Genomic DNA, 57671 nt, shown 5'->3' with positions numbered 1-57671 from the left:
AATAACGGAATCAAAATCCGTTGTCTTACCACTTGACGATACCCCAATGATGCGACAAAGATAGTAAAAAAGTCCCTTTTGTCAAAGACAAACGTGCATAAATTTCAAAAAAACAAGCAATTTCCAGGACTTAAACCGTAAAATTGAGTTACTAGTTAATAGTTAGTAGTTACTAGAGATTGCTATATAAACAATTTTAGTAACCAAGAACTACAAGATGCGGTAAAGCCTGCCTAGTAACTAGTAACTCCGAACTAATAACTGCGGCGAAGTCGCTCTACCTATGCCAGAATTTGGTGACGGTCTGGTAGCGGGAAATCGGCTTTAGAACGGCGGCAGCCTTTTCAGCGAGTTCCTTGGTCTTGAAAATCCCGAAAACGGAAGCGCCCGAACCAGACATCAAGGCGACATCAGCCCCAAGTTCAATGAATTTCTGCTTCATCTCGGCAACAAGCGGGTGCGTCGGGAAAACCGAGATTTCGAAAGCATTGAAACACATTTCGGGATTGACAATCTGCTTAAACGTTTCCGAAAGCGGTTCAGCAATAGGATCTCCACACAACGGAGGATTCATTTTTGATTTCCACGCCGCTTTGTACTGCTCCCAGCGGTCGGGCCCAGACTTCGGGACCCCCGCATAGGCATCCTTCGTCGGAACAGAATCGAGCGGAGTCGCAATGAGGAGAGCGGCCCCCTCCGGGAGTTCGAGCGGTTCCACGAACGTCAAACGCTCGCCAATACCTTCAGCAAAAGCGGTTCCGCCACGAACGAGGAACGGCACGTCGGCGCCAAGCCGAGCGCCGATAGATTCCAAAACCTCAAACGGATAGTCCAAATTCCACAGGCGGTTGAGCAAACGGAGCGTCGCCGCGGCATCGGCACTGCCACCACCAAGACCTGCCCCAAGCGGCATGACCTTCGTGAGGTGGATGTCCGCACCAAGAGCGCAATTGGCATATTCCTTGAGGGCCTTCGCGGCCTTGAACACGAGGTCGGATTCCAGCGGGTAATTCTGCGGTTCGTTGTACGTCAGGTGGAGTTCGCCATCTTCACGGAGCGTCGCTTCGACTGTATCACCGGCATCGACAGTCTGGAACACGGTTCCCAAATCGTGGTAACCGTCTTCGCGCTTGCGGATGACATCTAAAAACAAATTGATTTTTGCAGGAGCGTATTCTTTCATGACCACAAACCTAGCAAAAAAATTTTTAGTCCACCTTGAGGACCATCATTGTAAGGTCATCAAAGGGATCTGTTCCTTCAGAGAATACATTCACGTCATCCGAGATTTCCCTCAAGAATTTTTCACCGCCACGAATTTTGATGGAATTTAATTTTTTCAAAAGTCGTTCTTCACCATAAAGTTCTGCGGAAGCATTGTGAGCTTCAGTAAGACCATCGGTATAAAGGAAAAGGCAATCTCCGCTTTCAAACTGAATTTCAGATTCTTTATACTGCGTAGTGTCAAACCCGGCGAGGAACACCCCATGGCGTTGCCGCAGGAACTCGAACGAGCCGTCTTTTTTGGCAAAGCATACGGCATTATGCCCCGCATTGGTACATTTCATGACCTTTGTTTTAGTATCCAAAATTCCTATCCAAGCCGTAGCAAACATTTCTTCAGCATTGTTCTCACATAAAAGTCGATTCACATCATTGAATATCTCTGCCGTAGAAAGTTTCATGGATGCATGGTCACGAATCATCGTTTTCACAACCATCATGAAGAGTGCCGCCGGCACACCTTTTCCCGACACATCGGCAATGACAAAGCAAATATGCGTACCGTCTATTTCAAAGAAATCGTAGAAATCACCACCCACTTCTTTTGCCGTGGTCATTGATGCAAAAACATCGAGTTCGGGGTGTTTCGAAAACGCATGCACCACCGTAGGGAGCGCCCCCGACTGGATATTTGCGGCCAGCTGTAAATCCGACTCCACCGCAGCAATTCTTTCGCGACTTTTAACAAACCTTTCCGTATTCACGTATGTCGTAAAAAAGACAAAGCCTACCGCCCAAGCAAAGCTTATCACCACGTAGTTTTCATCAATTTCAAGGACATAAGTCTGCACAGCTATTACGCTGACTGTCAACACAGCAAATATCAACAAATTTCTGGCATAAGAGATATTTTCACTTCTCTTTTTACGGTGCAAAACCAAATAATAAATCGCTAGAAAAATCGAGACACCCATATAAAGAAAGGAAATGGGCGCTACAAAATAATCAAACAATGGCATATACTCGATGCCATGTTCATCATAGGAATACACCAAATTCGTCCATGGTGTAGAAAGACATAAAAGGGTCGTCAAAACAATAGGGGCAACAAATAAAAGACCATACAACTTCTTCGATTTTAAAACAATTTCAAAACGATCTAGAGTGAACCAAGCGAACACCGATGTTCCAAATACGAGACCGATTGCATAAACGTAGGCGCAAGTATATTCTAAAACCGGACGTCCAGCGCCCTCTACAAAATGCCATATTCCATCGAATACAGAAACTATAATAGCCGAAATAAGGGTAAGTGACAGCTTATCCTTCATGCTTATCTTATACAGTACAACGTTATTGTACAGCATAAAAACAAGCAACAGTACTGAAAAGAGCGATATTTCGACAAAAAGTGTCTCGGTTATATTGTCAGCAATCATATTTACCCCTCGTAGTTAATCCTGAACGTATTCCGGTTATAACTCATGGTTGTCAAGTATTTTTTGTTATCCTTTAATTTTTCCATGTAGCCAGAAACCATAAATTCAACAATCGATCCAGCTACGACATCTTCATTGGACAAATCAAACAGAACACCATCATCCTTAGTAATAATCTGCACGTCCGTTTCTCGAATAATGACAGTACATTCCGCATAAACGGCTTTATCCACGCCATTTTTTTCATAAATGAGCATATAAAGGTCTTCTATAAGCAACTTCGCTTTCGAAATGGTTTTCTGTTCAATATTATTTTCTACAAGGAATTTTTCTACTTGATGCTGAGTCCCAACAATCGACTCCGGATTTAGTTTAAACTCATAAAATTTATGTTTAAAACCCTTTAACTTTTCCGAAAGCAATAAAGGGTAATTATCTTTTCCATACCGGAAGCGGATGTACAGAACCGAAATCGCATAGGCAATGGCAGGGCCTACGGCAACACCGGCAAACATTCCATATATGCCAAAGAAATATCCAAGAGCTATACACGCCGGAGTCACGACGAGAACATCCCGGAGCGCACTCATGACAAATCCAAGCTTAATTTTGTCTATGAGCAAATAGTAGGAACTCAACAGATACAATAAACTCAAGAAAACTAACCCCAAGGCTTCAATTCGAAGTCCCCCGACTGCATAAGAATAGGCAACAGAGTCGGAAATGTCATAAAGTTTGACAATAAAAGGCGCAACCAATATCATCAGCAGGGTCAAAACCACTCCTTCGACAACAGCTGTTTTTCTAGAAAGGCCATAGATTTTTTTTACACCGTCATAAGATTCTTCGCCTAGGTAAATGTTCATCAGCGGAGTAAACGCCTCCCCTATGCCATCAAACACAATTTGTACCTCTTTAACAAAAAGGATGATGGCTCCAAGCACAAGCATTTCGGGACCATAAGCGAAGGTGATAAAACGGTTCATTACGGCGGTGAAACAAGCCAAGAAAAGATATGTTCCCGCATCTATTGCGCTATACTTCACGACATCGACAAGCCATTTTAACGAAAAATAAAAACCCAATTTCAAAGAATTGCCTTTACGAAGAAGATGCGCAAAAGCAACAAGTAACGCAACCAAAGTTCCAATAAACGATCCAAACCCAATCCCCTCAATACCTACAAATTTTGCAAAAACAATCGAGCAGACGATATTTCCAACAATCTGTACAATCCCTGAAACCATCGATAAAGTTTCATCGCCGTCGGTAAGGACCATTTCGTCCATTAACGTCATAATAGGCAACAACAAGATTGTGTACTTATACCAAAAGAAATAATCCTTTGCCGCATTGAAAACGCTTGTAGAAGGCTCATAGAAACGAAGATAGGCATCCCCAAACAGCATAAAAACGGTATACAGGATTAATCCCATCACCACAGCCATAAAGAGTCCAAACGCAAAACAACGATCCGCCCTTTCCTTATTGAATTCGCCCATAGCCCGACTGTAAATAATAGGAACACCCAATGAAATCAGGCACCCAGCAAAGCCAGCCAAGGAATAAGCCGGGACAACTAGACAAATGGCCGAAACGGCTTCTTCGCCCAACATGACACCCGCAATCAATGTATCCGATAGCGCCAATACCGTAATGACGAGTAGGCTAATTGAGCTCGACAGCAATAGTGAAAAGAACTTTCTTGAAAGAAATGTCTTGAACATTTTACCTACTACAATATACCGAACGCTACATCCAGCCCCGTCGCTTCGAGAACTTCCTTAAAGTTGGGACCCACATTTTCAAGTCGCATGTCGCCCTGGTTCTTTTTCAGCGTCTTAAACGAAGAGAGCAGCACGCGGATCCCTGCCGACGAAACAAAATCACATTCCTTAAAGTCAAAAACAAGGGATTTTATCTTTTCAAGATGCGGAGCGAGGAATGTCGAAAGCAGTGGAGCCGTCATTGCATTCAGCTCCCCCGAAAGTTCCACCGTCAATTCTTCACCATTCAAATTAGACTTAATTTCCATATAGACTCCTTGCATTCTTAAAAGTTATCTTTTTTGCCATTGTTTTTTTACTTCCCCAATCGTAAGCCCGGCATTTTCTTCTATTTGTAAAATCATTTGGCAGCAAAAGACAAATACTTTCGAAAAAGTCGCGATACTTTCTCTCTTGTATTTTCCGCCGTCGTATTCAAAAGAAACTTCGGTTTTTTCATCATCTACCTTAACCTCGATGTCCATGATGCTTTCTGCAGCCCTATCCGAATTTTCAATCCATTTGGCAGAAGTGACAAAGCCGTGGGTGTTCGGAACGTACATTTCACCCTGAAAAATAAAGCAGATTTTATTTTCATCTGGCTGAACCCTCTTTTGGGACATGTCATTTGCACTGGAAAGGGATTGTAAAATTTTATTTTTGCAAGTTATAAGAGCGTCAAGAACGGGGGTACTTTGAGGAAGTTCCAGCGCAATAAAAATTTCCTTCAAGAAATAACCAATGGTATCTGCATATTTTGCAGAATCTCTACCATTCCAAATCCAGTCAAAAGCAACTTGTTCACAGTCATTGTAAAGGGCCAGGGAAAGAGCCGCGGCAAAGAGATAAAAATCGTTCTGGCTGACGGAATGCGAGAAACAAAAATCTCTTATTTTTTTGAACAAGGGATTGCTATTACTTGACAAGCGACCTTATCTTCTTTTTCAAAATCATGCTTTGGCGCACAATAACAGATTTTGCCATTTGATAAAGTGAGTGTGGAATTTTGGTTTGCAGTCAATGAAAGCAGGGATGTATCTTTTTCGGCTGCGAAGATTTCTTTTATAAACTCATTGTAGCAGTCTTTTGTAAGAACTTCGCCTCGATAAGCCTTTTCTATATCGGAAGCGAAAATATGCAGGGAAAGTCCGTCTGCAATAGCGTGATGAACTTCTAAAAGAAGAACAAGCCGTTTTTCTGTTCTGATGATGCGGCATCTGAAAAGTGGGCTTCCATCAAGAGCGAAGATTTCTCCAAAGTTTTCGACGATAGCGTCAAGTTCTTTTTCTGACATAGCCTCTACGCTTATTGCTTCGTCAATATTCTGTTTTTGATACTGCACATAGCCTTGTTCCCTGTCCTTTTCAATCACGGTGCGTAAGGCCGGGTGCGCCTCAATCACTTTTTTCAGAGCTTGATAGAGTTTTTTTTCGTCAAGATCCGAACGTAAAGTCAAATACAAGGGAACATTGTCTACGATGGTGTCTGGGAGACAAGCTTCATAATCAAGCACCTCCTTTTGAGAAAGGATAAGGGGGAGTTTTTCTTCTGGAGTCTCTTTTGCTGTGGCTGGGGAACTTAAAGACATCTTCTTATCTAGCACTTCGGCAAGAGCACGGACAGTACGTTTTTCATAAATAAGCGGCACGGTCAACTTAAACTCCTCACAAGCAAGCATAAGCTCCATGGCACTTACGCTGTCGCCTCCCATTAAAAAGAAGTCATCGTCAATGCCGATTTTTTCAATTTCCTCATAGTCTTCAAGGGCTTCCTTGAATGCATCGCAGAGTATTTTTTCACATTCTGTCCGAGGTGCAACATATGTATTTTGAGAAACAAAATTCGGGATGAGTAGATTTTTCCTGTCGATTTTTCCGTTTATATTCAGGGGAATCTTTTTCATCTGCACAAAAAATGAGGGGATCATATAGGCGGGGAGCAAGGGCTTTAGCGAGGCGCGGATGGTTTCCACAGGAATAGAGTATTCTTTCTGATAATAGGCGCAGAGATAATATTTTCCTTTTTTTTCAAAGGCTTTTACAGCAACCATTTTTGTTTCCAGAACTTTTTTCAGTACTGTCTCTACTTCGGCTGGTTCCACCCGGTTTCCGTTAATCTTTACCATATCGTCTGCCCGACCCAGCACATACAGAAGTCCGTCTTCTCCGCGGCGGGCAACGTCCCTCGTGCAGAAGAACTTTTTCCCGCCAATCGAGACAAAAGCCTTCTCTGTCTCTTCCTGCTGGTTCAGGTAGCCCCTGAAATAAGGCAGACAGAGGCAGATTTCACCTTCTTTTTCCGAAACTTTACCGTCATCGAGCAGAATCATGTCCGTATAGGAACAGTTCCTGCCGATGGGAGTGTTTGAGTAAGGCTTGTCAATCACAAAGTTGCAGGCTGTAGACATCAGTTCCGTATTGCAGTAGAGGTTCAAAACAGCGAACTTCGTGCTGTACACATCGCTTACCCGTTCGGATGAAAGCATAATCGCCTTGGGGGAAAGGCTTCTGTTTTCAGAAAGAGGCTTTATCATCGAGGCCGTCAGAAACATTGCGTCAATCCTGTGGTCTTTTAAAAACTGCATGTAAAGCATAGGATTCTTGACGACAGCATCGGAGACTATATAAATAGTACCGGCATTATAGAGCATGCTCACATTGATAATGGTAAAGGCTGAAAAAGTTACCGGAGCTACATTTGCAAAGCGGATGGCATCGTCCTTCATGGTATAGGGTTCTACAACTTCCTCGGCTGTACCCTTTGTCGTAAAACGGTAGGCACCATATTCTTCTACAACCCCTTTTGGTTTTCCTGTGCTTCCGGATGTATAGATGACGAAGGCAAGGTCATGTTCGTCAGAGTCCGCCCATTTCTCAGGATTCAGAGGCTCATATTCCATAGCTTGATCCCAGGCGGCCGCATCAAAAACAAGTTTTGCCCCTGAATCTTTCAGCACATGACTAAATCTTTCCTGCCCCATGCTTTCAGAAAGCGGCACAAAGGCGATTCCAGCCTTTATTACTCCTAACTGCACCGCTGTATATTCCATGGATTTTTCAAGATTTATGGCAATCAGGTCTTCTTTCTGAAAGCCTTTATTTTTCAGAAATGCAGCTACACGGCCAGAAAGTTCGTCCAGTTTTTTATAAGAAGTGCTGCGTTCGCCGTCTTTATCTACAAAAGCTGCACGTTCAGGATATGTGGCAACTGTATCTAAAAATTTCTGCAAAAAATCAATCATACTTGTAAACGCCTCTTTATTTCCCGGTGTCTTTAATGTAATCAAGGACTACCCTTAGCCCATTTTCAATATCATTAGTGTTTAAAAGCATATTTATCCGAAAACAAAAACCTTTTGGGGGAGCAAAGCCCTGCAAAATGCCGGGATAGACAAAATAGCCTTTTTCCTTCATCAGGCGTTTCATCGCCTCTACAAAGGATGCGTCATCTACAGCGCAACGGATAAAAATCATGGCATAGTGGCCAAAGGTTTCCGGCGAGATTCGGGCAAAATCATAGTTTTTTACAATGTTTTTCACCTTCAGAAAGTTATCCTGCCAAAAGGCTGTGTAAACATCCCGGCAGTCGTCGAAATTCTTTGAAACAAAATGTCTTGCTCCTTCCTGGCAGGAATAGCACAAAGAGCCTCCGTAGATATCTTCAAGGTTGTTGATGTCATCATAGTATTTTGTATGACACACAACGTAAGAGAATTTTATTCCTTGGAGTCCCAAAGCCTTATGAGGGCTATAAATGTAAAGGAGATTTTCCTGAACTCCAAAAACTCTTGAAAGTTCATATCCGTTTACGCATAGGGATTCATCTAAGATGACTATTTTACCTGCATCCAGGAGTTTTTGAATTCCTTTTGTAACGCGCTCCTTAAAATAAATGCTGCAAGAGTTGACCGGAGACGTAAACCAAAATGCAGTACAGTCAGACTGTAGGAGTTCTTCTACATCAAAAGTACTGTTTATGTTTTCCATGTAATCGCTAAAAAGGCGATAAGGTATGCCAATGTCATCAACGCAACTTTGTACAGAAAAATAAACCGGCTCTACAATCCCCACCTTTTGATTATGCTTTTTTAAGAATATAGCGAGCGTTACGATAGAAAGGGTGCTTTGAGATACAGGCGCAAAAAAAGAATTTTCGTAAGCTTCATCAGAAAATCCCAATTTATGGGCAAGGTCTTTTTTTATGCAGTCAGGAAAGAAATACTGATAATCAAACAAGTCAGACTTTTTACCAAGCTTTACAACTGATGCAAGCTTTTCCTTATAGTCAGAACCAGAATTCCAGTCGGAAAGATTTACCGGCGGATTTTCTTTTGGTAATGCTTCTAAAGCAGCTTCCAATTCCATTTCAATTTCATAATCAGTCATAGAGAGCCTCGTAGTTCATGTAGTCGAAGGATTTTATCTGCTGGAATCCGTTTTTTTCGCTGTAAAAACAGATATCAGGATAATTGATGCCGTTGAAATAATTCATCTGTGCAAAGGAATAAGAACCCATGTCACCAAAGACGATTTTGTCACCCGGCTTTAAGGGGGCAGAAAAAGAGTACTCGCCAAATACATCGCCAGAAAGACAGCTGTTTCCTGCAAGCAGATAGGAATAGCCCTTTTCCCCGGCCTGTGGATAAATTACGGGCAGCTGATAGTAATTTTTAAGGACATCCAAGGCATGGCACGAAATAGAAGTGTCTAAAATGGCGATGTCCTTTCCATTATGCACCACGTCCAAAACAGTGGTCAGAAGAAAGCCCGCATCCATCACCAAATACTCGCAGGGTTCAATGTAGGTTTTTAAGTGATACTTTAAATGCAGAATGTCCAGATTTTCGGCGAAGTCAGCAAAATCAAAATCGTCTTCGAGAAGAGCCTGTCCTCCTCCAAGATTTATCCAGGATACAGAAGGAAGGTAGTCAGAAAAGTTTTCCAGAACGGCGGAAATCAAGTTGTTACAATCTTTTGAAGATGAACCGCACAAAGCATGAACGTGGAAGCCGGAAATCTTTTCAAAAAAACGGCTATCTACAGCCGAAAGCATTCCCTTTGTAAGGCCAAAACGTGAATACGGGGCGCATGGATTGTAAACCGATTCGTTTACTACAGAAACCTCAGGATTCAAGCGGAGGGCGAACTCATTTTTGCTAGTAGCGACGTGACTAAAGACCTCTAGCTGATGGGGGGCGTTTAAGACAATGTGAGAGCAATAGGCCGCAATTTCTTCCGCATCTTCTTTTTTGTATGCCGGCGTATGGACATGCACTTCTTTTCCGAGCTTTGAACCCAACTTTGCTTCAAAAAGCCCAGACGCAGAAATTCCATCAACATACGACTTGATAAAAGGGAAAGCCTTTGCAAGAGGGAAGCCTTTCATGGCTAGCAAAAGAGAAAGACCGACGCGGTCAGCTTTTGCACGTATGTTCTGAAAATTTTCGCAAAGCACATCCGTGCTAACGATGTAGCATGGAGTTGAAAGCTGATCAATAAAACTGCTCCGATAAAAACACATACACTTCAGCACACACCTTTACAATATTACTACGAAAATATAAATAATATCATTATAAAGATGTGACAAAAATCTGCCAAAATAAAATAAAAACGCCCCCCATACCCACAGTTCTACGTATCAAAAAAGCTTACCCGAACCGTCCGGAGCGTTCGAGTTGCATGAGTTCGTCCATTCCGACGAGCATGGCTCGCGGTTTTGAGTTGCCCTTGCTCGGGCCACACACACCAAGGCCATACAGTTGGTCCACAATCTTCCCCGCACGGCTGTAACCCACGCTAAAGTGACGCTGCACTGCCGAAGTCGAAAGACCGTTCACGCTAATGGCCCATTGCGCGACTTCAAAAAGCAACTTGTCGAGTTTTTCGTTTTTGAGAGATCCACCGCCTTCTTCATCGCCTTCTTCGCCGCCCGAGACATCGAACGATTCCACCTGCGGGTAGAACACATTCTGATCAGAGCAGGCGTCGGCCAAGCGTTCGGCTTCTTCATCGCTGAGGAATGCACCGTGTACGCGCACCGGATCCGGGTCATTCACAGCCTTGTAAAGCATGTCGCCACGGCCAAGGAGCTTTTCGGCACCGGCATGGTCCATCACCGTGCGGGCGTCAATCTGGGATGCCACCTTGAAGCTAATACGAGTCGGCAAGTTCGCTTTGATGATACCCGTAATGACCTTCACAGACGGACGCTGCGTGGCAAGCACCAAGTGGATGCCCACGGCACGAGCCTTAGCCGCCAAACGCGCCACGGACTTTTCGATTTCCTTGCCCGCAACCATCATGAGGTCCGCCATTTCGTCGATAATCACGACGATAAACGCCATGCGGTGGCCACGATCTTCTTCAGGAACTTCATCCGGCAATTCGCCCGCTTCAAACTTTGCGTTGAAACCGCCAATGTTACGCACCTTTGCAGATGCCAAGACTTCCGTACGGCGGTCCATCTCGTAGCAGAGCCACTGGAGCGCCTGGATAGCAATTTCGGGCTTCGTGATGACAGGCGCCAAAAGGTGCGGGATGTTTTCGTACATCTTGAGTTCCACCGCCTTCGGGTCCACGAGAATCATGCGGAGTTCATCCGGAGTCTTGCTAAAGAGCATCGACGCCATGAGCGCGTTAATGCAAACAGACTTACCAGAACCCGTCTGACCGGCAATCAGCAAATGCGGAGCCTTTGCCAAGTCCATCGTGAACGCTTCACCCGTGATGTCCTTGCCAAGTGCCACGAGAATTTTGTCGTGCGCGGGCTTGAACTTTTCGCTCATGAACACATCACGGCAGAACACGGTCTGGAACTTGCGATTCGGGATTTCAACGCCAACCGCGGCCTTGCCAGGAATCGGCGCCAAAATGCGAATAGACGAGACCTTCAGCGGGAGCGCCAAGTCTTCTTGCAATGCCGAGAAGCGGCTCACTTTCACGCCCGGGCCCGGTTCCACTTCAAAACGGGTAATCATCGGGCCCGTTTCACAACCGATTACGCGGCCCTTCACCTTGAAGTTTTCAAGCTTTTCTTCGAGCATCTTGCCGATGGCGTTCAGCTCTTCTTCGGTGTAATCCGCGGTCTGCGCTTCGTGCGTGTCGAGAATCTTTGCGATTTCAGGAATCTTGTATTCGTCGTAAGATGCCGTCGGAGCAGCAGGGATCGTAGCAGAATGAACAGCCGGGCGCGCACTCCCACCAGCACTCCCGCCAACATGTCCAGCACCACCCATCGTCGCACCGAAATCGGCACCGAAAGTCGGGTCCTCGCCCACTTCATCGGCAGTCACAACAACCGGAGCATATGTTTCATCATCTTCGACCGCAGGGCTTCCCGGGAAGTCCTCTACGTAGGCGCCATCGCCGCCCAAAAGCTCTTCGGCATGGATAGCGGCTCGCGTTGCCACAGAATCCGAAAGCGTTGCGTCACGGACAATCGTATTGGCGCTTGTCGAAGATTTCGCATCACCACCCGCAGGCTTTGCCACCCTCGGAGTTGCTACGGTCATCGGCTTAGTCTGCTTTGGCGGAATATTTCCACCAACATTCCCAATAGCAGCATCTACAGTTTCAGAGCCCGCCGTACGGCGCACATCGCCCTTCACCTGCATACGACCCTTATGGCCCTTTTCCCAGTCAATCAAATCGCGAGCACGGCGGAGCGCACCGATGCGTTCCTTGATTTCCAGAATCTGGAGTGCATTCATGTGGCGTTCATTCAAACGCAATTCTTCTTCCAAACGACGGATTTCCGGATCTTCATAGACACCATCATCGTCAGCACCGCCCAACGTTGCACCCGCAGGTGTGTTCGCTACATTCGCAACCGGCGCATTCGCCGCCACATTTTCAGGCATAGCGTTACCCGGAACATTCCCCGCCGCATACTGAGGCAATCCAAACGAATCCCCGATCTGCGTCTGCATTTCCGAGCGGTTCACGTCCAAATCGTCTGTGAGCCAGTTATGGCGACCGTTAAACGGTTCCACCTTCCCGCGCCTACGCATCTTCACGGAATCCGGGACAAAAATCATCGTCTCGTCTTCCATCACCACGCCACGGCGGAGTTGCTTTTTCTCCGTACGTTCATCGCGGATATTCGGCACGTATTCCGTCTTCGGTTCAACATCTTCGTCTTTACGGCGACGTCCAAAAAGTCCTGCCAAATAGCGCATCGTCTGTGCGACAAACTTAAAATGCCTCGGACGCACGCCAAAAGAGAGCACCAAAATCAAGGCAAGAGTGACAAGCAGTATAATCAGCGGAGCCACGATAGACACACGCCCAAACACGGGAATCGCGAGGTTCTGCAAAAAGAACTCGCCCAATACGCCACCGCTCATCGAAAGCGCATCGTTCGATACATTCTTAAGGCCAAAATTCTTAAGCGACATCAAAAACGAAACATTCACCACAAGCAAACTCGCCCCAACCGCAAAGCGCAACAGCTTTGCACGCAGCGATGCAATGGCAATGAAAAGTCCCCAAAGGACGAGAGCCGCCGTAAACACGACAACCGCCACACGCCCAAACAGGAACGTCATAAAACTCGGGAACATGACGCCAAAGTAATCCCCAAGCCAGTTTTCGTGCTCGCCCACAATGGATATCGTTATGCACCCAAGCAACAGGATAATGCCCGCAAGCAATACCAGGTAGCCCACCATCATCGTTACAAAATACGAATCCGGCTCCTGAATATCCTTTTTCGGTTCAACTTTGGGTTTCTTTGTTTTCTTAACAGTTTTTTTCTTTTGTGCAGCCAAAAAAGTGCTCCTCTAATTACATCTCAAATATAATCTTTTATAGCCCTTATTTTTTGTCCTAAAAATGACACTATTTGCTCAATTATTATTTTTTTCACGTCATGGCACAGAAAAATTCGAAAAATCAAAGAAAACTGTTTTTTGGGGTAACTTTTTCGGCAATCGCCGTCTTACTCATTTTACTCTTTGGCAATAAGCAAAAGAACTTTACGGCTGAATCTGCCGAAAACATATTCTACGACCAATTTTTCAAATGGACAACCGAGGTCAAGGATTCCACCGGCTTTAAAGACGGTGTATTCATGGAGAGCAAGCCCTACAACGACCCCAACATCATCATCGCCGATATCGACGAAAAGTCGCTGCAAAAACTCGGGCACTACTACGAATGGGACCGCTCCATCCACGCGAAGGTCATCAAGAATTTGAGCGAAGGCGGTGCTGCCGCAGTCGCATTCGATATTCTGTTCAAGGACGCCGACTTTGGAAAGAGAAGAGGCGAGCAATGCCAAGAAATACTCACGCAGCTAGAGCCCGACACAAGCCATGTCCCGCTTTTCTCGCAAATCCATTCCTATTACAACTACGATTCCATGCTCGTCGAAGCGACGCGCAATTCCAACATTTGCATCGTCAGCTTCTTGATGGTCAACACCTCGTACTACAAGAACAAAAGCGAATGGAAACCGCTCAGTTCCTGGGAGCGCGCCAAGGAAGTCGGATTTTCGTCGACACTGCAGTTAAACCAGGTCGATAAGCCACAGAACATCGCCAAGGCAAGCCAACTGCTCGACAACGTATTCCCGGAACTAGCAACCGCCGGATCGCGACTGGGCGCCGTAAACGCCTACCCCGATAACGACGGTACCATCCGCCGCATCAACATGTTCTACAAGTTCCCGTATGTCGAAGATGACAAGCTCGCCCCACAGCGCATTTATTCGACGCTCTCGCTGATGACCATTTCGCACTTGTTTCATAAGGACCCCAAGGACATCAAAGTCAAGATGGGGAAATACATCGATATCGGTAAACCTTTTGGCATTTACCGAGACTCGACAGGCGAATACCACACGACATATCCAAACTTCACCTACCCGATGTTCATTGGACTCCGCGACAAGATGAAGCAAATCAAGGAGAGCAAGGCTAGCGCAAGCCTCGTCGAGACATCGCCCAAGATTACCGCCAAACGGAATAGCGAAGGACAAATCGTTTTCGACATTTTCATCGACGATGACCAGCACTTAGACGCAAGCCTTTCAAGCGTTCTGCGCAAGCTCCCCGAAAACATTTTTGACAAACTCGAAGACAGCGAATCCGCCCAGCTCGATAGCGGATTTACGATGTCCAAAAGCGAGGATGACGAAGGCGTCTACACCATCAAAAACGAAGATGAAGACGAAATCAACATCACTCCAAACGTCCTCAAGACTATCCATTTTTACGAGACCTCTTACAGAGACATAAAAAATGGCGAACACAAGATTTTGTCCCGCCACCTGGACATCAGCTATGACAAGGCTAAAAATGAATGGTCTGCCTCCATCGCCTTCTTTACAAACCAGATTTTGCAAGACATCTCTAAAGCGACCGACCAACAAATCAGCAGTCTAAAGCCCGGCGAAGAATTGCGATTCGGCCCGTACAAGCGAATTCCCATTAGCGAAAAAGGCGAATACCTCGTTAAGTACAAAGGGCGCTTTAACCGCATTGCCCCCGAAATCAGGACGTTTAAGCACGTTTCGTATTACGACATCTACAGGGATTCAACAAATCTCGACCAGTACACCGGAAAAACGATTATTCTCGGGTCTTCCGTTTCGGCACTTTTCGATATTGTGAACGGCCCTCACGAAGAAAACATCCCCGCCATTCTCGTCCACGCAAGCATCATCAAGAACATTCTCGAAGACGACTACTTAAGGACTCTCGATGAAAAATACCAGCGAGTCGTAGTCATCCTATTGGCATTAATTTGCATGCTCATCGGGCTTTACTCTAGAAGTTTCCTGTCGTTCTTCTTCATGATTTCTATCGCTGTTGTCTATACCGTACTTGCCTACATCTGTTTCAAGCACAATATTTACATAGGCGTTTCCAAGCAGCTCCTTGCGATTATTGGCCCGAACATGATCGCCATGGTCGTACAGGCCTACTTTGAAAACAAAGAAAAGAAGTTCATCGAAAGTTCCTTCAAGCAATACATTTCACCGGAACTGATTGACGAAATGGTGGCAGAAGGTAACATGCCGGAGCTCGGCGGCGAAGAATCCAACATCACCGCTTACTTCACCGACATCCAGGGTTTTTCGACATTCTCCGAAAAGATTGGAAGCGCAAGCAAGCTCGTCGAACTCTTGAACGAATACCTGACCGCAATGACAGACGTCTTGACAACCAAGAACAAAGGAACGCTCGACAAGTACGAAGGCGATGCCATCATTGCATTCTTTGGCGCCCCGATGAAATACGACGACCACGCCAAGCGAGCCTGCAATACGGCCATCGACATGCAAAGCGAACTTTTAAGGCTTCGCAAAAAATGGAAAGGCGAAGGCAACAAATGGCCCGAAGTCGTCATCAACATGCACATGCGAATCGGCATCAATACAGGCCACATCGTGACAGGGAACATGGGTTCCACCATGCGCAAGAACTACACCATGATGGGTGACGAAGTGAACCTTGCCTCACGCCTCGAAAGCGCAGCCAAGCAGTACGGAGCCTACATTCACGTCTGCAAGAATACTATCGATCAGCTTGTCGAACAAAAAATCGAAAGCCAGTACATCTACCGTTCGCTCGACATTATCCGCGTGGTCGGTAAAGACGAACCGGTCGAAACGTTTGAACTGCTCGCTTACGCAAGCGACGCCAACGCACTCGTTTTAAACAAGCTCTGCGAACTCTGGAAAGAGGCCCGAGCCGCTTACCTCGATATGCAATGGGACAAGGCTATTGCGCTATTCACGCAATGTCTGGATTTCGAGCCGCACTTGCCGGAACGCGATCCGGGCAGCAAGACTTGCCCAAGCCAGGTCTACATCAAGCGCTGCCTGGCCTATAAACAAAATCCGCCTGCAAACGCAGGCGAAAAATGGGACGGAATCTTTACCGCTACAGAGAAATAGCGGGGATTTCCTAGTTCAACTCCATATTGTCGATGAGGCGAGTCTTTCCGAAGAAGGCTGCTGCGAGGATCACGGCCTTGTCTTCGGCGGCAAGGGCTCCATTGCACTTCTGCAAGTTCTTCTGGTTAGCCACTTCCACATACTGCACAACGCCACGAGCAGCTACAATCGACTTCACGACGATATCGCGAATCTTCGAGACGCTGCGTTCGCCCGCTTCGTAAGCAGCCTTTGCAGCCTTGAGTCCGCTGTAAATGCCGAGAGCCTGTTCGCGTTCTTCCTGAGTCAAGTATTCGTTACGGCTAGAGCGTGCAAGGCCACTTTCTTCACGCACAATCTTCACGCGGTGAATCTTGATGTTGAAGTTCAAGTCCTTCACCATTCTTTCGATCAGGAACACCTGCTGGTAATCCTTCTCGCCAAAGTAAGCGTCATTTGCACCAGAAATGAGGAACAGCTTGGAAACGACCGTCAAGACGCCACGGAAGTGTCCCGGACGGTAAGCGCCGCAGTACATGCCTTCGAGAGCTTCATCGCGGACAAGTGTCATCGGGTCGCCATCGGGGTACATTTCAGCAACGGACGGAGCAAAAACGTAATCGGCACCAATGGATTCAGCGAGCTTCGCATCGGCTTCCAGGCGCTTCGGATACTTGTCCAGGTCTTCGTTCTTGCCGAACTGGATGGGGTTCAAAAACACACTTACAACAGTCACATCGCACTCGCTCACGGAAGCCTTGATAAGAGCGCCATGACCTTCATGGAGTGCACCCATCGTTGGAACGAGACCGATTCTTTTCCCTTCCTTCGCAAGAGGAGCAAGCGTTTGACGTAGGGAATCGATAGACTTAATAATCTGCATGATTAGTTACCTTCTGGAACAAAATAAGTCGTTTGACTGGGGCAGGACGCAATCGCGTTCAATACCATCTGCAAATGGCTTTCGTTATGGACAAAATCGATATTATCAGTATTGATGATGAGCACAGGAGCGTCCGTGTAGTGCCAAAAATGATGGTCGTAACGGTCCTGCAAGTCGCTCAGGTAATTGCCGTCAATAGTCTTTTCCATCACACGGCCACGGCCCCTGATGCGCTTTAAAAGCGTCGAGACGCTCGCCTGTAAATAGACAACGTAATCCGGCTTGCGGATATCGTGGTTCAACGCGTTCGACACCTGGTCGTACATCGTCATTTCATTTTCAGTGAGGTTCTGCGAGGCAAAGATGCGGTCCTTGTCAAACGTGTAGTCGCTCACCAACAAATCGTGGAACAAGTCGCTCTGCAAGGCGGAATTCTGGAGCTGCTTAAAGCGGTCGAGCAAAAAGAAGAGCTGCGTCTGGAATGCATACGCCGAGCGGTTCTCGTAGAACTTCGGGAGGAACGGGTTATCCGCAAAGTTTTCTTCAATGAACATTGCGTTCCAGCGTTCACAAATGGCTCGTGCAAGCGAGGTTTTTCCAACGCCAATCACACCTTCAATCGCCATAAAATGAATGTTCTTATCCAGAAGCATTAGGGTTCCTCCCCCTCTATAACGCGGAACGGAATTTTTTCCTCTTTTTCGAGCAATTCCGCAAGCAAGTCCTTTACAGACTTGTTCGTCTTCGGATCCACCCAGTCCGGAGCAATGTCGTTTAGCGGCACAAGCACAAACTGGCGGTTATAGATTTGACAATGCGGAATCGTCGGACGGCCTTCACAGACTTCGCGGCCAAAGAACAGTAAATCCAGGTCCACTTCCCTAGAATTCCAATGTCCGCGGTCCTTGCGTCCAAGAATAAGCTCGGATCCTTTCAAGTAATACAGGAGCTTTATCGGGTCTCCATCGTACCAGAAGCTCACGACCTGGTTAAAATAAGGTCCCTGGCCAGCCGGTCCAACAGGAGGTGTTTCGTAAATCGGGCTTTCGACCCAGCCCCCCGCACTCACGCGACGAAGCATATCCCTCCCGGCATTCAAGTGGGCCGAGCGGTCAGGAAGATTACTTCCGAGTGCGATATATACTCTATTTAAGGAATCCACACCCCAAATATAATAAATTTAAGCCTCGTCATCCTGACGCTGAAGGCGGAAGGATCCAGTCAAATTTGAGAAACACAAAACTATGAACACATAATATTTTTCACAAAAAAAAATTTTTTTATGACATTTCACAAAATTTAATGTATCTTTTAACCCGTTCCGCAATTTCGGGACATAATATTTAAATCATCAATAAAATTTATGGGGCCATTAGCCCTTATTATCCTTTCACTATATAGTCTATTTCATTTTTTGAAATATCAATTATAGGACGCAATCGTGCCCAGAACACCTAAGAATCAAAATTCAGAACAAAATACACAAGCTCAGTCTTTGACGGACCTCGTTTATCCCGAAAGCACAGGCATCCCGGTTCCCGAATACCTGGGAACGCCCGACAAGCTTCCGGAAAACGCCAACAACGTACCTCAGCCCAAGCGTCGCGGCAGAAAGCCAGGCCCCAAAGCTAAAGTGCGCAAGGATACGGAAGTCGAAGAAAGCTTCCAGGCCGATATTGAACAGGATTATCAAGAAAAGAAGGAACCGGTTGATGGCATTGCCGCCGCCGAAAAGCGCCTTGCCGAACAGTATGGAGTCTCTAACATAGACGCTATTTCCGAACCGATTTTCACCGGCGAACAGAGCTACAAGCCTGCAGAACCCTCCGAAGAAAACGCATTTGCAAACGAAAGCAACGGAGAAGCAGTCATCCCGCAGAATGGCGACATGGCTCAGGTCCAGGCCGAAAATCAAGGTGAAGCTTCTGCCGACCCGAATGCCGAACAGAACGCACAACAGGGTGAAAACGCACAGGCTCAGAACGGCGAAGGTCAGGACGACCGCCGATTCAACAACCAGAACGGCAAATTCAACAAGTTCAATAAGAACAACAAGTTCAACAAGAACAATCGCAATAATCGCAATTTCCAGCAAGAAGAATTTGTCGATGATTCTGCAACGCTCCCGGCACCGGGTTCCGAAGCCATTTTGAAGGCCAAGGAAAACTGGCTCAAGTTCCGCAAGCTCTCCATGAGCGAACTCCAGGAACTCGCCGTGCAAAAGGAAGTGGACTTCCGCAGAATGCGCAAGCAGTCCCTCAACTACATTTTGCAGAGCCTCGAAAACGAAGGAAATATCATTTATACGGAAGGCGTTCTCGAAGTCACGCCGCAGGGCCACGGATTCCTCCGCATGCCGGATCAGAACTACCAGACCAGCGCCGATGACGTTTACGTGAGCCAAAACCTTATCCGTAAATTCAACCTCAAGATTGGCGATACAATTGAAGGCCTTGTCCGCACACCTCGCGAACAAGATAAATACTTCTCCATGCGCCGCATCGATCGCGTGAACTTTGAAGAACCGGACAAGATGCGTCGCCGCGTGGCATTCGAATATTTAACGCCGATCCACCCAGAAGAAAAGATCCACCTCGAATGGAACGAAACGGAATACAGCACCCGTATCATGGACTTGTTCTCCCCGATAGGTAAGGGCCAGCGCAGTATCATTCTCGCTCCTCCGCGTACCGGTAAGACCGTTCTCTTGCAGAACGTGACACGCGCTATTGCAAAGAACCATCCTGAAATCATCCTCATCACGCTCCTCATTGACGAACGTCCGGAAGAAGTCACCGAAATGCGCGACATCATCACGGACATCAAGGAAAAGGCAGCGGAAAAGGGAATTGAAATCAAGGCTGAAGTTGTCGCATCTACTTTCGATGAACCGCCTGAGCACCACACCCGCGTTGCCAACATGGTTTTGGAAAAGGCAAAGCGCCTCGTCGAAAGCCAGAAGGACGTCGTGATTTTGCTCGACTCCATCACGCGTTTCGCTCGTGCAAACAACGTTGTGATTCCGCACTCCGGCAAGATTTTGTCTGGTGGTGTGGACGCTAACGCTATGCAGTTCCCGAAGAAGTTCTTCGGTGCAGCCCGTAAGATTCAGGACAAGATTCGCACCGTCAAGAACGAAGACGGTTCCATCACGGAAGAAGTCCAGAAGAACGGCTCTCTCACCATCATCGGTACCGCTCTTATCGAAACCGGTAGCCGCATGGACGAAGTGATCTTCGAAGAATTTAAGGGCACCGGTAACATGGAACTCGTGCTTGACCGACGCATCGCAGAAAAGCGCATCTGGCCTGCCATTGACGTGTTCAAGTCCGGCACCCGTAAGGAAGAACGCTTGCTTACGCTCCTCGAACAGAATGCCGCCTGGAACTTCAGACGCGGTAGCCAGAACGAGACGGAAACGGGCATCATGGAGAACCTGCTTAAGCTCATGAGTAAGCTCAAAACCAACGCAGAACTCTTAAGCGTCCTCTCCAAACCGAAAGTCTAAAAAAGCCAAACAGCCCGCCAAATGCGCGGGCTGTTCTTTTTTATGCTTGTCATGCCCGTCTCCGAACGGGCATCTCCTTTTTACAAGCGAAAAATTTTTACGTTTACTATCGTAACGTCATTGCGAGTTGCAAAGCAACGAAGCAATCCATAAAGTTTTAAAAAAGGACACAAAAAATGAACACAACGATTTTCTTTGCCGGTACTGGAAACATGGGCGGAGCCATCCTCCGCGGTCTTTTGAACGCAGGCACAGATGCCAAGAACATTTTCTTCTTTGACCCGAGCGACAAGGCCGCCGAAGCCGTGAGCGCCCTCGGTTGCGTCCGCGTCAAAAGCTTTGCCGAAGGCATCGAAAAGGCAAACGTCACATTCCTTTGCGTCAAGCCGCAGATTTTCAAGCTCGTCGCCGCCGAATGGAAGGCAGCCGCATCCGCTCTCAAGAGCGAAAAGACGTTCATCAGCATCATGGCCGGTGTCGCCCGCAAGAGCCTCATCGAAGTGCTCGGTGAAAAGAACCAGGTGCTCCGCGTGATGCCGAACTTGCCGCTCACTGTTGGCAAGGGCTCCGTTGGCCTTGCCACCGACGGCGTCTCCGACGAAACGCTCAAGCTCGCCGAAGAAATCTTTGGCAACATCGGCGTGACCTGCCGCGTTGCAGAATCCCTCATCGACGCCGTGACCGGACTTTCCGGCAGCGCTCCGGCATACGTCTTTGAATTCATCGAAGGCCTTACCCGCGGTGGCGTAAAGGCTGGCCTCACCCGCGATGTCGCTTTGAAGCTCGCTCTCGGCACCATCGAAGGCAGCGTCGAACTCGTCAAGCAGTCCGGCAAGAGCCCGAGCGACCTCTGCGCTATGGTTTGCTCTCCGGCAGGTACAACCATCGCTGGCATCGACGCCCTCGAAGAAGGCGCATTCCGCAGCACGCTTATCAAGGCTGTTGTCGCCGGCACGAACCGCAGCAAGGAACTGGGCAAGTAAAGCGTGCGCCCGTCCATCGACTTTTTCACAAAAGAAACTTCGACGTCCTCGTTCATCTTGGACGTCCTTTCTTCTGTGGATAACACCGTCGATGTTCACACTCCCACAAGCGACGAAGCGCCTGAAATCGCAGAAGCTCTGCGCACTCCGCTCGCCGCAATTGTCATTTGGGACCTCGATTCTTTCACTGCAAAAAATGCAGAACTGCTTTCGAGACTTCGCGACTTTAGCCCGGACTCCATGATTCTCGCCTACGCGGAATCTCCCGAAAGCTATACCGATGTTTCAAGCAAACTCTACGACACGATTCTCTCCGTCGAAGCGCTTCGCCTCCACTTGATGAGCAAAATTGCTAGGCTCAAGGAAATCTACAACGCGAAGCGCATTTTCCGCGAAAGAATGTCGCACCTCGTCGGCAAAAGCGATGCCATGCAGCGCCTCCGCAAAAACGTGGAACGCGCCATTTTGCACACAGGCCCCGTCCTTATTCAAGGAGAATCGGGCGTTGGCAAGGACCTAGTCGCACGAGCTATCGCTTGCGTTTACGACAAATTTGTCACCGTCAACTGCAGCGCCATTCCGGAATCGCTTTTCGAAAGTGAACTTTTTGGCCATACGCGCGGAGCATTCACAGGCGCCCAAAACGAACGCATCGGTCTTTTCGAAGATGCAAACGGCGGCGCCATCTTCCTAGACGAAATCGGCGACATGCCGCTCCACGCTCAAGTCAAGCTCTTGCGCGTCATCCAGAATCACGAAATCCGCCCCATCGGTGCAAACAAGACGCGACACATCGACGTGCGCATCATCGCCGCTACCAACCGCGACCTCCGCGAAGAAATCCGCGAAAAGCGCTTCCGCGAAGACCTTTATTACCGCCTGAACGTGATTCCGATGCAACTTTCGCCGCTCCGCGACCGCAAAGAAGACATCGAAGACTTGGCGAATTACTTTATCCGCCAGTACTCGCCCGCCGGCGAGCCTTACACGCTCTCGCCCGAAGCTTTGCAAAAGCTCCAAGACCACAACTGGCCGGGCAACATCCGTGAACTCGAAAACGTCATCCAGCGAGCGCTCTGCTTCACCGACCCAGGCGTTTTACGCGCTGAAGATTTGCAAATTGACGAAAGTTCCGACAACAATTCCACAAGCTTTTCTAGTGTCGACCGAGCCGCGATAAAAGCATTCAACGCAAGCAATTACGAAGAATTTCGCGAATTGCAGCTCGACGAAGAACGAGAATTTTTGAAATCGACCATCCGCAATTGCGATGGTTCCGTAAGCCTTGCCGCCGAACGGCTCCGTATGAACCGCACGGCCCTTTACAACCGACTCACACGACTCGGCTTAAACGTTAAAAACGTTCAATCTTAAAACCGCGCTTGCGAAGCGCATCAATCACGTTGTCTTTTTCAAGCGCCAAGTGCGCTACACCGACCACGACAAAAACGTTTCTATCTTCGCGCAAGAAAGTCGCAATGGATTCCGCCATTTTGGCATTGCGATTCACATAAACACGTTGTTCAAAGCCTTCCTTGAACTTCTGATCGCTAGACAACGATTCTTCACTTTCGTCTTCTTCATCATCTTTGTTCAACAAGCTACGCAATAAATCGTCATCACCCGTTTTCCAGGCATGAATCAAATTACTCACAAGCGTTTCAAATTCAGCAATTTCGCGCAAAGTCGTCTTTAAGTAATACACGCCCGCTGAATCAGATTCCGTCGTATCTGCAAGCGCGCCAATCTGTTCTTCAGCAGTCTCCAAGCCAACAATCGCCTTGCCATCAGCGGCCGCTCTATCCAAAAGCACATAGTCAATCCCGTATTCAGGATTCAAGCCAGCCTGTTCAAACGCATACGCACTAAGCGTTGTCGCTACAAGCCAGGGACGCATTTTTTCAAATACCACCATAGGAATATCCCAGGCCGCACAAAGGCTATCTAAAGACTTCCACATTTCTGGCGGCAGAATATCACGTAGCAACCTATCTTCAAGCATTCCCTGAGAAACCGATTCCTTACCGATTTCCTTCACGACTTCTTCATCGTTCATGTTGAGTTCGACGGCAAGCTCGTCCGAACGAGCAAACGCCGAATCAATCACAGGAGCAAGCGGGTACAAAGTCGAATCCGCCAAATGAATGCTCCCGAGCACCCACACCGAAGAATTTTCATCGGACACTTTCCAAAAGAAATGTTTCTGTTCCGAAGAACCCGCCGCACTCCGGTTACCCGCACACGATGACAAGCATAGCGCAACACAAAACACACCAATAGCGTAAAATAAAATCAAAGAGCGTCGCATATTTCCGTCCAGTCTAAAAGTCCATTTTTTCGAGCATCCGCAGCCGAAGCCACCTTTACCGTTCCGCCATTTACAACCATAATCTTATCGCAATAGCGTTCCGCGTATTCCACGGAATGCGTCGAAACAACAATGCCCATTTGGCGTTCCACGGCGATTTTCTTGAGCAACCTAAAAAGCGCATGGCTACGCGGAATATCCAAAAACGCATTCGGTTCATCGAGCAACAAGATTTTCACCTGCTGCGCCACAGCCTCTGCCAAAAACACGCGGCTGCGTTCACCATCGCTCAATTCTGCAATCGGGCGATTTGCAAAATTTGCCACATCCAAAAGATCCATCGATTCTTTGACAATGCGGTTATCTTCATCCGTACGGCTGTCAAAAATTCCAGAATACGGCGAACGTCCCAAGCGCACAAATTCACTCACGCTCATTCGCGGGGGCACTGCACTCGACATTCGCACGAGCGAGATTTCCTGAGCGCGTTCACGAGGAGCCCATTCCGTAAGAGATTTCCCTTCAAGCGAAACCTCGCCCGCCACCGGCGCAAGCAACCCAGCAAACGTTTTCAAAAGAGAACTCTTGCCGCAACCATTCTCGCCCATCAAAGCTACAACATTTCCCGATGCAAGCGAAAAATCAAACGGGAATTTCATGGACGGAAGCGCTTTACCATAGCCGACAAGCAAATCCTTACATTCCAGCAAAATGTTCTGCGATTCAACATTCGTCATAAAAGCCCCCTAAAAACGCGCACCGGAACCGCGCACAAGTACCCACAAAATCACAGGAACGCCCACCAGCGAAAGCACAGCATTCAGTGGCACCGAAGCCGGGAAGAGCCCACCCAAAAGTGCAAGCGCCACACCGCACAACGCAGCACCCGGCAAAAGCACACGATGGTTCGTCGTCTTGAAAAGCAGATAAGCTAAATGCGGCACGGCAATTCCGATGAACGCGACAGGCCCGCAAAACGCAGTCGTTGCACCCGCCAAAAGGCTCGCCCCGAGCAACACGCAAATCTTGGAACGCTTCACGTTGAGCCCAAGCCCGTGTGCAAAATCATCGCCCAAAAGCGCCGCATTCAAATACCGCAACGAAACGCCAATCATCACCAAACCCACAAGTACAGCGGCCGCAAAAATCCAGACATCACCGAGCGTCACGCGCCCAAAGCTTCCCATGCCCCACGCCACATACACGCGCAGCGATTCCGAAGAGTTCCCTGCAATCAAGACGCTCACAATCGAATCGATAAAGTAACCCGTCAAAAGCCCGACAATCAAAAGCACGCCCGTCTGCGCAAAACGCGTCGCCGCAAACATCACGACAAGCGTCACAAGCAAAGCCCCAAGCGCCGCCGAACCCAGCACGCCGACACTTCCAAAGCCAATACCCGCCAAAAGCGCAAGCGCCACACCAAGACTCGCGCCACTGCTAATGCCAAGTACAAACGGTCCCGCAAGCGGATTTCGGAACACCGTCTGCAGCGACAAGCCCGACACCGCAAGCGACGTGCCCGCCAGTACAGCCGCAATCATTCGCGGGATTCTCAAGTTCCATAAGATGTTCGACGAAACATCCGCTCCCGGGTTAAACAACGCCTGCACCACATCCGCAAACGGAATGTTCACCGCGCCAAAGCAAAGCGTCGCCACGCACAGCAACACAATCAAAACAGCTAACGCTACAAATCCAATCAACAATCGCCGCAAAACAAGCCTCCGATTATTCAAAAACAACCATAGAAATTTTTATGTGGTTCAACTTTATTCCTTTAAAACTTTTCTAATGATATAGATTGAATTTTGTACAAGAGAATAGATAAATGCAATAACACATCCAAACTCTAACGCAACATAAAAATCATAAGAACCAACCCATTGCGGAAAGTATCTTTTCCCTATATAAATCAATATAAAAAACAAGATAGCCAAAGGCATAATAATCCAACTTTTTTCATTTAATCGATTCAGCCTTTTACAAAAAGCAATCAGAATTAAAATCAATGACATGATCACCAAGGGCAACGCAACATAAACAGATGCAGCCTTAATATCAACACTCGCTACAATAGCAGAAACAAACAATGAAGAAGCCAAAAGTAGAACTAGATGGTTTAATTTTTTAACAAAAAATGGTCGCAATGAAAAGATGACAATCGTAGCAAACAATAGGTAACCACTTATGATATTATGATCTACTTTAAACGGTATAAAATCATAGGGCAAGCTCACTAAACTACATGTCAAATAGACATTATAAAGCAGCAAATAAAACCACAAAGCGATATTCATTCAACGCCCTCAAAAGTAAAACTCATTATAACCAATCATACAAAAAAATAACTTCATCATTTAACATAGTTCAAATAATAAAACTCAAATCAGAATATCAATGAAATTTCTATCTTTCTTGCCATGCTCGACTATTCTCAAGTTCCAAGTCCCTGTTTCGTACTTGACGAAACGCGTCTCCGCCACAATATGGAAATCCTCGATGATATCCAGAAAAAGACCGGCGTTAAAATCATCTGCGCCCTCAAGGGTTACAGCTTCTGGCGTTCGTTCCCGCTCATCGGCGAATACCTCGCCGGCGCCACCGCCTCTAGCCTCAACGAAGCCCGCCTCGCGCGCGAAGAGATGAACAAGGAAGTCCACGTCTTTGCGCCCGTCTACGAAGACGACGAAATCGACGCCATCCTCGATGCAGCTGACCACATCACGTTCAACAGCTTTTCGCAGTGGCTGCGTTACAAGGACAAGACGCTTGCCCACGGCGTCAGTGCCGGCATCCGCGTGAACCCGGAATTTTCGACAGTCGAAACCGACCTTTACAACCCTTGCGGCAAGTTCTCCCGCCTCGGCGTGACCGAAAAGGAATTCAAGCCCGAACTCCTCGATGGCATTGATGGCCTCCACTTCCATGCTCTTTGCGAACAGGATGCCGACGCTCTCGAAGGCGTTCTCGCCGCATTTGAAAAGCACTTTGGCAAGTACCTCCCGCAAATGAAATGGGTGAACTTCGGCGGTGGCCACCACATCACCCGCAAGGACTACCACCGCGACGAACTCGTGCGCATCCTCAAGGATTTCTCCGCACGCTACCCGCACTTGCAGGTCATCATGGAACCGGGCGAAGCCATCGGCTGGCAGACCGGTGAACTCGTCACAAGCGTTGGCGACATCGTCCACAACGAAATGGACATCGCAATACTTAACGTTTCCATCAGCGCCCACATGCCGGACTGCCTCGAAATGCCTTACCGTCCAAGCGTCATCGGCGCCGCATTCCCGGGCGAAAAGGCACACACGTATAAGCTCACGGGCAATTCCTGCCTCGCCGGCGACCAGCTCGGTGATTTCTCGTTCGACGAACCGCTCAAGGTCGGCGACCGCATCATCTTCGAAGACATGATCCACTACACCATGGTCAAGACAACATTCTTCAACGGTGTGCGCCACCCGAGCATCGGCAAGTTCGACGAAAACGGCAAGTTCCACCTGCTGCACAAATTCACGTACGAGCAGTTTAAAGAAAAATTGTAAGCGGTTTCGCGGCAGTTACTATCATGCGTTTCACTTCAGAACAAGACACATACAACTGGGCGCTTGGTTTTGCGAAGGAACTCAAGGTCGGCGACAAAGTCGCCCTCTATGGGAATCTAGGTGCAGGCAAGACCGTCATCAGTCGCGGCATCTGCAAAGGGCTCGGCTTCGAAGGCACGGTCTGCTCCCCGACCTACACCATCCTCCACGAATACCCGAACAACCCGCCCATATTCCACTTCGACCTGTACCGTCTCGAAGGCGGCGCAGACCTTTATGAAGTCGGTATGGATCCGGACTATCTCGAGAGCGGCATCAGCCTCATCGAATGGCCCGAGCGATTAGAAGAAAACGACGCAGGCATCACCCACGTCGTTAAAATCCAAATCGTTTCCGAGACCGAACGAGAAATTACTGTTACAAAAGTTTCAAAGTAATTCTCGTCTATAAAATGGCGATGCCCGCTCGGAGGCGGGCATGACATCGCAACATTGTCACCCCGGTCTCTGTGCCGGGGTCAACTTTTTTAGACTTTCTTGCGCTTACCCTTGCGAGCAAGTTTCTTATTCGCTTTTTCAATAGAATCGGCAACAGCCTTTGCGCGGAGCTCTGCAGCGACCTGAGCCAAGGAATCAGCAATTGCCTTTTCCTTTGCAATAGAATCTGCACGAGCAGCAGCCGCAGCAACGCTAGCCTTGACGGCATCGCTATTGGCAATGTTGTTCCAATCCTTGCGGTCACCCAGACTCAAGAGCATTGGGCCCTTGTATTCACTCACAACTTTGTATGCAGCAACCGTATCACGGGCAGCCATGGCGCCCATAGCATCGGCATACAAGTCCTTCTGCTGGTTGCGCAGATCTTCGATGGCTCCCAAGCGGTTCTGGCGGAGGATTTCCATAGAATCGCTCACAAAGCCCAAGTCCCACGTTTCGTTATAGCAGGCTTCGGCTTCGACATACTTAGAAGCATCCGTCTCAGCAGCAACAAACAAGGCGTCGCACTTAGCAAATGTATCGGCGCTTTTTTGCTTGGCATACTGGTAGTAGTAATAACCACCCACAATTAAGCCGATGAGCACAAGCAAGAACACACCGTCCTGCCAACCCATAATCGGCGCCTGCGGAAGTTTCGGTCTCCCGTTAACGGTTTCACCGGCTTCCAGTTTTTCTTCAGCCTCGTCAAACGGGCTTTTTCCATTCAAGAAACTAAACATAGAGTCGTCCTATTTTTTAGAAATTGCGTCAAAGACGCGTGCGTATAAATAAATCTGTTTCAAAAGGCTTGCAAAACCGTTCGAGCGCGTCGGCGAAAGCCCGACATTGAGTCCAATCTGCTGGAAAAACGTCGGATCCACCGAAAGGATGTCAGCAGGAGCCATGTCGTTAAAAATCTGCAAGGCGAGCGCACCGAGGCCACGGCTAATCAGCGGGTTCGTCGTACCGCCTTCCACATCCATTTCAAAATGGATTTTTGCGCCATCAAACTTCGGCACCAGATACATTGTCGAGGCGCAGCCCTGAATAATGAACTTTTCGGCCTTGAGGGATGCATCCATTCCCTTGTGTTCACGAGCCAAATCCAGGAGGAATTTCCACTTGTCATCCGGGTCCGTGAACGATGCAAATTTTGCTCTAATCTTTTCTTGACGATCAACAATACTTTCTGACATAATCACACTAATGCAAAAAAGAACGCATTTTCCAAATTACAGACGGGCAAGACCAAAGTACCGCCCAGAAAATTCTAAACAAGGTTTGCTTTTCGCGCGGAAGCTTCGAGAGGCTCAACGCCGCCTTGTCAAATTGCTCATCCTTAATCTTTGCAAAACCAGATTTTGCCTTTGCAATCTGCAAGTGGGTTTTACCTAAAGAGGCCATCCAACGATCAAGGACTGAAGCTTCGATACGGGCACGAGCGCCATCATCCACCGCATTCAGCCATTCATGGACCGCTTCTGCAGTAATCTTTCCGCTCAAAAGCGCTTCGACAATGCCCGAACGGCTCATCGGGTTCACGCAACTTGCCGCATCGCCCGCCTTAAAAAGACCGCACTTGGCAAGCGGCTTACAGGACTGCCCGCAAGCAATCATGCCACCGTAAATGGCCTTCACCTTGGCATTCGGGTAATGCGTCGCAATAAAATGCTTGAGCTTTTCACGCAACGGCATATCGGGCTTTGCATCCTTCGAGAGCACAAAACCAATATTTACTTCCTTGCCATCGCGCGGGAAAATCCAGCCGTAACCGCCTGGGAATTCACTCCCGTAAAGCAAGTCGATATGGTCACGGTCGTGTTGAATCCCTTCGGCCACTGCAAAAATGCCCGGTTCCAAATCGGTATCTCCCGATTCAATCCCTTCAAGGCACGGAATTCCGCGCGTGAGGCGGCACCCGGGGCCACTGGCATCGACAAAAGCCTCAGACGAGAGCGAAACCAGTTCGCCACCCACCTGGACAGTCAAATTCCAGCCATTTTCGGCCTTTTCAATGCTTTTCACGAGCGCATCAAAACGGCATTCCACGCCCGCTTCGACGCAAGCATCGGCAATCGCATGGTGGAACTTCGAACGGTCGAGCAGACGACCGCAGTCCTTGCTGTAAAATTCAGCCTTGTAACCCTTAGGCGACGTAAAGTAGATGCCCGAAAGGCTCCCACGCACCCAGGATTCATCAATAGGCCACAAATCGTTCAAACGATGGGTCGATACCGCTTCGGCACAAAAAATGGGCTCTTTCCAAGGCTCTTTCTTATCCAAAAGCAGGATTTGTCCAGCACCGCCCGTCAATTTTCCAAGCTGGTAAGCAGCCATAAGACCGGCCGGACCTGCCCCGCAGATCACCACTTTGTAAGAATTTGAACGAAAACAAGTCATTTCAACGTAAAATTAGTATTTATTTGGTCACTTTTTATTTTTAGTTGTTAGTTTTGCAAATTTTTTAGTTATTTTAGGGCTATCCGTTATTTGATTTACTTTTTCATAAAGGGAATTTGACTATGAATATGAAGAACGTCTATAAATTTGGTCTCTGCCTCCTTAGTGCTCTCGCGCTCAACGTGTCAGCACAGGACTTCAGAGGTAAGGACCTGAACACATCCTTCCGCGATAAGAAAATCTCCGACTACCAGTTCCAGAAGTCTCGCGCCGTCAAGGGCGTTACGGACTTCCAGCGCTGCAACGGTGAATCCCCGAATTTCGAAGAAGCAAACCTTCCCGAAGTTTCCTTCCGCAACGCAGTGATCAACAAGGCGAACTTCGAAAAGGCAAACCTCAAGGGTGCAACGATTAGCGGTGCCGACATCCGTTCGACATCCTTCGAAGGCGCTAACCTCGAAGGCGCTAACCTCTATCGTGCAACTCTTCTCGATAGTAAGTTCCCGAAGGCCAACCTCAAGAACGCTCGTATGGACGCCATGAAGGTCTCTGACGAATGCGACTTCAGCAAGGCTGACCTCACTCAGGCTTCTGCTACCGACATGGACCTTACCCGTGCCGACTTCAGCAAGGCTAACCTCACCAACACGAACTTCTCCCGTTCCTTGATGGCTAACAGCGACCTCCGCAAGACCACCATGGAAAAGACTGACTTCACGGCTTGCAACCTCATCGCTGCAAACTTCAAGGGCGTCAAGCTCAACAACGTGAACTTCGCCAAGGCCGGTCTTTCTCAGGCTGAATTCGGTGGTGCAACGTTCAACAACGTGAACCTCCAGGAAGCAGACCTTTCCTTGACCACCTTCAATGACGTGGACCTCTCCAGAACGCAGCTCCAGAAGGCCAAGTTCGCTCAGTCCAAGGTCAAGAACATGACGTTCACCAACCAGGACTTGAACGGCGTTATCTTCGACAAGGGCGACGTTTCCAAGAGCACGTTCGACAAGGCTAAGCTCAACAAGGCTTCCTTCTTCGACGCCAACGTGAGCAAGAACGTGTTCAACTACACCGAACTCATGAAGGCCGTGTTCGACGGAGCCTACGTCTTCAAGGACATCTTCGACAACGCCGACCTCACCAAGGCAAACTTTGCCAACTCCACCATCGAACGCTCCGCATTCAACAATGCTCAGCTCTCCGGTGCAAACTTCTCTGGTGCTAAGCTCATCAAGGTGACCTTCCTCAACGCCAAGATGGAAGGTGTCAAGATCGACGCCGACACCAAGATGGAAGACGTGGACTTCTCCGGTGCAGACTTGACCGGTGCAAAGATTGAAAAGTTCACCGCCAAGAAGGTGACCTACAACGAAAGAACCAAGTTCCCCAGCGGTTTCGATCCGCGCGCATACGGTTTCAGAAGACCGGGCGAAAAATAAATCCTTTTGAATAACGGAAACGAGGGACGCTCACTCGAGCGTCCCTTTTCTTTTTCCCCTAAGCCGTCTAAGAATTAAAGACTAAATTCACTTTTTGTCCATAAGCCAGCTAATGGCTTCGGAGAGCGAGTGCACCCGCACGACCTTCATCCGGCCAACGTTTTCCGAGAGCTTGCAGCTAGCAGGCACAATGGCTTCTGTCATTCCAAGGCGACTTGCTTCCTTGAGCCTCTGGTCTAGGAGGCTTACGCCACGCACCTCGCCCGACAGTCCAAGCTCTCCAATGGCGATTGTCTGCCGCGAAAGCGGGATTCCCAGGTGGTTACTCGCCACGGCAAGCGCAAGCGCCAAGTCCGAAGAGGCGTCGTTCACCTTCATGCCGCCAGCAATGCTTGCAAATACATCCGAGGCGCCAATCGTTACACCGCCAAACTTTTCCAAAAGCGCAAGGATGATCGTCAAGCGCTTGGGGTCAATGCCCGCCGCCACCCGTTGCGGAACCGCAAAGTTCGTCTGGTTCACTAGGGCCTGCGTTTCGAACAGGAGCGCCCTTGAACCTTCCATGGTACAACACACGGCGCTCCCGGGTGTCGGCGGGACGCCTTCTTGCAAAAAGACCTTGCTAGGGTTCAGTACAGGGTTCAATCCGTGGCTCGTCATCTCGAAAACGCCGATTTCGTCGGTAGCGCCAAAGCGATTCTTGATGGTTCGCAAGAGTCTGTACTGATGATTCCGGTCGCCTTCGAAGTACACGACCGTATCGACCATGTGCTCCAAGATTCGCGGACCAGCAATCTGCCCGTCCTTCGTCACATGTCCAATCAGAATCGTGATGCAGCCGGTATTTTTGGCAAACACCATCAAGTCCAGCGTGCATTCGCGCAACTGCGTTGCACAGCCGGGAGTCCCCGCAAGGTCGCTCTTGTAAACCGTCTGGATAGAGTCAATCACAAGCACCTGAGGCTTTACCTCTTTTGCCTGCTCCAAAATTTTCTCGAGATTTGTCTCGCAGAGGAGCATCATGTCGCTCCCCGAGACATTCAATCGTTCGCTGCGGAGCTTCACCTGGCAGGCACTCTCTTCGCCACTCACGTATAACGCCTTTACGCCCGCTGCATTCATAGTTGCAAGTGTCGTCAGCACGAGAGTCGATTTACCAATCCCCGGATCGCCGCCAATCAGCACCAGGCTTCCCGGCGCAAAACCGCCCCCAAGCACACGGTCAAATTCCGAATTCGCCGTGCTCAAACGCCGCGTATCTTCCGTTGCGACATCCTTCAGCATCACGATCTTGTGAACCGGACCGCCAAGACCACGCCCCACGCGCCCAGCACCTTCCGTGATCCGTTCAATAACATGTTCCTTAAGAGAGCTCCACGCCCCGCAAAACGGGCACTTGCCCGCCCACTTCGGAGTCGTATTGCCACATTCCGTACAGAGATACTCAATTTCTTTCTTGGATTTATTTACTGCTACCATGAGCACTAATATAATAAAACCACCATGTCAAAAGGTGTCATTTTCACAAAATGGCTATGTAGAACTTTAATGTTGAAGCACCGTCTGATGTTTAAAATTTTAAACAAAAAGGACTTTAAAAGGGCTTTTGGTGATTCGACAGGATTCAATGGCTCTTAAAAGCACGGTTCTTGTCAACATTCCATTAACAACAAAAAAGTTCTACTTATCCGGCCCCCAGCTCATTTTAGATTCATTTGTTTAAAATTCAATACCGTTTTTATCGCTATTTCATTGGGTTTGACGCCACTTTCTTTAAACTTGGTTCAATGTCTTAAATAAATGAAAAAAGGGGCTGAAAAGCCCCTTTTGGTCGTTTACGACCATCATCAAGAATGAAGATGAAGAAACACCACCAAATAAGGGTTTCTTCTTTAAGATTTACGATGTGAAGTTATAATTTCGTGTTTGGGTCAAAATGAAATTTTGACATTATAATACAAGTAATTAATCAAATTAAATAGATTCTTTTATATTCTTATTTAATATTCATGTATTCTTATGTCAAAATCCTGTGGATTTTTAGACCCCATACGGATCATTTGCGATTGTATAGGGTGTTTGCATACATCAAAAAAGAAACGCCCCTCAGAGCGTTTCTTCCATTCAAAACAGTTCGTATTTTAGCACCCCACACCCCCCAATTTCTCTTTTTCAAACCAGATTTCAGGGGGGTGTGTCATTGGGCAAACTTGGATTTTTAGCGTTTTACAGCCCCTAGAAACAAGTGTATGGGGCATTACAAAGCGACTTGTTAAATGTAATTTCTGTGGGCTTGGAATGGGATTGCAGGGCGTTTTTGAATATCCTTGATGTTTTCGCAGAACACCGTATTAGAAAGATGTTCAAAGTATTTCACATTTGTATTAAGTTTCTTGTTCCACATAACGAAATTGAACCAAAGAAGATAATTTCTAAGATATTTCGTGGCAACACCACGGAAGAACTTAAACCAAAATTTCATGTTTGAATGATAATTATTGATTTTTTGAATTGACAAGTCACCCGATTTGGTCGTATAATCGTCGGACTTGAATTGAACAAGTGCTATGTTCATTTGATTACACATTCTGACATAGGCTTTGTTTTTATCCGAACACATAATGGAGCGTTGTTCAATATGCTTGTCGAATGTTTGGACGAGGTGTTTCATTCGACATTTTCCCAAGTTCGTAGGTGTGGCGATAACTTCGCGGTTGTGGTCAATGCCACAGCACACATTCACCATTTCGTTCATTGCCCTTGGGGTCTTTTCTGGGTGTTTAAGAAGGTATGTTCTAAGCTCGATTGCCGACATTCCATAGAATGCAAAGTGATTCCACGGATTTCCCTTAAATGACAAGTCAAAGCCCGTTTCGTCCGCTTCAAGAATACCCCCCAAGACCACTTTTTCGTTTGGAATGGTCAAAGAATCAAGTAGCTTATGCCTCCACCTGAAAGAAGTCTTTGTGGAACATTGGCAAATTTCTGCGGTGTCCCTTATGGTCTTTCTAATCGTTATTGCGTTGATGACTTCTGAAATTTGGTCTGGGGTCAAATGGCTACGATAGAAAGCCGATTTGGCGGTAGAAACGAATGTTGAGCCACAATCACGGCATTTATAGCGTTGGTGTTCCCCTACGAATTGACGCCCGATCGTAATGCCCTCTTTATCCTTTATTGAATGGTATCTTTTGACCTTGCCAAATTTAACGATATTCAAACACCCACATTTAACACAGGCGTGTTCTTTTTCCATTCTATTCGATTTCATCAAATCGTTAATGGAAGTAACGCCCATATTAAGTTTTCTAACGAGGGAGTTTCTTTCTTCTTTGTTTAAATGACCTATTAACTGGTCTATAAGTTCAAGGGGTTTTTCGTGTGTTAATTCCATAGAAAGAATGTCCTTTTTTATGGTTAAAACTGATGCCCGTTTGTGCATTGCAAATATACATTTTGCAACCATAAAAATGCAGGTTTTTTTACTGACAAAGTAATATTTTTACAGAACGGTTTATTTTATAAATACCATATGAAAAAGCAAGCAATACAAGACTTAAACGATTACATAAGGGAACAAACCACACAAGAAATTTTAAAGGAAATTCTCTTTATAATGTCGCAAATGAACGAAACAATAAAGCGAATTGAAAAGGCACTTAACGAACACACCGATTTTGTTAAGGGAGGCTTCTAATGTCTTTGAATGGTAGAACAAAAGCGTATATAGACGAGCACGGTGTTTATCACCCATTTAAAACAAATCCAAGTATTCCCGAAAAGAATACAAGAAAAAAGATTGACTTTATAAATTATCTTCTCGACAATATAACCGAGCCTGTTTTCACATATAGCGACAAGCAATTAAACGAAACTTTCGATTTGTCCGATGAAGATGAGGGGCTTGACATTGTTAAAATCACATTCGCCATTATGAACCATAGCCATATAGGTACAGGGGTAAACAACAACTTTGAAACTTTTGGTCATCTAATTATGGATTATGTGCCCGAACGATTTAGGGATATAAAATTTAATAGGCAAACTGACACAAAGCATTATAGCAAGCCATACCAAGATTCTATTGAAAGATTCCAAGAATGGATTTGCATGATGAAGGCTAAAATAGAAAACCACCTTGCAGAAGAATATTATTTGCAGGGCAGATTGAAAAATCTTGAAATTCTTAAAAGAAGATACAAGCAAAATTGGAGCGAATGTAAGACAGTAGATTTGACGGCTGAACAAAATCTTCGTATGGATGGCGATTCAAAAATAGAATTGAAAATTACAGACGCATAACCGTTATAAATAAGGCATAAATATTTTGTTCTCTCCTAATTAAAAGTTCCCCACATTGATTTAATTCGATGTGGGGTTTTTCATACATAAGAAAAAGGAGTGTCATGGAATACGAAATAAAACTTTTGCCACATCAGAAATCTTTATACAAGTCCACAAAAAATATTGCTGGATTGGTGTGTGGTCGTGGTTCTCGGAAAGACCGTAATTCTTTCTTGGATTATCGTTTTTCACTTGCTACAAAACAAACGAATACTTGCTTTTTCACAGACATACAAGTCACTTTCTCAAAATCTATTTGACGAAATTCTAAAGCGATTTGAAGAGCTTAAATTAAAACCAACATATAACAAGGGAGCAATGACGATTGGCTATAACAAGGGCATTTGCTTCGGTTATAGCTATGAAAACTGTGAATCATCAAGACGGTTTAACAGAAATAAATCTTTTGGTTCTTGATGAGCTTTGTTTAGCTCCAGCAGATATTTTGGCGATTACCGCCCCCTGCTTGCGTGGCAACTTTACGCCCATTATAAGGTTTGGAACATCACCCCGTCAAGGCTCCGTTTGGAACAAGTGGCTAATTGACAATATGGCTTCATCTAATATCGAAGTTTTCACGGCAAAGATGAGCGACAACACTTTTCTTTCTAAAGAATCTCTTGAACTTTCGATGAACGCAATTACTGACGAAAAAATGCGATTACAAGAAATCGAGGGCGAAATTCTTTCGGATTATGACGAAAGCTGTATTCTATATGCCAATGATTTCCCGAAGTCTTTCGTGAATAATTCTGCAAATTATCCAATTAAAATCGGCATTGACGGCTCTGGTCAAGGTAGGGACAAATCCGTAATTTGCATTCGTAAAGGAAATAAAATTATTAGCATAACGAAATATGACAAGCTAGATCCGTTTGATTGTTCAACCGCCATTAAACTTATTCTCTTAAAAAACAAGATTTCGACCGATGATGTTTATGAAATAAACATTGATATGGGCTACGGTGAACGGATATTATGCGGTGCTAAACAAAGAATATCCTAATGTGAATTTAATTCCATTTGCCTCGAAAGCGTCTAATGAATCATACGCAAACAAAAGGGCTGAAATGTATTTCAACTTAGCAAAAGCCGTGCGTAATGGCTTGTATATAGAAGACCCTGCACTTATTGAAGAGCTTACAAATACAAGATTTATGCTTGATAAAAACGACAAATATATTTTGAAGCCCAAAGCCGAATTAAAACTTATTCTAAACCGTTCCCCCGATACGGCAGACGCTTTGGCTTTGACATTTTGCGAAGAGGACAGAATGTTTGAAAAACGCATAAACAAAAAACAAATCCGTCAATATGTGCGTTCGGTATTGGGTGACCCAGATGATTAAAAGTTTAAATAAATAAAAAAGGATGGTGTAATGCCCACATCATTCATTCGTTAATTCCAAGGGCATAAGGGAGTTATTAAAATGAGTAATTTAGACAAGATTACAGAAGAAATCAAGAACGATTCTGAACCAAAAGACTTGAACGAAACAACCGTGGAAAACGAAACCACACCCGAAAAAGAACGGTGGTGAAATTCAAAAAGAAGAATCACAGCCAAAAGTTGATTTAAACACGATTTCAAAAGAAGATAAGATTACACATTCTTTCAAACAACAATTAAACAAGCAAAAAAACAAGTACGAAACCCAACTTGCAGAACGCAACAGGGAATTTGAAGAATTGAAAAGCCGTTTGGAAAAATTGGAAAATCCTGAAAAGTATAAGGAGAAATTTAGAAACGACTTTGAAAATGATGATAAGTACATAGATTACTTGGTCGAACAGCGAATGAACAGAATGTTCAAGGAAAAAGACGAAGAAACAAGAAAACAAAGAGCCATAGAAGTTCAAAGAAGGGAACGAGCAAACAAGATAAGCGAACGAATAAACAAGTGTTTTGCTACCGATGAAGAAAAGCAAGATTACTTGACAACCGTCCAACAGGCTTTCGACCAAGGACTCGAAGAACTTATAGACAAAGAAAGATATGTTTCTGAATACATCCAAAATTCAGATAACGGCCCCCGTTTACTTTACGAACTCGCCACAAATGCCGAATTGGTAAAAAATGTTTTTTCCCAAGCAGATCCAATGTCCCGTATTATGGAGCTTAAACTTTATGAAAGAGAAATGGCGAAAAATAAGGAACATAAAAAGACTGCGCCTGTTATGAATCCAAATATGGTTATTGGAAAGCCCGGGATTTCTACAAGCAAGACAAGCGACATTTTCTCAAATGACGCAGACTTGAAATCGTTTATTAGAAAACGATAATTCACACTTTTATAAATACGATATGGAAGCCCAAACAATAAAGCTAATTGTTTGGATTTCCAACAGTTTAAAGGTTTCTGTTTTAAAAACACCTTCTTTTTTCCATACCCCTTAATGGTGTAAATGTCTGTGGCGTAGCTAGCCAAAAGACACGCTGAAATGGACAGTGAATTTTCAGAAAATCATGATGAGTAAATCATTCACAAAAAATTTTAGAGGATTTTTGAAATGGAAAATAAATTATCAAACAATAAGAAAACAAAAATGGTTGCGGCTGTTGTAAGCGACCAGATGGATTATGTTAAAAAGTCCAAAAGTTATTTGCCAGAAAGTGAGCTAAAAAATAAGAAGTATGGCAGAACATACACCGTTTATATTCCTGACCCTGGCAAGGTTAAAGACGGCTTGGTTGCTGAACCTGACGCAATCGAAGAAGTTGAAATGTCTATCAAGTTGGAAAACAAGAACACATCTTGTGAAATTGACGCTTGGAATGAATTAACAGACCTTGAAGATTTCAAGAAAGAAATTGCAATTCCAAGAGGCACAAAGCTTGCAAAGAGCGTTCAGAAAGAAGTAATTGATTCTACCGTTTTCCAATCCGTCCAAGCTACAGTAACATCTGCCGCCAATTTCGCTTCTTTAAGTGATGTTTCAAACAAGTTGGAAGAAGTTGCTGTAGGTGGTGTAAAGGTTATGTTTAATTCACCAACCGTAAACGGCAAAATCGCAGCAGCAGGCTTGTCTAATTTCATTCCTGACACAATCCAAAAAGAAATTTATGGAAAGAATTATTTGGGCGAATACGCCAACGCTTCACAAATTTCTTTGGCAGGTCTTCCAATCGTAAAAGCTGGCGCTTCTGCTTGTACAATTACAGGCACAGCAATTAGCGGTGAAGATACATTAAGCGGTACGGTCGTTGGTTATGAACCTATCACAGCCGTAACTTGTGCGGGCGGTAAGAAGGGCGAAGCATTTTCTATTGCAGGCTTGAAAGTCGTTGATGTAAATGGTATGCCAACCGACCAAGATTACACCGTCATTCTCGCAAGTGATGCCGACAATTCAAACAAATGTGCTATTGCTCCAATCAGGGCAACACTTAACGCCACAGTAAGTGGTGTAAAAGTCGATAATGTTGGAAATCCGAACGCTTGGTTTGACACTTCATTTTCTTCTTTCTCTGCCACACCACTTTTAACATCTGGCAATTCTTATTATGTCGGTGTTTGTCGTGAAGAGGACGCTTTGGCTTTCGACACTTACAAGTTTGCCGACTTGCCAGGCTCTGAAAATAGCACCGAAACCGTTGACGGTGTATCCGTTAAGATGAGTGAATACGGTGATGGCTTAAATATGAAATCTTTTGTTCGATTGGACTGCCCATTTGCCGCAGGTGTTCCTGACGCAAGACGACAGGCTGTTCTTTATGTTCAGAAGTAAAGTTTAGGTGTCTCTCCTTTCACCTTGAAATGTTGGTGGATTTATTCCGCCAACATTTTTTTTATTTGCGAATTATAAATATAAAGAGGTTTAAAATGATTTCTGTAAATGATTTAATTCAAAACGCTTTTTCAAGATGTGGGCTTGTCGGTGATGGTCAAGCAGTCAATGGAACAAAAGCAAAGACAGGTGAAAATGAATTGAAAGACCTTATTTCAGTTCTTAACACACAAGAATATATAGCGGATAATTACAGAATGTTTGATGTTGGTGGTAAGAACGAAATCACGATTGGCGACTCAATAGATTTTGACATTCAAATAAAAAATCCACCAAGTACAATTAAATCAATTGGTCGTAAACAGGGCGACAGGTTTGTTCAGTTATTGAAAACAAATGTTGAATCAATTTTTAGCAGATCTCGAAATCATCTTTCTACGCAATACACATACAATGTTTATTTCGATGAAAAGGCTCTTAAATCAAAGACCATAAAACCAAGTTTCATTGTTAGCCAAACAGAAAGCGAACTTCCACAGGCGTCTATGGGATTGGTACGGAAAAAAGGCTTATGTCATAGATACGGACAGGGTGCTTGAATGCATTCATGTCGCCACAAATGTTTGCCGTTGGAGTCATTATAGCTATACCGATTCAGACGAATGGAGAAACGAAAACTTGTATGATTTTGAATATGGCGTTATGAAGGGTTCAATAATCCTTGATTCTACAATAGATTCCGAATACAAAATTTGTTTCATCGACGATATAGATGAAATAGACTTGTCAAGTACATTAAATCTACAGGACATGTATAAATCGCTTCTATTGACAGGTCTAACTTATAGACTCGCCATTAGATACAAGTTGAATGATTGGGTTTCTGTTTTCAAGGAAGATTTTGAAGAACAGAAGTCGCTTATAAAAAGAATCAATTCATCAAACAGACCTATTGTTTGGTCAAATATGGAAGGCTCTTTTCTTGAAGATTATTATAACGGGATGAATGGCGTGGGGTGGTAAATGTCGAAAGTAAGTGTAATTTCAAACTTGATAGGCGACCAAAACAAAGCCAAATTCCCTTCTACAATGGGTTCGGCATTGTCTATAAACATGTATCAAGAATCAAACGGTGCGGTGGTCTATCAAAAGTCAGTTCCACGGTATCAAATGGATTAAGCAACTTGAAAGCACAAAAGAAGGATGCCACGGTTCTTTCGTATCTTCTACGGGTTTAGACGCCAACAACAACGCCCCAGACGCTTTTTTCGTTATCCATTCAAAATTATATAGGGTCGATTACAAATGGTCTGTGGAGTGCCTTGGAAGCGTAGATACGGGGTCATACCCAACATTTGCAGAAACGGGTGGTGAAAGACCTTTTCTTTTAATTGCCGATGGTTCAAATCTTTTCTATTACAACTTGAAAGAAGGTGGTTCTCTTCATTACATAAACCTTCCCGATAGAATAAATGAACAGGGAATGAAGATAAAGCCCACACATGTTCAAGTCGTTTCAGGTTCGATTATCGTAAACGATAGCGGTAGCGGTTACGCCTATTACTCCATTCCATACCCACTTTCACAAGAAACACGACAAGTCTATAAAATCGTGAACGGTGAAGTCCAATATAAATCCGACCACATAACACCCGAGACAGAAACCGTTCAAAGTGACCAATATGTTTTCTTTGATGATTATGGAACACCCCTTTACAAGAACGGTGAATCAAACAGCGATGCCATAAACGCACTTTACGCCATTGGTTCAAACTTAATTGTATTCGGCCCAAAATCCATTGAGTTCTGGCAAAGGGGCGATGCTGAACAATATCAAACTTGGGTTAGAACTTCATACACATTCAATAGAGAAGTTGGTTTGGATTCGCCCAAATCCGTTGCAAGTGTGAACAATAGCGTTTGTTTCGTGTCTAATGGAATGAATGCTGGCAGGGCTGTTTTTGCCATTATTGGAACAGAATTTCAAAAGATTTCAGAAACATGGCTTGATGAAATCTTGGATAATTCGGACACGGACAACGCCATTGGATTTGCTTATAGCCGTTCAAATCATGCTTTCTACGGTCTATACATTCCTAATGCACAAAATAAAAGAAGCCGAACTTTCGTCTATGATTTTTCTACAAAGCAATGGGCTGAAAGGTCTTCAAGAAATTTCAAGACGGGGCGTGATTCTGCTTGGAACTTGATTTATCCAATTTGGTTTGATAACAAGACCGTATTCGGTCACATTGGAGATGGTGAACTCGTTTATTTGGACGATAACTTTCACAAAGAAGAAGTGAACGAAAACGAAACCGTTTCTTTGATTCGTAGAAGGCAGTCACCCGTAATTTTGAACAATTACCAAAACTTCACTTTCGATGAATTGGGCGTAGAACTTAACACGGGAACGATTGACGATTACGAAGTAAATCCGAAAGTCCAATTGGAAATTTCAGAAGATGGGGGCAATTCATTCGGCAACACCATACTTGAAGAATGTGGAAAAACAGGACAATACTTTTATCGTGTTCGCTTTCTCAACTTGGGCGTTCAAAGACTTTGTGTGGTTCGCTTGACTTTTTCTGAAAATATGGATGTAACCTTGACGAACGCAAGTATTCGTATTTCACCATTAGGATTTAGCATATAAGAGGCTTTATGAAGAACGGAGAAATAAACAATACAACACCAATAGAAAATTTAAGGGAAATTCTAAACGGGGCTTATTCCGTCAATACCGTAAACGATTGGTCTGTTATTGTCGTAAGTTCAAATGTGGAATTTTGGGAATTGTGGTGTCAGAAAGCCGGTTCTTATTTGTTGCCTGCAAAAGCTGATAAAACCTTAATCGCCAAAGTATTTAATAACGACGGATCCGTTTCTTGTCAAGTTGTGAAGATAGGACAGACGGCAATTTGTGTTTCTCAACCCTGCAAAGTTGAAATCCAGAAATTAAACACAAAAAATTCAATGTAAGAATTGGAGGATGATTTATGAACCCATTAAAATCAATGGCGAACGCTTTGGGCTTTGGTAATTCCGACCAAGTGGCAGACGCAAAGAAAGCTATAAACCAAAATAAAGGATTGTGGCAGAGCAATTATAACGAGAATCAAGACACTTTGAATAAGTATCTTAATTCTATTTCTCAAGCACACGACACGACTTTAAAAGACAAGTACAATCAGGCTAAGTACAATTATGAAAATATTGGTACTTATGACCCGTCAAAATTTGAATACAATAAAACCGTTGAGGACTTTATGTCCCCTGCCGTTGATATGAGAATCAAGACGGCAAATGACGCTATAACAAATTCACAGGCTAACGCTCGGAAACATGTTCAGTTCCGATTACCTAAACGCATTAAATGCGAAATCACAGGCTATGGCGAGTGAAGAATACGACAAGGCTTTTAATAGATACAATCAAGACAAGTCACAGGCTTTACAGGAACAACAATTCAACGCAAGCGAAAACCAAAACGCCTACAAATCACAAAGCGACTTATACAAAACCCTTATGAGCCAATTAGGGAACGATTACAACACCGACACGACAAACTGGCTTAATGGTCTAGGCGATTATTACGGGGGCTTGATAAATTCAAACAACGCATACACAAACGGAATGGCGAATGTGAACACTTCGCTTGCAAATGCTTCATTGTCTGAAAACAATGGTGTTGCCGATATGCTTAATTATAGCCTTAATTTGTTTAATTCAATAATGGCAGGATAAGGAGGTTTAAAAATGTTAGGAAGTTGGAATTATTCATTAAACACATTACCCCAAGTAGAAACACAAAACAAAATCATGTTCGACAATGGGGCTTTGCAAAACCACCAACAGGCAGGAAACGAAAGAGAAGAAATGCTTAATAGCATTAAGACGATGTTGGATTATAACCCCAGTTTAGATACTTCAATGGCTGACGATGAAATACCAGAATTTAATTCAGAAGAAGTCAAAAATGAAGTTTCAAAACAATTGCTCAATGGCGAAGATTTGGAAAAACTCAAACCAAACGACAATTCAACCCACATCGGTTTCGACCAAAACGCACTTGATTATCACCGCCAAAATGGATTGAAGAATACAATTAAACAAATGCTTATGAATATGGGCGGTGGTTTAATGGCGTTGTAAGAGGGGGTTATATGTCTTTGAATATACAATGGCGATTTCAAGACCCGATAGACTTTTCAGGCGTTTTAACAAGAACACTTGAAAATAAGCAGAAAACTTATAACGAAATGGCTAAAAACTTGGGTGAAGGAATACGAAATACGCATGATTACTTGCTAGATAGGGAAATGGCTGAATTGATGGAAGGACAAACACGCCAACAACAAATAGACCGTTCCAACAGCGAGCAAATGAACAAAGAAATTCTGCTTATTCAAAATGAAATTAAGGAACTTGAAACCCAAAAAGCTCAACTTAAAAATCAGTTGGTGGAATTGGAAAAACAGCTTGAAAACGAAAACGGGAAATATCTACAAAATGAAATTCAAATGAACGATGAACGAAATTCTGTGGAGGTCATATAATGGAAGAAATTGAAGAAAATGGAATGGCGACCAACGCAAACGCAAAGCAAACGCTCGTTCAAAATATCGAGCTGTTAAAAAATCAAATTGCGAACATCGACAAACGAATTGCAGATTTGCAGGGAACCATCCCGACAATCAAAGAAAAATACGCTCCACAGGCAATGAATGACAATGATTTAGAAAATCTAATTGCAATGAATAGGGCTAAACGAATTAAGAAAGACAACACCGCACAAATACAATGGAATTGGCAAAAGAACCGTGAAGACGCCGAAAGAAGATTCCAACAAAACTTGAACAATTCAAACGCAAGTCAAACACGAATGAAAGTAAACGGTGCTGCAAACGACATTAGACAAAAGCAAATTTCAATTGCAAATGACTTTAGGCAAATGACGGCAACAATCGACCCATTCCAGAGAAAAGCCTATGAAGATAAAATTTTAACTGACTTAGACCAAATGAATTTAGCTTATGAAACACTTTCTAAATCATACACCCCCGAACAATTGGCAAGTTTCGGATTGTCTGATTTGAGCGATTACACAAAGAAAGTCAAAGAAGCCATTAAGCAAGGGCAATTCAGTGCGGACGCTGATTTCGCAAAAGTCGTTGATATACAGACGGAATACGAAAAGCACCTTCGTTCTGGTGACTTGACCGATGAAATGAAGCAGTCCATGCTTACACAATTAGAGCCATTGATTCAAAACAATTCAAAAGAAGCTTTTGCCCTTAAACAAAAGATTCTAAGTGGCGAAACAGAAAAGGAAACTTTTGAAAGAGAATCAAAAGCAAACGCCCGTTCAAGAGCGATTGGTGCAGGCAACGAAAAGGCAGATGCAAACAAGATGTCTTTAGACGAACTTTTAAGCAAGTGGCCGTTAAGCAAATACGAACAGATCGCACTTGAAAAGAAATATAGCCCAACGGCTCAAAATGACGATGCCACAAAATACAAGTCTATGGGAATTTCAGAAAAGAAACTTTGGAAGGCTAGAAACTCAAACAAGTTTAATTATTTGAGAAATAAGGGGTTAATCTAAAATGGCAACAAATAAAGAAAATCTAATTGATGAACTTATTGAAACCGCTGTTCTTTATGAACCCAACAGCAATGAAGAACAGTATTTGTTGAATATCGCTAAACGAATGGAAAATCTTTCCGACTCCGAATTAGCAAAGTTTATTGCCGTGAACAGGGATGGACTTTCAAACTTTTTGCCACACGATGCGACTTTATGGACTTTGGCAAATTCCAAAGAACCGAATTGGAAAGATAAAGATTTGGATTTGCCAGCAATGTTCAATGATAAGGAAATTCTTTATAAGTGGAACAAGCCGAGCGAATATAGCGAGGAACGACTTGCAGAAATCGCCAAACAAAATGGAATACCCCTCCCAACCTTGAAAGCCGAACTTGAAAAGCAGTCACTTATTCAATCAAGAAAAGACAATATGTGGCCAGAATGGGCTTTTGGTCATTCTGTAATGAATCCAATTATGAATATGGTTCAGGAGATTTTCACTCCTCGACTTTATGAAAAAAGACTTCGTGAAGGCGTGAATGCAGATTTGTTCACCGACAAAAAAGGCAACTTTGACCCAAGTCTTTTATTGGATGTTGGTGAAAACGCCCTTTATGCCATTCCATACGGAAAAGTTGCGGGAACTGCTATTAAACCAATATCGACAATGTTGAAGTCAAGCGGAAAAACGGGTGCTATTGCCCGTGGCTTAAATTTCGCCATTGAAAACGGTGCAAATCCATTCATTATGGAAGGCTTGGACGCTCTCGCATACGATGACCCTGAAAATGACCGTTCATCTTTTAATGTTGGTGACGCCCTACAAGGCACAGCAACCAACATTGGAGCCCCTGTTTTGTTAAAGGGTGTGCCAATGGCTATTTCACGATATAGAAGCGGTTCTGGTCGCCCTGATCGTGGCTTGCTTAAATGGTTATATGAAATTGGTGAAGGCGGTGCAGAAGATGTTATGGCAAGAATAAAGGCAAATAACAAACGCTTCGATGAACTTCAAGATAGAGCCGTAAGATTTGGAAAAAGTGATTTGGACGAAACAGAAAAAGCGTTTCTTAATTCATACCCACGAAACCAAATGAATGATGAAATCTTGGAACATATTTTTGAACAAGAGGGAAAGACATTCAGGGATAAAGTCGAAAATTATTTAAAGACATTGCCAGAAAGTGAATCCAAAGTTTTAAAACTTGTAGATGGAAATGACGGCAAAAAAATAATTTCGATACAAGAAACAGAAAATGCAGTTCCCAACGATTTCAAGGTAAAAGAATCGGCAGATGAAATTTTACCCGCCTTGGAAAATTCACCATATAAGGAACTTAACGACAAGAATCTAAAAACAAATAAAAAGATTCTTCAAGAAAATTCTGCAAAGTCCTTTATCACGAATAAATACGGTGATTACGGATATGAAGAAGATAAAAATTCAAATATCCCTGGCATTGGCGTGCTTATCAATTTAATTCAAGAAGCTAAAAAAGAAGAAGCCGAAGAAAATGCTAAAAAGGACGCATTAAAGCGATATAGAATTAAAATGATGTTGGGGGAATAAATGGCAACAAGTAGCGAATATAAAAAACTTATAGAAGGGTTCTTGGGTGGTTTACTTTTGGCGTCTGGTCGTGGTGGAAATAGCAAGATTTCCAACATGCTACCGTCAAGAAATAAATCGGATTTTACCCATAGCCTTAATTTTTCATATTCAAATCAGGGCTATGTTCCAAACGGTATTTCACAATGGCGTTATTTGGATAAGGCGAACCAATCGCCAAACGCAAAAGAAAGAACTTTTGGATTTGATGAGAATGGTTCACAATCGGAAAGTTCAGTTTCTTCAATGGTGAAATCAAGTGGTGGAACAACGCCTGCAAATGAAGAAACAAAATGGGTGTTTGTGGCTAATCCAACATGCTGTGAAAAATGTTTAGCTTTAAACGGACATGTTGAAGTTTCACCAACCGAACCGACCTTTTATGGGCATGTGCCAAATCGTGAAGGGCGTTATAACTGCAAGTGTCATTGGTTAAGGTTAAAATAGAGAATGGTGCTTAAAAATAAGCACCATTTTTAATTGTTTAAAAAATATTACAGACATTTTTTGTCGGAAAATGCCTATTTCGGGCTTTTTTTAAAGTGTAAAAAATAAAATCTTAATTTATCCGAAAAGAAGGGTTTACAAGCGGTAAACCAGATTATAATTTGCAAAGTGCAGACAAATTAACGCAATTAAACAAAAAGGAAAAAAAATGGATTTTAAAGAACTTATCACTCCCCAAATCGTGAAAGCGATTCACGACACGCCATATGCCAAATATGATGGTGTCCCCAAGAATGACAAAAAGGTCATTGCCCATTATTCAATCATCAAGTCGTTTCCTGAAAAGAACGCTATTGGCTTTAGCAATTGCCATTGGTTTGTTTTGGAAGACGATGATTTTGACGCCCCGTCTAAAAAGTATCAAAACAATTTTGGAAAAGTTGTTTTTGGTGCTGTGGATTTGGGAATGGGTCTGGAACTTGGTTCGTTTTCTCTTGACGAACTTTTTGCCGTAAACGATAAGAACACCCGTGTTTATCGTGATGATTCTTTCGAACCATTGACAAAGACAATGGCTGAAATGGTTGAAACCCTTAAAATTGATTGGATGGTGTAATATGGTAAAATATACCCTCATTGGTGTAAACGGAAACGCAAATTCCATTATGTCTTATGTGTGCCAAGCCCTTAAAAACGAGCGTCAAGCAATGGAACTTGCAGAAGATGAATATGAAGCTATCAAAGCCGATTATTTGAAAGATGCCAAATCAAAAGATTACAACCATTTGCTGTGTGTGTCTTTCGATATGATTGAACGCATAAACAAAGACATTGGCTGTGAAATTTCAGACGATGACGAAATTGTCTTATCCAAATAAATCAACAACCCAAAACCAAAAAGGAAAATACAACATGAAAAACTTCAAAATCACATTCCAAATCGAAACTGCTGACGATGTAACCTCCATTGCGGTTGGTCGTATCATTTCAAAAATCGAAGAAGTCGCATATGGCGAACTTGGAAAAATTGGCGATTTCAGCATCAATACTTCTTTTGGAAGTCTTGGAAACAAGCCTACAAAAAATGTGGTTGCCGAACCCATAACAAGCCCATCGGAAGTTAAGCCCAATGAACCTATTGTTTCTATGGCTCCTGTAGAACCCGAAAAAAAGAAACGCCGTCGCCGTCGTACCAAGAAAGAAGTTTTGGAGGGGCGTAAATAATGCGTAAAATGAAGCAAGTGGAAAAATCCGAAATGTTCGATTGTCTAACCGTTACAAAAGTGGAAGTGTTCCCATTTGTGGAAGGCGCAGAACTTGGAAATGTAAAAGGATTGGCGACAATCATTTTGAATGACCAAATTCTAATTCGTGGGCTTCGTGTTATGAATGGTGAAAATGGCTTGTTTGTGGGCTTTCCCACAGATCCATTCTTCAAGGGTGAGGAATTTCGATATTCCGTCAACCCTATGACAAGGGAACTTCGGGAACACATCGAAAGTTGTGTCTTGGAGAAATATGGGAATTTGAAATCAAAATAGATTGAAACCCCTATCAAATCATTAAACCGTGGTCATTGACCACGGTTTTTTCGTCTAATACGCATTTCAGGCTTGTTTTGTTGTCGATGGGGTGTTTGTATGCCCAAGGCTAGAAAACGGTTTCTGGGGTGCTTTACGGGTCTTTTTTGTCGCAATACATACATCATTGAATGTTTATTTGATTGTGAGGTGATTATGAAAGCTGGAAAAGGTGTTTTGAAACATAGAAAGTCTATTGGCTATGTAAAACAGCCCACCGTGGAGAGGGTTGATGAAATTTTGAAAAGCGATTATGAAAATGATGTTGAATTGGGTATTTTTGCGACTTCATTCGTGAATTGGTACACCGCCAAATATCATTGTTCTATGACTTCCGCCTATAGAATGATGAACCTCCTTGAAAATGTCTATGATTACAATTTTATTAGATGGTTCTATGGCTGATATGAACTTAAAAGATAAGTTCACATTCAAGAAAAATAAGTTTACGCTGAAACTTATTTTTCTAGGGGGATATAGCAAAATTTAGAAAAGTAGGCTATATTACGGCTCGTGATGATTTGATAGCCTTGAATAAGCTACAAGATTTTATTTTAAAAGTATAACTTGAAAAATAATTTTTTGTGTAAAGGTGCTGAAATCAAAAAATTAAAAGTACATTATGGTTGGTAGATGTTGAATCTGCACATCCTTATAAATACAATGAGAACAAAAATGCTTGCATTGCTTTAAGTGTGTGGTGTTAGCAAACAATTAATATGGAGAGAAAAAAATGAAGAAAGTACGGAAAGAATATTCCGAATATATCTTGTAAAAGACAACAGCTGTATGAACTTGGAAATGGGTTTACACTTCAACCGTCAAGAACCCAATTAAAAAGTGAATATAACATTATATCACAAACAGAAGAATCGCTAGGAATAAAAATCCTGCCATTAAACTTGCACTCTGTTATGAGCAGGGCTGTTTATCTTTTGTCAAATTACAATAGCATAGCAAAAAAAATTGACATTTGTACACAAGAATATTTAAATAATAAATCAACTTCTAATTTATTATTAAATAATACATGTATTATAAAGTCAAGAAAAGCATACGAAACAGACACTTCGTCAAAAGATTTATTGAAACAAATAAAAGATTTTTGTAAAGGGCGTTTTGTTGACACACAATGTTTTGCACCTTCAAAAGAAATCGTTGTCAAAGACGAGAATGGATTTTTTGCCGGCTATAAACGAGTTCCATTGGTTACAATATCGCCCATAGAAGATTTTCGTATAAAGTGGCATTTGAATTACACATACAATTCAACATTCGTTAATTGGTATAATTTACAAGAGATAATAGAACACTTTGCTCCTGATTATCCACGGAACGATTATCGAGTACGATGATGTAATAACAACCTTAAAAGAACATATGGCTTTGATAGCCCCAACCTGTAACAAATTGGTTGATGATTTAATCAATGCTTTTTACACGGAAAGGGATTTTGAAGAATCATTGGAATTGTTTAAAAATGACTTCAAGAATTTAGACTTTCTAAAGAAAGTAATGATGGTAAGTTGTCGATGTTGCCACAATATAGAAGATGAAGAAAAACCAAAGATAAAGTTGCACATCTATCGGACAAAATGGGCGTGAACGCATTTATGAAAAAGTCCGATCTTGGGATGGCGTTTGGTCGCTTGAAATACCACTTTCAATAAAAGAAAAATTGTATAAATGGTACGCTACCGAGAAAAGAAAATGCGTGAAAGAACTTAAAAATAAATTGTCGCCATATTTCGTGACACGGAAAAGGTTGGGACGCCCAACACATAATAATAAGCGACCCCAAAAACAGAAATGGGTTACAAAATTTATTTGAAAGCATTTCTCAGCAGACAAAGCGAAGGAATGTTTCTTCGGTGAACAATGAAGAATGTGAACAATGTAAAAAAGAAGTTCTTGATTATCTTGAAGAATTTATAAAGGCGATTGGCGACCAATCGAACGCAAGGGCTTTTGTAGAAAAATATAATATTCAAAAATAGGAGATGATAAAATGAGTTACAGATGGTTAAACATTTGGGCTAAAGATTACACAATCAATAATATTTCATACACATTTATTTTTACTTCGTGTCGAGATATTAGCTCGCCTTATTCTATGCGGTGATTCAAGGCTTAACGGCAAAGCTATGGGGCTATTGGCGAAATTTCAAGACATTACAAAGAATTGCAGGATTTCGTCAAATTCTATGGCGAGAAAAGTAAATCTTTTTAACTTCATACCCGTAGCAAACATCTTGTGTAAAGACCAAAACGAATGCAGAAATCTTCATAGGTTATCGAATGTAATTTTGAAAAGATATTACATCAATGATTTTGGTGGGCCAGCAATTCCGAATTTTCCCTACAATGAAATTATGTCTTTATATAGAGGAATTTTGCGATATATGAGAAAACCGTCAAAGTCACCCAATCCATTATATTGGGATATGATGAATTTTATTGATGAAAAATATTGTATTGCAAAAGAAAAAGGCCAGATCTACATTATAGACAATGTAAAAACGGTTAAGGTAGGTGCGTCACACAATGCTATTACACGCTTTAGGGAATTAAAAGCTAATGGCGAAATAGATTTAAACGCTCGTTTGATGTGGGTTTATGATGTTCCCGATATGTATGGCTTTGAAGCCCTGGCACACGCCCTGCTAAACCAATGGAAAACACAAAATCCAATTTATTCAAGTAATAGGGCTGTTGGGTGGCGGAATGCTTGACGAACATTTTTCGTGTTCATCAAGTTCAGCCGAAAAAATTATAGAATGTTTCTTGAAAAAGAAATACACCTATAAAACTTTTACGAACTGCTTATAAAAAATAGGGCGATTTATTCGCCCTGTTTCTTTATTTTTCAATAAGAGATTTTAATCTTGCAATTTCAGCTTCGTGTTGCTTAATCTCGTTTTCAATTTTAAGTCTATTCATTTGATTATAAGCCTGAATCAATTCTGCGCATTTTGCGTTGAACGCCTTTACAGCAGCTTGATCAGGAAAAGTTGTGTCGTAGGAGGTTTCAAAGAGTCGTTCATCATATACTTCGTCTAACATTTCAGACACATCGCCCAAAAGTTTCCATGTTTCCACAGCGTCGTGGGCGCGAGCGATGTTGTCCGTGTATAAGTTTGCTTTTCTTGGCATATTGTTTCCTTTTTATGTTTTGTTCGTGATTTCAAACACCAAAAGGAAATCTAAACAAAGTGCTTAAAAAATTATTGATTGTATGAAAAATAACAGTTATTTTTACGGCAACAGCTTATTAAACTTTTCTTCGCAAAATTCACGACCCCTGCCGTTTAGGGTTTCTTTTTTCTCAAATCCGTATTTGTCTAAGTATCTATGAACGGTTTTTTCTTTATAACAAGAAAAGGATTCTATATCATCAGTTTCTTGGAATGAATAGACCTCTTGTCCCCTTTCGTTTTCGCCTATTACATAGCCTGAAGTCTTGTAAATATAAAGACTTGTAGCGGTTGCGTGATTGTCGAAAACAAATAATTTGTGTTTGCTAGGAAAATAAACGAATCCTTTTGCATCGTAGCTTTTCTGCGAACAAATCAAACGGTCTTCTACTTTTGAACACTTGCGTATATTTTCGAAGTTGTAATGGTCTGCTGAATTTGCCAAGGCTATAAACGACAAAAGTAAAATAAAGAAATATTTCATTTTTAAAGTACCTTCATATTTTCATTAAACCATTTCCGAAAATCGTCTATCTTGTCAAAAATGGTTTTAAGTTCCTCGATTGATTTTGAATTTACCAAATTATATAATTGGGGTTCATTTTCTTCTGCGACAGAATCAATGCTAGAAGATAATTCTAAAAGTTTATCAAGTAATGTGGTTACGGCTTCCAAATGTTCAGGCGACTTAATGCGTCCAGACATTAAGTCGTCAATATCATTCTGGGCGTCCTCTATAAAGGTCGCTTGATTTACCTTTTCTAATTCATCTTCCGTCATTTATTGGATTTACGCCTGTTGCAGTCACGGCAAAGCATTTGGCAGTTGTTGTCTATTGTCGGACCGCCTTCACACCACGGTGTAATGTGGTCGGCTTCCATTTCTTGCATTTCAAAATGTTGTTTGCATATTGGGCAAATGCCAAGCTGCTTTTGATACGCCTTGATTTTCTGCTTGTCCGTAAACGCACGAATCGAAAGATAATGTTCTTTGCCCGTCAAGATATAAGGGTAAATGCCTTTTTTGTTTGTGACATCATCATCCAAAAGCAGACGGGTTACTTCGTTATCTATAACGGTGAAATTCAGTTTATCGTCTTTGTGTGCTTCGTACAATTCACCCCATTCCAAGCCCTTCATAAGTTTCTTTCTTTCCTTGGTCGGCTTGAAAGTGGTATCAATCCAATCTATGACAGATCTAAAATAAAGCCACAGTTCATTGGCGTTATCATCGTGCTGATGTTTCGCCATATAGACTTCAATATTTTCTTTGGAAACCCATTTAATAGCGGTTTCCAAATATTCCTGACGAATAGCAGAACCGTTCAAATAATCTTGTCCGATTTTTTGTGCGGCACAACCAACTTTGCTGAAATATCTTTTTGCGTCAGAAAGCCACGGTCCGAAATAGACTGCGTTTCTTAACTCTTGTCGTGTTAATTCTTCGCCAGCAATATTGATGGTTTCAAACCATTTCAATTTTTCTTTGTCAGTTCCTTCGCAAATATAAACCAACAGCTCGTAATTATCTATTTGTTCCTTTTCATCTTTCTGCAAGTTGTGATAGAACTTGAACAAGTGGCTAAAATCGCCATTCACATACTGACAAATAGAAATGGTGCGTTGCTGACCATCAATAACTTCAAATGTCCCGTCTTCACGCTTAGCCCAATACATCACATTCAACGGGAAGCCCTGACGAACGGTTTCTATAACGGCGTCACGCTGTTTGTCTTTATAGATAAATTCTCGTTGATATGGAGGGCGAATGTCAAGTAGACCACCGTAGGCAGAAACACGACCTGTTTCGGGGTCATCTTTATAATCCTTAACCAAATCTTTTATGGTGACTTTCGTTAATGTGATTTTCATTTTTCCACCTATTGAATACGACGGATTAAAATTCTTTCATATATTCTTTTGCCGTTGATATATGGCGCACCTTTAGGCATGGAGTCTGTACTTGAACCCAAAATTTCAAATTGTTCTGGATTGTATTTATCCATAAATGTTATAGGAACACCCATCACGCCATCATAATCCATAGGAATATATTCAGTTCTTTCCACATTGATTCCGTCGTAATTGTCATATTTGGGGTATTCTTCAGGATTATAACTTTTATAAAGAATCAATTTTTCGTGTCTTTTTTTATGGTCTAAGTTTGTGAGCCATAAGCAGTTGTTTGTTGAAACAATTCTTTGACCATATTCGTTTTCTTTCGCTTCTGTTCCATAAAGTTCGTAATTGTCAGGAACAATAAAACCGGAAATCCATCGTCCCATTCCTGTCCCTAACCAAACCTTATTTTCTTTTAACAACGGAAAAATTTCTTTATAATGAATGGCGTTTATATTCCCTATAATAAGAAACTTTTTGTTAAATTCCATAAGTTGGGAAACATATTCCCTAAACAAACTGAACGGAGGATTCGTAACGACAATGTCGGCTTTTTTCAAAAGTTCAATACATTCATTACTTCTGAAATCGCCATCACCTTCTAAATAATGAATTCCGATTTCTTCGGGATCAGGCACTTTATTTCCGTTTTTATCACCATTATATTCTAGCCAAATAGCCCTATCAGCGTTGTTTTGGGAGAATAAATCCATATCCTGATTTTTATAACAGGTCGTGATAAGTTTTTTCAAACCTAAATGTTCGAAGTTATAAGAGAAATAATGAAAGAAATTACTTACACGAGGGTCGTCACAATTGCAAAGAACTGTTTTGTTTTTGAAATGGTCTTTATAATTTCTAAGTTCTTTTTCGATGTCGCAAAGTTGGGTGTAAAATTCGTCTTTTTTCCCTTTCTTTGCTTTGTTCATCAATTTATTCTGTCTTGCCATTTATCAAAACTCCATTATTTTACGGCATTAAAATAATTTTTTTCATTGGTCAATGATTGACAGGTGTTTCCACGAAAGCTAGAAAAGACGCATTATTCAGCATTTTTGAATATTCTGACCAACGGTCTTGGTTGACTGTTTAAACTTAACTTGTCAAAAGAAGGTATATTAGAACACAAATTAAGAGGTTTTAATATGGATAATTTCGACATGTCTGTTTTCGATAAGAAAAAGGAATTGCAGAAAGCCCTAAATTACACATTAGAACATTACCGTCCTCACGACCCAGGAAGTTATCTTTATAACAAAATTTTTGAATTTAAATTCTCACAGAAGTTTTCAGAAGATTTCATAGAATTACTTTATGTGACATTATCCGCTTGGAATATGAACTCCCGTGGGGCAAAATTAAGCGATTTTTCTGTTTTCTCAGAATCCATAAAGGAACACAAATCAGATTTCAAAAAATTGGAACATCAAAAAATCCAAGACTTAGAAAAAAACAAGGAAATTATTAAAGATTTGTTTGATAATTTGAAAGTTGTTGATGAAGGAAAACCGCCTTTGGTTACTTTTTCAAAAACACTTCATTTCATACTTCCAGATTTAATTGCACCCATTGACCGCAGATATACATTAAGATTTTTCTACGGCAAAAATACAGATACTTGTTTTCGTTCTAAGGACAAACAATTTGAAGTGTTTTGGAGAATCGAAACAGAATTTTCAAAATTTGCCCAAAAGCAAAAAGATTTAAACTCTTATGTTGACAAAAATGGTTGGAACAGAAGTATTCCTAAAATAATGGATAATGCGGTTATTGGTTTTATATCGCCAACGGTTGAACGAGAAAAGGCGGAGCAGAAAAAGAAGGAAAAAGAAAAGAAAGAAAAGCTAAAAACGATTCAAGCATCTCATAAATAGAATGTAAGCACCCCTTATATAATGGGTGTTTCATTCTATGAGGTTTTGAATGATAGATGAAGCTTTATTGAAAGAATTTAAGGATTTTGAAAACCGTTCACACGATTATTTCAGCGACTTCTACGATAGAATAAAAGATGATAGGCTTTTTCTAGGAGGTTCGCATTTTGACGAAAACGACAACAAGCGTTTTGGAAAATCCCGACTTAAAATGCCGGTTGATGTTATATCAAACACCATTAGAGCAATTGTCAATCAGTATTCGTCTGCACCGTATTCTTGGCTTACAACAGATGAATCGTTAAATGATATAGCCAACAGATTTTTAACGACCACAGCCGTCAAAGCGTCCATTTATCAGGCTTTAAGAAATTCTACACGGCTATGGTCTAGGCTTTCTTAATCTATCAATAGATTATGACAAGAACGGAAATGCCGTTCCCGTCCTTTATTCCATTCCCGATGTGACCAAAGTCTATTATGACCCAGACTCTATTGAAATAGATGGTTCGGACGCAAATCAAGCAATAATCATTGACATTAAATCTAAGGCGTGGATTAAGAAAACCTACGGCGAAGATTTCGTAACAGAAAAAGGCGACAAGCCACTTATAGATATTTCGGATTCTTATGATGAACAATCCTTGCCGTTAATCACATATTATGTGAAATCAAACGGTGGTGTTATTGTCTATAAGCTATTGAACAGGGATTTGCTAGAAGAGCCTATTATTCTAAACATTGATAGATTACCAATCATCCCCGTATATGGTGAAGAAACATTTATAGACGATAAATTAAGTCATCGTGGCATTGTTTCCCAATCAAAGCCAATACAAAAACTTATTGATTACAGCTATTCCCAATTATGCGAACGCTTGGCGAAATCACCGAAGAACGCTTGGGTGGGAACAAAAGAAGCTATTGAGGGAAATGAAGAATATTTTAAAAATTTCGACAAGTCCGTGAATCCGCTTTTGTTATACAACAAATACGATGATAGAAAGAACCAAAACGAACCGCCAACACGAATTGACATGACGATTCAATACAACGACTTAACGACAGTTCTTCAAAATTCTTTGGCTATGCTTCAATCTATTACGGGTGTTGAATCTATTGGAATACCCGATCAAAAAGTGGAAATGACTGCAACCGAAGCCCTACTTAATGCGAAATCATACACGAACAATGTCAGAAATTATTTCGACAATCTAAAAGAATCTTTCAAGTCGGCAGGACACATTTTCTTTCAGTTGCTTGGGTATGATGTAGAAGTTTCTGTAGAGCAAGGGCCAGAAGACCAAATGGAAAGACAAATAGCAAGAGCCGAATTAATGCAGTTGGCTCAACTTGTGCCAGAAGAAAAAAGAATGGATTTGGTTGGGGCGATTACATCGACATTAGACGATAACCAATTTATAAGGCGATTCAATCAAGCCGTGTTTGATGGTGTTTCTCCCGAAGTTATGCGATTACAGCAACAAATTCAGCAACAGCAAATCCAATTCCAAAACCAAATTCAACAAATGGCACAAGCGAACCAAGA

General features: G+C 43.4%; 60 protein-coding genes and 1 tRNA gene (2 of these 61 running past the window's edge). 34 read left to right on the top strand and 27 right to left on the bottom strand.

Annotated elements, in window-relative coordinates; all coding sequences use genetic code 11:
- From B7982_RS05605 to B7982_RS05560, 10 genes are all read right to left on the bottom strand, one after another.
- Positions 1-46 (bottom strand) — tRNA-Gln (locus tag B7982_RS05605) (it extends 26 nt beyond the left edge of the window).
- Positions 47-277: 231 nt separating this feature from the next.
- Entirely contained in the window at positions 278-1183 is a 906-nt protein-coding gene (gene ispE, locus B7982_RS05600; RefSeq protein ID WP_088659897.1) for a 4-(cytidine 5'-diphospho)-2-C-methyl-D-erythritol kinase, read from the bottom strand.
- A gap of 25 nt (positions 1184-1208) precedes the next feature.
- Positions 1209-2663 carry a SpoIIE family protein phosphatase gene (locus tag B7982_RS05595; RefSeq protein WP_088659896.1) on the bottom strand — a complete coding sequence of 485 codons (1455 nt, stop codon included), beginning with the start codon at positions 2661-2663 and terminating at the stop codon, positions 1209-1211.
- Positions 2664-2665: 2 nt separating this feature from the next.
- Positions 2666-4390: an MATE family efflux transporter gene (locus B7982_RS05590; RefSeq protein ID WP_088659895.1), complete on the bottom strand. Its 1725-nt coding sequence runs from the start codon at positions 4388-4390 to the stop codon at positions 2666-2668.
- 8 nt (positions 4391-4398) lie between these two features.
- Positions 4399-4698: an STAS domain-containing protein gene (locus B7982_RS05585; RefSeq protein ID WP_088659894.1), complete on the bottom strand. Its 300-nt coding sequence runs from the start codon at positions 4696-4698 to the stop codon at positions 4399-4401.
- A gap of 24 nt (positions 4699-4722) precedes the next feature.
- Complete coding sequence (locus B7982_RS05580; protein ID WP_088659893.1) at positions 4723-5334, bottom strand: condensation domain-containing protein; 612 nt, start codon at positions 5332-5334, stop codon at positions 4723-4725.
- Positions 5319-7670 carry an AMP-binding protein gene (locus B7982_RS05575; protein ID WP_088659892.1) on the bottom strand — a complete coding sequence of 784 codons (2352 nt, stop codon included), beginning with the start codon at positions 7668-7670 and terminating at the stop codon, positions 5319-5321. The genes B7982_RS05580 and B7982_RS05575 overlap by 16 nt, the downstream gene beginning before the upstream one ends.
- Positions 7671-7686: 16 nt before the next feature.
- On the bottom strand, positions 7687-8814 hold the full coding sequence (locus B7982_RS05570; protein ID WP_088659891.1) for an aminotransferase class I/II-fold pyridoxal phosphate-dependent enzyme: 1128 nt from the start codon (positions 8812-8814) through the stop codon (positions 7687-7689).
- Complete coding sequence (locus B7982_RS05565; protein WP_158212972.1) at positions 8807-9814, bottom strand: carboxynorspermidine decarboxylase; 1008 nt, start codon at positions 9812-9814, stop codon at positions 8807-8809. Before B7982_RS05565 ends, B7982_RS05570 begins: the two co-directional genes overlap by 8 nt.
- A 265-nt stretch (positions 9815-10079) precedes the next feature.
- On the bottom strand, positions 10080-13199 hold the full coding sequence (locus tag B7982_RS05560) for a DNA translocase FtsK (protein ID WP_088659889.1): 3120 nt from the start codon (positions 13197-13199) through the stop codon (positions 10080-10082).
- A 101-nt stretch (positions 13200-13300) separates the two neighbouring features.
- Between B7982_RS05560 and B7982_RS05555 the strand changes: the two genes are divergently transcribed.
- Positions 13301-16333, top strand: a complete 3033-nt coding sequence (locus B7982_RS05555; RefSeq protein ID WP_088660015.1) for a CHASE2 domain-containing protein — start codon at positions 13301-13303, stop codon at positions 16331-16333.
- Positions 16334-16343: 10 nt separating this feature from the next.
- On the opposite strand, the gene panC is transcribed toward B7982_RS05555, so the two are convergent.
- Genes panC through folK form a run of 3 tightly spaced genes read right to left on the bottom strand, consistent with a single transcriptional unit; the run spans position 16344 to position 18357 of the window.
- Positions 16344-17195, bottom strand: a complete 852-nt coding sequence (gene panC / locus B7982_RS05550; protein ID WP_088630331.1) for a pantoate--beta-alanine ligase — start codon at positions 17193-17195, stop codon at positions 16344-16346.
- A 2-nt stretch (positions 17196-17197) separates the two neighbouring features.
- Positions 17198-17848 (bottom strand): deoxynucleoside kinase, encoded by a 651-nt coding sequence (locus B7982_RS05545; RefSeq protein WP_088659888.1) that lies wholly within the window; start codon positions 17846-17848, stop codon positions 17198-17200.
- Positions 17848-18357 (bottom strand): 2-amino-4-hydroxy-6-hydroxymethyldihydropteridine diphosphokinase, encoded by a 510-nt coding sequence (gene folK / locus B7982_RS05540; protein WP_088659887.1) that lies wholly within the window; start codon positions 18355-18357, stop codon positions 17848-17850. The genes B7982_RS05545 and folK overlap by 1 nt, the downstream gene beginning before the upstream one ends.
- A 279-nt stretch (positions 18358-18636) precedes the next feature.
- Between folK and rho the strand changes: the two genes are divergently transcribed.
- From rho to B7982_RS05525, 3 genes are all read left to right on the top strand, one after another.
- Positions 18637-20703: a transcription termination factor Rho gene (rho, locus tag B7982_RS05535; protein WP_369833072.1), complete on the top strand. Its 2067-nt coding sequence runs from the start codon at positions 18637-18639 to the stop codon at positions 20701-20703.
- A gap of 176 nt (positions 20704-20879) precedes the next feature.
- Positions 20880-21686, top strand: a complete 807-nt coding sequence (gene proC / locus B7982_RS05530; protein WP_088630334.1) for a pyrroline-5-carboxylate reductase — start codon at positions 20880-20882, stop codon at positions 21684-21686.
- A 3-nt stretch (positions 21687-21689) separates the two neighbouring features.
- Complete coding sequence (locus B7982_RS05525) at positions 21690-23060, top strand: sigma-54-dependent Fis family transcriptional regulator (RefSeq protein ID WP_088659886.1); 1371 nt, start codon at positions 21690-21692, stop codon at positions 23058-23060.
- Here B7982_RS05525 and B7982_RS05520 read toward each other — a convergent pair.
- The 4 genes from B7982_RS05520 to B7982_RS05505 form a co-directional block, all read right to left on the bottom strand.
- Positions 23041-23871: a TraB/GumN family protein gene (locus B7982_RS05520; RefSeq protein ID WP_158212971.1), complete on the bottom strand. Its 831-nt coding sequence runs from the start codon at positions 23869-23871 to the stop codon at positions 23041-23043. The two genes, B7982_RS05525 and B7982_RS05520, sit on opposite strands and share 20 nt — an antisense overlap.
- A 107-nt stretch (positions 23872-23978) precedes the next feature.
- Positions 23979-24731 carry an ABC transporter ATP-binding protein gene (locus tag B7982_RS05515; protein WP_233138385.1) on the bottom strand — a complete coding sequence of 251 codons (753 nt, stop codon included), beginning with the start codon at positions 24729-24731 and terminating at the stop codon, positions 23979-23981.
- Positions 24732-24740: 9 nt separating this feature from the next.
- Entirely contained in the window at positions 24741-25712 is a 972-nt protein-coding gene (locus B7982_RS05510; RefSeq protein ID WP_088659884.1) for an iron ABC transporter permease, read from the bottom strand.
- A gap of 54 nt (positions 25713-25766) precedes the next feature.
- The gene (locus tag B7982_RS05505; protein ID WP_088659883.1) at positions 25767-26294 is read right to left on the bottom strand and encodes a hypothetical protein; all 528 of its coding nucleotides are present in this window, start codon (positions 26292-26294) and stop codon (positions 25767-25769) included.
- A 123-nt stretch (positions 26295-26417) separates the two neighbouring features.
- On the opposite strand from B7982_RS05505, the gene nspC reads away from it, so the two are divergent.
- Both nspC and tsaE read left to right on the top strand, forming a co-directional pair.
- Positions 26418-27545 carry a carboxynorspermidine decarboxylase gene (gene nspC / locus B7982_RS05500; RefSeq protein ID WP_088659882.1) on the top strand — a complete coding sequence of 376 codons (1128 nt, stop codon included), beginning with the start codon at positions 26418-26420 and terminating at the stop codon, positions 27543-27545.
- Between the two features lie 23 nt (positions 27546-27568).
- Positions 27569-27982, top strand: coding sequence for a tRNA (adenosine(37)-N6)-threonylcarbamoyltransferase complex ATPase subunit type 1 TsaE (gene tsaE, locus B7982_RS05495; RefSeq protein WP_088659881.1), 414 nt, complete (start codon positions 27569-27571; stop codon positions 27980-27982).
- An 89-nt stretch (positions 27983-28071) separates the two neighbouring features.
- On the opposite strand, the gene B7982_RS05490 is transcribed toward tsaE, so the two are convergent.
- From B7982_RS05490 to B7982_RS05480, 3 genes are read right to left on the bottom strand one after another with little or no spacing between them, the layout of a single operon-like run.
- Positions 28072-28761, bottom strand: coding sequence for a hypothetical protein (locus B7982_RS05490; RefSeq protein ID WP_088659880.1), 690 nt, complete (start codon positions 28759-28761; stop codon positions 28072-28074).
- Between the two features lie 9 nt (positions 28762-28770).
- A complete protein-coding gene (locus B7982_RS05485; protein ID WP_012820171.1) occupies positions 28771-29217 on the bottom strand; it encodes a SufE family protein in 447 nt (148 codons plus the stop codon).
- Between the two features lie 7 nt (positions 29218-29224).
- Positions 29225-30421, bottom strand: a complete 1197-nt coding sequence (locus tag B7982_RS05480; protein WP_088659879.1) for an NAD(P)/FAD-dependent oxidoreductase — start codon at positions 30419-30421, stop codon at positions 29225-29227.
- Positions 30422-30543: 122 nt separating this feature from the next.
- On the opposite strand from B7982_RS05480, the gene B7982_RS05475 reads away from it, so the two are divergent.
- On the top strand, positions 30544-31857 hold the full coding sequence (locus B7982_RS05475; protein ID WP_088659878.1) for a pentapeptide repeat-containing protein: 1314 nt from the start codon (positions 30544-30546) through the stop codon (positions 31855-31857).
- An 87-nt stretch (positions 31858-31944) separates the two neighbouring features.
- Here the strand turns inward: B7982_RS05475 and radA are convergent, their stop codons facing one another.
- Together radA and B7982_RS05465 are read right to left on the bottom strand one after the other, a co-directional pair.
- Positions 31945-33336, bottom strand: coding sequence for a DNA repair protein RadA (gene radA / locus B7982_RS05470; protein ID WP_088659877.1), 1392 nt, complete (start codon positions 33334-33336; stop codon positions 31945-31947).
- Between the two features lie 793 nt (positions 33337-34129).
- On the bottom strand, positions 34130-35251 hold the full coding sequence (locus tag B7982_RS05465; RefSeq protein ID WP_158212970.1) for an IS1595 family transposase: 1122 nt from the start codon (positions 35249-35251) through the stop codon (positions 34130-34132).
- A 138-nt stretch (positions 35252-35389) separates the two neighbouring features.
- Here B7982_RS05465 and B7982_RS14870 point away from each other — a divergent pair, with 138 nt between their 5' ends.
- From B7982_RS14870 to B7982_RS05355, 24 genes are all read left to right on the top strand, one after another.
- Complete coding sequence (locus B7982_RS14870) at positions 35390-35554, top strand: hypothetical protein (protein ID WP_158212969.1); 165 nt, start codon at positions 35390-35392, stop codon at positions 35552-35554.
- Entirely contained in the window at positions 35554-36159 is a 606-nt protein-coding gene (locus B7982_RS05460) for a hypothetical protein (protein ID WP_088659875.1), read from the top strand. The genes B7982_RS14870 and B7982_RS05460 overlap by 1 nt, the downstream gene beginning before the upstream one ends.
- A 403-nt stretch (positions 36160-36562) precedes the next feature.
- Positions 36563-37207, top strand: a complete 645-nt coding sequence (locus B7982_RS05455) for a hypothetical protein (protein WP_088659874.1) — start codon at positions 36563-36565, stop codon at positions 37205-37207.
- Between the two features lies 1 nt (position 37208).
- Positions 37209-37550 (top strand): hypothetical protein, encoded by a 342-nt coding sequence (locus B7982_RS05450; RefSeq protein WP_088659873.1) that lies wholly within the window; start codon positions 37209-37211, stop codon positions 37548-37550.
- A gap of 340 nt (positions 37551-37890) precedes the next feature.
- Positions 37891-38484, top strand: coding sequence for a hypothetical protein (locus B7982_RS05445; protein WP_144065922.1), 594 nt, complete (start codon positions 37891-37893; stop codon positions 38482-38484).
- 228 nt (positions 38485-38712) lie between these two features.
- Entirely contained in the window at positions 38713-39930 is a 1218-nt protein-coding gene (locus B7982_RS05440) for a P22 phage major capsid protein family protein (protein WP_088659871.1), read from the top strand.
- Positions 39931-40025: 95 nt separating this feature from the next.
- The gene (locus B7982_RS05435; protein ID WP_088659870.1) at positions 40026-40529 is read left to right on the top strand and encodes a hypothetical protein; all 504 of its coding nucleotides are present in this window, start codon (positions 40026-40028) and stop codon (positions 40527-40529) included.
- 533 nt (positions 40530-41062) lie between these two features.
- Positions 41063-42586, top strand: coding sequence for a hypothetical protein (locus tag B7982_RS05425; protein ID WP_088659868.1), 1524 nt, complete (start codon positions 41063-41065; stop codon positions 42584-42586).
- 8 nt (positions 42587-42594) lie between these two features.
- Positions 42595-42912 (top strand): hypothetical protein, encoded by a 318-nt coding sequence (locus tag B7982_RS05420; RefSeq protein WP_088659867.1) that lies wholly within the window; start codon positions 42595-42597, stop codon positions 42910-42912.
- Between the two features lie 17 nt (positions 42913-42929).
- A complete protein-coding gene (locus tag B7982_RS05415) occupies positions 42930-43334 on the top strand; it encodes a hypothetical protein (RefSeq protein ID WP_088659866.1) in 405 nt (134 codons plus the stop codon).
- Positions 43324-43677, top strand: a complete 354-nt coding sequence (locus B7982_RS05410) for a hypothetical protein (RefSeq protein WP_088659865.1) — start codon at positions 43324-43326, stop codon at positions 43675-43677. The genes B7982_RS05415 and B7982_RS05410 overlap by 11 nt, the downstream gene beginning before the upstream one ends.
- 12 nt (positions 43678-43689) lie before the next feature.
- Entirely contained in the window at positions 43690-44085 is a 396-nt protein-coding gene (locus B7982_RS05405; RefSeq protein WP_088659864.1) for a hypothetical protein, read from the top strand.
- A gap of 11 nt (positions 44086-44096) precedes the next feature.
- Positions 44097-44489: a hypothetical protein gene (locus tag B7982_RS05400; protein ID WP_088659863.1), complete on the top strand. Its 393-nt coding sequence runs from the start codon at positions 44097-44099 to the stop codon at positions 44487-44489.
- Positions 44489-45538 (top strand): hypothetical protein, encoded by a 1050-nt coding sequence (locus B7982_RS05395; RefSeq protein WP_088659862.1) that lies wholly within the window; start codon positions 44489-44491, stop codon positions 45536-45538. The genes B7982_RS05400 and B7982_RS05395 overlap by 1 nt, the downstream gene beginning before the upstream one ends.
- A 1-nt stretch (position 45539) precedes the next feature.
- On the top strand, positions 45540-47090 hold the full coding sequence (locus B7982_RS05390; RefSeq protein WP_088659861.1) for a hypothetical protein: 1551 nt from the start codon (positions 45540-45542) through the stop codon (positions 47088-47090).
- Positions 47091-47576, top strand: coding sequence for a hypothetical protein (locus B7982_RS14775; protein WP_144065921.1), 486 nt, complete (start codon positions 47091-47093; stop codon positions 47574-47576).
- A gap of 208 nt (positions 47577-47784) precedes the next feature.
- Positions 47785-48192, top strand: coding sequence for a DUF2958 domain-containing protein (locus B7982_RS05385; protein WP_088659860.1), 408 nt, complete (start codon positions 47785-47787; stop codon positions 48190-48192).
- 1 nt (position 48193) lies between these two features.
- The gene (locus B7982_RS05380) at positions 48194-48454 is read left to right on the top strand and encodes a hypothetical protein (protein WP_088659859.1); all 261 of its coding nucleotides are present in this window, start codon (positions 48194-48196) and stop codon (positions 48452-48454) included.
- Positions 48429-48800, top strand: a complete 372-nt coding sequence (locus tag B7982_RS05375; protein WP_158212968.1) for a hypothetical protein — start codon at positions 48429-48431, stop codon at positions 48798-48800. Before B7982_RS05380 ends, B7982_RS05375 begins: the two co-directional genes overlap by 26 nt.
- The gene (locus tag B7982_RS05370) at positions 48800-49117 is read left to right on the top strand and encodes a SpoVG family protein (protein WP_233138384.1); all 318 of its coding nucleotides are present in this window, start codon (positions 48800-48802) and stop codon (positions 49115-49117) included. The genes B7982_RS05375 and B7982_RS05370 overlap by 1 nt, the downstream gene beginning before the upstream one ends.
- 195 nt (positions 49118-49312) lie before the next feature.
- Positions 49313-49561, top strand: coding sequence for a hypothetical protein (locus B7982_RS05365; RefSeq protein ID WP_088659857.1), 249 nt, complete (start codon positions 49313-49315; stop codon positions 49559-49561).
- Between the two features lie 509 nt (positions 49562-50070).
- The gene (locus B7982_RS14770; protein WP_144065919.1) at positions 50071-50511 is read left to right on the top strand and encodes a hypothetical protein; all 441 of its coding nucleotides are present in this window, start codon (positions 50071-50073) and stop codon (positions 50509-50511) included.
- 516 nt (positions 50512-51027) lie between these two features.
- Positions 51028-51153, top strand: coding sequence for a hypothetical protein (locus tag B7982_RS15130; RefSeq protein ID WP_255396735.1), 126 nt, complete (start codon positions 51028-51030; stop codon positions 51151-51153).
- Between the two features lie 447 nt (positions 51154-51600).
- Positions 51601-51888 (top strand): GIY-YIG nuclease family protein, encoded by a 288-nt coding sequence (locus B7982_RS05355; RefSeq protein ID WP_158212967.1) that lies wholly within the window; start codon positions 51601-51603, stop codon positions 51886-51888.
- 127 nt (positions 51889-52015) lie between these two features.
- Here B7982_RS05355 and B7982_RS05350 read toward each other — a convergent pair whose 3' ends face one another.
- The 5 genes from B7982_RS05350 to B7982_RS05330 form a co-directional block, all read right to left on the bottom strand.
- Positions 52016-52309, bottom strand: coding sequence for a hypothetical protein (locus tag B7982_RS05350; protein ID WP_088659854.1), 294 nt, complete (start codon positions 52307-52309; stop codon positions 52016-52018).
- A gap of 102 nt (positions 52310-52411) precedes the next feature.
- The gene (locus tag B7982_RS05345; RefSeq protein ID WP_088659853.1) at positions 52412-52834 is read right to left on the bottom strand and encodes a hypothetical protein; all 423 of its coding nucleotides are present in this window, start codon (positions 52832-52834) and stop codon (positions 52412-52414) included.
- Positions 52835-52836: 2 nt separating this feature from the next.
- A complete protein-coding gene (locus B7982_RS05340; protein WP_088659852.1) occupies positions 52837-53130 on the bottom strand; it encodes a hypothetical protein in 294 nt (97 codons plus the stop codon).
- Complete coding sequence (locus B7982_RS05335) at positions 53127-54221, bottom strand: DUF262 domain-containing protein (RefSeq protein ID WP_088659851.1); 1095 nt, start codon at positions 54219-54221, stop codon at positions 53127-53129. Before B7982_RS05335 ends, B7982_RS05340 begins: the two co-directional genes overlap by 4 nt.
- Before the next feature lie 8 nt (positions 54222-54229).
- The gene (locus tag B7982_RS05330) at positions 54230-55198 is read right to left on the bottom strand and encodes an adenine-specific methyltransferase EcoRI family protein (protein WP_088659850.1); all 969 of its coding nucleotides are present in this window, start codon (positions 55196-55198) and stop codon (positions 54230-54232) included.
- A gap of 195 nt (positions 55199-55393) precedes the next feature.
- Between B7982_RS05330 and B7982_RS05325 the strand changes: the two genes are divergently transcribed.
- The 3 genes from B7982_RS05325 to B7982_RS05315 form a co-directional block, all read left to right on the top strand.
- Positions 55394-56122: a hypothetical protein gene (locus B7982_RS05325; protein ID WP_088659849.1), complete on the top strand. Its 729-nt coding sequence runs from the start codon at positions 55394-55396 to the stop codon at positions 56120-56122.
- A gap of 49 nt (positions 56123-56171) precedes the next feature.
- Positions 56172-56525 carry a hypothetical protein gene (locus B7982_RS05320; protein WP_088659848.1) on the top strand — a complete coding sequence of 118 codons (354 nt, stop codon included), beginning with the start codon at positions 56172-56174 and terminating at the stop codon, positions 56523-56525.
- Between the two features lie 61 nt (positions 56526-56586).
- Positions 56587-57671, top strand: the 5' portion of a protein-coding gene (locus B7982_RS05315) for a portal protein (RefSeq protein ID WP_158212966.1). The gene runs 268 nt beyond the window's last position; the window shows 1085 of its 1353 coding nt (coding positions 1-1085); it begins with the start codon at positions 56587-56589; the stop codon falls past the right edge of the window.

It is taken from the genome of Fibrobacter sp. UWB2 (assembly GCF_002210425.1).
GTDB classification, from domain to species: Bacteria; Fibrobacterota; Fibrobacteria; order Fibrobacterales; family Fibrobacteraceae; genus Fibrobacter; species Fibrobacter elongatus.
Note: the sequence above shows the minus strand (reverse complement) of the source record. Positions and strands in the feature narration are given on the sequence as shown.

Bases quoted from the DNA above. Each gene is read 5' to 3' on its own strand.
- B7982_RS14770 (WP_144065919.1), top strand. From the start codon at position 50,071: ATGAGCAGGGCTGTTTATCTTTTGTCAAATTACAATAGCATAGCAAAA.
- tsaE (WP_088659881.1), top strand. From the start codon at position 27,569: ATGCGTTTCACTTCAGAACAAGACACATACAACTGGGCGCTTGGTTTT.
- B7982_RS05355 (WP_158212967.1), top strand. From the start codon at position 51,601: ATGATGAATTTTATTGATGAAAAATATTGTATTGCAAAAGAAAAAGGC.
- B7982_RS05365 (WP_088659857.1), top strand. From the start codon at position 49,313: ATGAAAGCTGGAAAAGGTGTTTTGAAACATAGAAAGTCTATTGGCTAT.
- B7982_RS05395 (WP_088659862.1), top strand. From the start codon at position 44,489: ATGGAAGAAATTGAAGAAAATGGAATGGCGACCAACGCAAACGCAAAG.
- B7982_RS05465 (WP_158212970.1), bottom strand. From the start codon at position 35,251: ATGGAATTAACACACGAAAAACCCCTTGAACTTATAGACCAGTTAATA.
- B7982_RS05570 (WP_088659891.1), bottom strand. From the start codon at position 8,814: ATGACTGATTATGAAATTGAAATGGAATTGGAAGCTGCTTTAGAAGCA.
- B7982_RS05410 (WP_088659865.1), top strand. From the start codon at position 43,324: ATGGCGAGTGAAGAATACGACAAGGCTTTTAATAGATACAATCAAGAC.
- B7982_RS05400 (WP_088659863.1), top strand. From the start codon at position 44,097: ATGTCTTTGAATATACAATGGCGATTTCAAGACCCGATAGACTTTTCA.
- B7982_RS05485 (WP_012820171.1), bottom strand. From the start codon at position 29,217: ATGTCAGAAAGTATTGTTGATCGTCAAGAAAAGATTAGAGCAAAATTT.
- B7982_RS05350 (WP_088659854.1), bottom strand. From the start codon at position 52,309: ATGCCAAGAAAAGCAAACTTATACACGGACAACATCGCTCGCGCCCAC.
- B7982_RS05335 (WP_088659851.1), bottom strand. From the start codon at position 54,221: ATGAAAATCACATTAACGAAAGTCACCATAAAAGATTTGGTTAAGGAT.
- B7982_RS05585 (WP_088659894.1), bottom strand. From the start codon at position 4,698: ATGGAAATTAAGTCTAATTTGAATGGTGAAGAATTGACGGTGGAACTT.
- B7982_RS05575 (WP_088659892.1), bottom strand. From the start codon at position 7,670: ATGATTGATTTTTTGCAGAAATTTTTAGATACAGTTGCCACATATCCT.
- proC (WP_088630334.1), top strand. From the start codon at position 20,880: ATGAACACAACGATTTTCTTTGCCGGTACTGGAAACATGGGCGGAGCC.
- B7982_RS05390 (WP_088659861.1), top strand. From the start codon at position 45,540: ATGGCAACAAATAAAGAAAATCTAATTGATGAACTTATTGAAACCGCT.
- B7982_RS05330 (WP_088659850.1), bottom strand. From the start codon at position 55,198: ATGGCAAGACAGAATAAATTGATGAACAAAGCAAAGAAAGGGAAAAAA.
- B7982_RS05455 (WP_088659874.1), top strand. From the start codon at position 36,563: ATGAAAACTGTGAATCATCAAGACGGTTTAACAGAAATAAATCTTTTG.
- B7982_RS05375 (WP_158212968.1), top strand. From the start codon at position 48,429: ATGACGAAATTGTCTTATCCAAATAAATCAACAACCCAAAACCAAAAA.
- B7982_RS05490 (WP_088659880.1), bottom strand. From the start codon at position 28,761: ATGTTTAGTTTCTTGAATGGAAAAAGCCCGTTTGACGAGGCTGAAGAA.
- B7982_RS14870 (WP_158212969.1), top strand. From the start codon at position 35,390: ATGAAAAAGCAAGCAATACAAGACTTAAACGATTACATAAGGGAACAA.
- B7982_RS05515 (WP_233138385.1), bottom strand. From the start codon at position 24,731: ATGACGAATGTTGAATCGCAGAACATTTTGCTGGAATGTAAGGATTTG.
- B7982_RS05325 (WP_088659849.1), top strand. From the start codon at position 55,394: ATGGATAATTTCGACATGTCTGTTTTCGATAAGAAAAAGGAATTGCAG.
- B7982_RS05345 (WP_088659853.1), bottom strand. From the start codon at position 52,834: ATGAAATATTTCTTTATTTTACTTTTGTCGTTTATAGCCTTGGCAAAT.
- B7982_RS14775 (WP_144065921.1), top strand. From the start codon at position 47,091: ATGGCAACAAGTAGCGAATATAAAAAACTTATAGAAGGGTTCTTGGGT.
- B7982_RS05555 (WP_088660015.1), top strand. From the start codon at position 13,301: ATGGCACAGAAAAATTCGAAAAATCAAAGAAAACTGTTTTTTGGGGTA.
- radA (WP_088659877.1), bottom strand. From the start codon at position 33,336: ATGGTAGCAGTAAATAAATCCAAGAAAGAAATTGAGTATCTCTGTACG.
- B7982_RS05595 (WP_088659896.1), bottom strand. From the start codon at position 2,663: ATGATTGCTGACAATATAACCGAGACACTTTTTGTCGAAATATCGCTC.
- B7982_RS05435 (WP_088659870.1), top strand. From the start codon at position 40,026: ATGATTTCTGTAAATGATTTAATTCAAAACGCTTTTTCAAGATGTGGG.
- B7982_RS05440 (WP_088659871.1), top strand. From the start codon at position 38,713: ATGGAAAATAAATTATCAAACAATAAGAAAACAAAAATGGTTGCGGCT.
- B7982_RS05475 (WP_088659878.1), top strand. From the start codon at position 30,544: ATGAATATGAAGAACGTCTATAAATTTGGTCTCTGCCTCCTTAGTGCT.
- B7982_RS05415 (WP_088659866.1), top strand. From the start codon at position 42,930: ATGAACCCATTAAAATCAATGGCGAACGCTTTGGGCTTTGGTAATTCC.
- B7982_RS05590 (WP_088659895.1), bottom strand. From the start codon at position 4,390: ATGTTCAAGACATTTCTTTCAAGAAAGTTCTTTTCACTATTGCTGTCG.
- nspC (WP_088659882.1), top strand. From the start codon at position 26,418: ATGCTCGACTATTCTCAAGTTCCAAGTCCCTGTTTCGTACTTGACGAA.
- B7982_RS05545 (WP_088659888.1), bottom strand. From the start codon at position 17,848: ATGCTTCTGGATAAGAACATTCATTTTATGGCGATTGAAGGTGTGATT.
- B7982_RS05565 (WP_158212972.1), bottom strand. From the start codon at position 9,814: ATGAAAGGCTTCCCTCTTGCAAAGGCTTTCCCTTTTATCAAGTCGTAT.
- B7982_RS05340 (WP_088659852.1), bottom strand. From the start codon at position 53,130: ATGACGGAAGATGAATTAGAAAAGGTAAATCAAGCGACCTTTATAGAG.
- B7982_RS05405 (WP_088659864.1), top strand. From the start codon at position 43,690: ATGTTAGGAAGTTGGAATTATTCATTAAACACATTACCCCAAGTAGAA.
- ispE (WP_088659897.1), bottom strand. From the start codon at position 1,183: ATGAAAGAATACGCTCCTGCAAAAATCAATTTGTTTTTAGATGTCATC.
- B7982_RS05385 (WP_088659860.1), top strand. From the start codon at position 47,785: ATGGATTTTAAAGAACTTATCACTCCCCAAATCGTGAAAGCGATTCAC.
- B7982_RS05480 (WP_088659879.1), bottom strand. From the start codon at position 30,421: ATGACTTGTTTTCGTTCAAATTCTTACAAAGTGGTGATCTGCGGGGCA.
- B7982_RS05505 (WP_088659883.1), bottom strand. From the start codon at position 26,294: ATGAATATCGCTTTGTGGTTTTATTTGCTGCTTTATAATGTCTATTTG.
- B7982_RS05420 (WP_088659867.1), top strand. From the start codon at position 42,595: ATGAAGAACGGAGAAATAAACAATACAACACCAATAGAAAATTTAAGG.
- B7982_RS05380 (WP_088659859.1), top strand. From the start codon at position 48,194: ATGGTAAAATATACCCTCATTGGTGTAAACGGAAACGCAAATTCCATT.
- B7982_RS05320 (WP_088659848.1), top strand. From the start codon at position 56,172: ATGATAGATGAAGCTTTATTGAAAGAATTTAAGGATTTTGAAAACCGT.
- panC (WP_088630331.1), bottom strand. From the start codon at position 17,195: ATGCAGATTATTAAGTCTATCGATTCCCTACGTCAAACGCTTGCTCCT.
- B7982_RS05460 (WP_088659875.1), top strand. From the start codon at position 35,554: ATGTCTTTGAATGGTAGAACAAAAGCGTATATAGACGAGCACGGTGTT.
- B7982_RS05370 (WP_233138384.1), top strand. From the start codon at position 48,800: ATGCGTAAAATGAAGCAAGTGGAAAAATCCGAAATGTTCGATTGTCTA.